This is a genomic window from Chromobacterium sp. CCUG 30098 (assembly GCF_059916605.1).
Genome location: NZ_JAUCGS010000001.1, coordinates 332936 through 390606, shown reverse-complemented (window position 1 = coordinate 390606; position 57671 = coordinate 332936). Strand labels below are relative to the sequence as shown.

At 64.2% G+C, this 57671-nt stretch carries 41 protein-coding genes and 1 other RNA gene (2 of these 42 running past the window's edge); 17 read left to right on the top strand and 25 right to left on the bottom strand.

All coding sequences use genetic code 11. The annotated features are described in order from the left end of the window. Positions 1-391, bottom strand: partial view of a phosphate regulon transcriptional regulator PhoB gene (gene phoB / locus QUG03_RS01860; protein WP_048412957.1) — the 5' portion only. Its footprint begins 299 nt before the window's first position; only the first 391 of its 690 coding nucleotides appear in the window; the start codon lies at positions 389-391; its stop codon lies beyond the left edge, outside the window. Between the two features lie 430 nt (positions 392-821). On the opposite strand from phoB, the gene QUG03_RS01855 reads away from it, so the two are divergent. Next, complete coding sequence (locus tag QUG03_RS01855; RefSeq protein ID WP_019100282.1) at positions 822-1265, top strand: Lrp/AsnC family transcriptional regulator; 444 nt, start codon at positions 822-824, stop codon at positions 1263-1265. A gap of 95 nt (positions 1266-1360) precedes the next feature. Here QUG03_RS01855 and gap read toward each other — a convergent pair whose 3' ends face one another. The 6 genes from gap to QUG03_RS01825 all read right to left on the bottom strand — a co-directional run bounded on the left by gap (position 1361) and on the right by QUG03_RS01825 (position 9926). After that, positions 1361-2374: a type I glyceraldehyde-3-phosphate dehydrogenase gene (gap, locus tag QUG03_RS01850; RefSeq protein ID WP_107801015.1), complete on the bottom strand. Its 1014-nt coding sequence runs from the start codon at positions 2372-2374 to the stop codon at positions 1361-1363. 231 nt (positions 2375-2605) lie between these two features. Further along, positions 2606-4282 carry an N-acetylglucosamine-specific PTS transporter subunit IIBC gene (gene nagE, locus QUG03_RS01845; protein ID WP_107801016.1) on the bottom strand — a complete coding sequence of 559 codons (1677 nt, stop codon included), beginning with the start codon at positions 4280-4282 and terminating at the stop codon, positions 2606-2608. Positions 4283-4441: 159 nt separating this feature from the next. Continuing rightward, a complete protein-coding gene (ptsP, locus tag QUG03_RS01840) occupies positions 4442-6946 on the bottom strand; it encodes a phosphoenolpyruvate--protein phosphotransferase (RefSeq protein ID WP_500819236.1) in 2505 nt (834 codons plus the stop codon). A gap of 124 nt (positions 6947-7070) precedes the next feature. Next, positions 7071-8081 carry an SIS domain-containing protein gene (locus QUG03_RS01835; RefSeq protein ID WP_227105583.1) on the bottom strand — a complete coding sequence of 337 codons (1011 nt, stop codon included), beginning with the start codon at positions 8079-8081 and terminating at the stop codon, positions 7071-7073. Further along, positions 8074-9195 (bottom strand): N-acetylglucosamine-6-phosphate deacetylase, encoded by a 1122-nt coding sequence (gene nagA, locus QUG03_RS01830; RefSeq protein WP_227105585.1) that lies wholly within the window; start codon positions 9193-9195, stop codon positions 8074-8076. Before nagA ends, QUG03_RS01835 begins: the two co-directional genes overlap by 8 nt. Then, positions 9192-9926, bottom strand: coding sequence for a GntR family transcriptional regulator (locus QUG03_RS01825; RefSeq protein ID WP_019101073.1), 735 nt, complete (start codon positions 9924-9926; stop codon positions 9192-9194). The genes nagA and QUG03_RS01825 overlap by 4 nt, the downstream gene beginning before the upstream one ends. Positions 9927-10365: 439 nt before the next feature. On the opposite strand from QUG03_RS01825, the gene QUG03_RS01820 reads away from it, so the two are divergent. Both QUG03_RS01820 and QUG03_RS01815 read left to right on the top strand, forming a co-directional pair. After that, positions 10366-11529, top strand: coding sequence for a lytic polysaccharide monooxygenase (locus QUG03_RS01820; RefSeq protein WP_107801020.1), 1164 nt, complete (start codon positions 10366-10368; stop codon positions 11527-11529). Between the two features lie 201 nt (positions 11530-11730). Then, positions 11731-12258, top strand: coding sequence for a cytochrome b (locus tag QUG03_RS01815; RefSeq protein WP_488876562.1), 528 nt, complete (start codon positions 11731-11733; stop codon positions 12256-12258). Here the strand turns inward: QUG03_RS01815 and yedA are convergent. The 3 genes from yedA to tsaC all read right to left on the bottom strand — a co-directional run bounded on the left by yedA (position 12255) and on the right by tsaC (position 14489). Further along, positions 12255-13118, bottom strand: coding sequence for a drug/metabolite exporter YedA (yedA, locus tag QUG03_RS01810; RefSeq protein WP_227105589.1), 864 nt, complete (start codon positions 13116-13118; stop codon positions 12255-12257). The two genes, QUG03_RS01815 and yedA, sit on opposite strands and share 4 nt — an antisense overlap. An 85-nt stretch (positions 13119-13203) precedes the next feature. Next, positions 13204-13872, bottom strand: coding sequence for a protein TolQ (tolQ, locus tag QUG03_RS01805; protein WP_500819235.1), 669 nt, complete (start codon positions 13870-13872; stop codon positions 13204-13206). 26 nt (positions 13873-13898) lie between these two features. Next, entirely contained in the window at positions 13899-14489 is a 591-nt protein-coding gene (tsaC, locus tag QUG03_RS01800) for an L-threonylcarbamoyladenylate synthase type 1 TsaC (RefSeq protein WP_500819234.1), read from the bottom strand. 629 nt (positions 14490-15118) lie between these two features. On the opposite strand from tsaC, the gene QUG03_RS01795 reads away from it, so the two are divergent. From QUG03_RS01795 to rfbC, 12 genes are all read left to right on the top strand, one after another. After that, positions 15119-16057, top strand: coding sequence for a KpsF/GutQ family sugar-phosphate isomerase (locus tag QUG03_RS01795; protein WP_500819233.1), 939 nt, complete (start codon positions 15119-15121; stop codon positions 16055-16057). 1 nt (position 16058) lies between these two features. Further along, entirely contained in the window at positions 16059-16832 is a 774-nt protein-coding gene (locus tag QUG03_RS01790) for an ABC transporter permease (RefSeq protein WP_500819232.1), read from the top strand. Continuing rightward, positions 16829-17500, top strand: coding sequence for an ABC transporter ATP-binding protein (locus tag QUG03_RS01785; RefSeq protein WP_500819231.1), 672 nt, complete (start codon positions 16829-16831; stop codon positions 17498-17500). The genes QUG03_RS01790 and QUG03_RS01785 overlap by 4 nt, the downstream gene beginning before the upstream one ends. Further along, positions 17484-18602: a KpsE/RkpR family capsule polysaccharide export protein gene (locus tag QUG03_RS01780; RefSeq protein WP_500819230.1), complete on the top strand. Its 1119-nt coding sequence runs from the start codon at positions 17484-17486 to the stop codon at positions 18600-18602. The genes QUG03_RS01785 and QUG03_RS01780 overlap by 17 nt, the downstream gene beginning before the upstream one ends. Before the next feature lie 4 nt (positions 18603-18606). After that, on the top strand, positions 18607-20265 hold the full coding sequence (locus QUG03_RS01775) for a polysaccharide biosynthesis/export family protein (protein ID WP_500819229.1): 1659 nt from the start codon (positions 18607-18609) through the stop codon (positions 20263-20265). A gap of 147 nt (positions 20266-20412) precedes the next feature. Next, positions 20413-23760, top strand: a complete 3348-nt coding sequence (locus tag QUG03_RS01770) for a capsular polysaccharide export protein, LipB/KpsS family (RefSeq protein WP_500819228.1) — start codon at positions 20413-20415, stop codon at positions 23758-23760. A gap of 16 nt (positions 23761-23776) precedes the next feature. After that, entirely contained in the window at positions 23777-25879 is a 2103-nt protein-coding gene (locus QUG03_RS01765) for a capsule polysaccharide biogenesis protein (RefSeq protein ID WP_500819227.1), read from the top strand. 70 nt (positions 25880-25949) lie between these two features. Beyond that, the gene (locus QUG03_RS01760; RefSeq protein ID WP_500819226.1) at positions 25950-27125 is read left to right on the top strand and encodes a capsule polysaccharide biogenesis protein; all 1176 of its coding nucleotides are present in this window, start codon (positions 25950-25952) and stop codon (positions 27123-27125) included. 254 nt (positions 27126-27379) lie between these two features. Then, positions 27380-28441 (top strand): dTDP-glucose 4,6-dehydratase, encoded by a 1062-nt coding sequence (rfbB, locus tag QUG03_RS01755; protein ID WP_500819225.1) that lies wholly within the window; start codon positions 27380-27382, stop codon positions 28439-28441. Continuing rightward, positions 28434-29360, top strand: a complete 927-nt coding sequence (rfbD, locus tag QUG03_RS01750; protein WP_500819224.1) for a dTDP-4-dehydrorhamnose reductase — start codon at positions 28434-28436, stop codon at positions 29358-29360. Before rfbB ends, rfbD begins: the two co-directional genes overlap by 8 nt. After that, positions 29357-30244, top strand: coding sequence for a glucose-1-phosphate thymidylyltransferase RfbA (gene rfbA, locus QUG03_RS01745; RefSeq protein WP_500819223.1), 888 nt, complete (start codon positions 29357-29359; stop codon positions 30242-30244). The genes rfbD and rfbA overlap by 4 nt, the downstream gene beginning before the upstream one ends. Before the next feature lie 16 nt (positions 30245-30260). Continuing rightward, entirely contained in the window at positions 30261-30806 is a 546-nt protein-coding gene (gene rfbC / locus QUG03_RS01740) for a dTDP-4-dehydrorhamnose 3,5-epimerase (RefSeq protein WP_500819222.1), read from the top strand. A gap of 69 nt (positions 30807-30875) precedes the next feature. Here the strand turns inward: rfbC and purD are convergent, their stop codons facing one another. The 6 genes from purD to rnpB form a co-directional block, all read right to left on the bottom strand. Further along, positions 30876-32153: a phosphoribosylamine--glycine ligase gene (gene purD, locus QUG03_RS01735; protein WP_500819221.1), complete on the bottom strand. Its 1278-nt coding sequence runs from the start codon at positions 32151-32153 to the stop codon at positions 30876-30878. Between the two features lie 53 nt (positions 32154-32206). Further along, a complete protein-coding gene (gene pagP, locus QUG03_RS01730) occupies positions 32207-32767 on the bottom strand; it encodes a lipid IV(A) palmitoyltransferase PagP (RefSeq protein WP_486636094.1) in 561 nt (186 codons plus the stop codon). Positions 32768-32832: 65 nt separating this feature from the next. Next, a complete protein-coding gene (gene purH, locus QUG03_RS01725; RefSeq protein WP_107801029.1) occupies positions 32833-34410 on the bottom strand; it encodes a bifunctional phosphoribosylaminoimidazolecarboxamide formyltransferase/IMP cyclohydrolase in 1578 nt (525 codons plus the stop codon). 73 nt (positions 34411-34483) lie between these two features. Then, on the bottom strand, positions 34484-34720 hold the full coding sequence (gene fis, locus QUG03_RS01720) for a DNA-binding transcriptional regulator Fis (protein WP_019100932.1): 237 nt from the start codon (positions 34718-34720) through the stop codon (positions 34484-34486). A gap of 30 nt (positions 34721-34750) precedes the next feature. Further along, positions 34751-35794 (bottom strand): tRNA dihydrouridine synthase DusB, encoded by a 1044-nt coding sequence (gene dusB, locus QUG03_RS01715; protein WP_107801030.1) that lies wholly within the window; start codon positions 35792-35794, stop codon positions 34751-34753. Positions 35795-35922: 128 nt separating this feature from the next. Then, positions 35923-36386: RNase P RNA component class A (rnpB, locus tag QUG03_RS01710), an RNA gene on the bottom strand. Positions 36387-36492: 106 nt separating this feature from the next. Here rnpB and QUG03_RS01705 point away from each other — a divergent pair. Beyond that, a complete protein-coding gene (locus QUG03_RS01705) occupies positions 36493-39672 on the top strand; it encodes a bifunctional diguanylate cyclase/phosphodiesterase (protein WP_227105627.1) in 3180 nt (1059 codons plus the stop codon). A gap of 30 nt (positions 39673-39702) precedes the next feature. Here QUG03_RS01705 and QUG03_RS01700 read toward each other — a convergent pair whose 3' ends face one another. Further along, complete coding sequence (locus QUG03_RS01700; RefSeq protein ID WP_227105628.1) at positions 39703-40995, bottom strand: MFS transporter; 1293 nt, start codon at positions 40993-40995, stop codon at positions 39703-39705. Beyond that, positions 40992-42179 (bottom strand): M20 aminoacylase family protein, encoded by a 1188-nt coding sequence (locus QUG03_RS01695; RefSeq protein ID WP_107801033.1) that lies wholly within the window; start codon positions 42177-42179, stop codon positions 40992-40994. Before QUG03_RS01695 ends, QUG03_RS01700 begins: the two co-directional genes overlap by 4 nt. A gap of 162 nt (positions 42180-42341) precedes the next feature. Here QUG03_RS01695 and QUG03_RS01690 point away from each other — a divergent pair, with 162 nt between their 5' ends. After that, entirely contained in the window at positions 42342-43289 is a 948-nt protein-coding gene (locus tag QUG03_RS01690) for a LysR substrate-binding domain-containing protein (protein ID WP_500819220.1), read from the top strand. Between the two features lie 43 nt (positions 43290-43332). Here QUG03_RS01690 and QUG03_RS01685 read toward each other — a convergent pair whose 3' ends face one another. The 7 genes from QUG03_RS01685 to QUG03_RS01655 form a co-directional block, all read right to left on the bottom strand. Next, on the bottom strand, positions 43333-47145 hold the full coding sequence (locus QUG03_RS01685) for a translocation/assembly module TamB domain-containing protein (protein ID WP_500819219.1): 3813 nt from the start codon (positions 47143-47145) through the stop codon (positions 43333-43335). A 13-nt stretch (positions 47146-47158) separates the two neighbouring features. Then, on the bottom strand, positions 47159-48901 hold the full coding sequence (locus QUG03_RS01680; protein WP_500819218.1) for an autotransporter assembly complex protein TamA: 1743 nt from the start codon (positions 48899-48901) through the stop codon (positions 47159-47161). A gap of 318 nt (positions 48902-49219) precedes the next feature. Then, positions 49220-51016, bottom strand: coding sequence for a dihydrolipoyl dehydrogenase (gene lpdA, locus QUG03_RS01675; protein WP_107801037.1), 1797 nt, complete (start codon positions 51014-51016; stop codon positions 49220-49222). A 114-nt stretch (positions 51017-51130) separates the two neighbouring features. Continuing rightward, positions 51131-52783 (bottom strand): dihydrolipoyllysine-residue acetyltransferase, encoded by a 1653-nt coding sequence (gene aceF / locus QUG03_RS01670; RefSeq protein ID WP_500819217.1) that lies wholly within the window; start codon positions 52781-52783, stop codon positions 51131-51133. A 120-nt stretch (positions 52784-52903) separates the two neighbouring features. Next, positions 52904-55567: a pyruvate dehydrogenase (acetyl-transferring), homodimeric type gene (gene aceE, locus QUG03_RS01665; protein ID WP_235085826.1), complete on the bottom strand. Its 2664-nt coding sequence runs from the start codon at positions 55565-55567 to the stop codon at positions 52904-52906. Between the two features lie 312 nt (positions 55568-55879). Further along, positions 55880-57316, bottom strand: coding sequence for a M48 family metalloprotease (locus QUG03_RS01660; protein WP_253313876.1), 1437 nt, complete (start codon positions 57314-57316; stop codon positions 55880-55882). A 57-nt stretch (positions 57317-57373) separates the two neighbouring features. After that, positions 57374-57671 carry the 3' end of a SulP family inorganic anion transporter gene (locus QUG03_RS01655; RefSeq protein ID WP_488905440.1) on the bottom strand. 1427 nt of this gene lie beyond the right edge of the window, so the window shows 298 of its 1725 coding nt (coding positions 1428-1725); its start codon lies beyond the right edge, outside the window; it ends in the stop codon at positions 57374-57376.

Sequence of the window (57671 nt, the reverse complement as noted above, 5' to 3'; positions counted from 1 at the left end):
CGTCGTCGGTCATCTGCGGCGCGCGGCGGCGCAACACCGCCTTGATGCGCGCCAGCAGCTCGCGCGGCGAGAAGGGCTTGGTGATGTAGTCGTCGGCGCCGGTTTCCAGGCCGGTGATCTTGTCCTGCTCGTCCGAGCGCGCGGTCAGCATGATGATGGGCACGTGGCGGGTGCGCTCGTCGGCGCGCAGGCGCTTGGCGATGTCCACGCCGCTGGCGCCCGGCAGCATCCAGTCCAGCAGCACCAGGTCAGGCAGCGCGTTGCGCACCAGCGTCAGCGCCGCTTCGGCGGTGCTGGCCCGCAGCACATGGTGGCCGGCCTGCGCCAGGTTGAAGGCAATCAGCTCCTGGATTGCCGGTTCGTCTTCAACAAGCAAGATATTGGCTGGCATGGTTGATCCATTCCCGTTTGAGTGTGTGGCAAGGATAAAAACGGGTGATTACAAAAATATGACATTTCGTCAAACTTTCCCACTTTGGCGCAGATTATTTTAACGCGCCAGCCGTAGACGCCTCAGCAAGCCAAAAAAAACGGGCCTGTTGCTGTGAACAGGCCCGGAATGGTCGTCGTCAATACAGATTTGATCTGACTAGAGACCAGGGACAAAGAGATCACCAGGACAGTTTCAAATGAGAGCGTTTTGGGACAATTCTCATCCGCAACGGATCTGGACAGGCGGGCCGCGGGACAGTGCGGCCAACCCTGATACGGCCAGCATTTTACGTAGCAAACAGGCGTTTTGATCAGATGGATGATTGGATTTTCAGCCATTACGCCTTTTTTTATAAGTTTGTTTCGTCATATTTCCTTATAATCGAAGAATGGATAAATTTGATAGAAAAATCATCGCCGCACTGCACGAAAACGCCCGAATCAGCTTCGCGGAACTGGCCCGGCGGGTGAATCTGTCGCCGCCGGCGGTGGCGGACCGGGTGAGCAAACTGGAGCGCGGAGGCGTGATCACCGGCTACCGCGCCACCATCGATCCCAACAAGGTGGGCATGCCCATCTGCTGCATGATAGAGCTGACGGTCAAGCATCTGGAGTACTTCGCGGTGATAGAGGAAATCCGCACCATGCCGGAGATCATCGAATGCATGTCGGTGACCGGCACCAGCGGACTGATGATGAAAGTGGTGGTGGACAATATGCCCACGCTGCAGGCCTTGATCGCGCGGCTGATGCAGTTTGGCGACACCAAGACCTCGATCGTGATCGAGGTGCCGGTGCCGCCGCGGCTGCCGGATCTGCAGCAGGATGAATAAACCGGCGCCGTCCCAAGCGCCCGCTCCTGGCGCCGCGCCATGAAAAACGGACAGGCAAGCCTGTCCGTTTCTTGAGCCGGAACCCCGCTGGGCGCTTACTTGGCGGCCTGCCAGGCCACCGCGGTATCGATCATGCGGTTGGAGAAGCCCCATTCATTGTCGTACCAGGCCAGCACTTTGACTTCGCGGCCGCCGATGACGCGGGTCAGCGTGGCGTCGAAGGTGCTGGACGCCGGGTTGTGCAGGAAGTCGCAGGACACCAGCGGCAAGGTGTTGACGCCCAGCACGCCCTTGAGCGGGCCTTTGGCGGCGTCGCTGATCAGCTGGTTCACTTCTTCCTTGCTGGTATCGCGGCCGGCGGTGAAGGTCAGGTCCACCAGCGAGACATTGCTCACCGGCACGCGCACGGCGAAGCCGTCCAGCTTGCCCTTCAATTGCGGCAGCACCAGGCCCACCGCGGCGGCGGCGCCGGTCTTGGTCGGGATCATGGACACGGCGGCGGAACGGGCGCGGCGCAGGTCTTTGTGATCGGTGTCCAGCAGCACTTGGTCGTTGGTGTAAGCGTGCACCGTGGTCATCAGGCCGCGCTCGATGCCGATGGTGTCGATCAGCGGCTGCACCATGGGGGCCAGACAGTTGGTGGTGCAGGAGGCGTTGGAGACGATGGTCATCGCGCTGCTCAGCTGCTGGTGGTTGACGCCGTAAACCACGGTGGCGTCCACGCCTTCGCCGCCCGGAGCGGAGATCAGCACTTTCTTGGCGCCGGCCTGCAGATGCGCGCCGGCTTTTTCGCGGGTGGTGAACAAGCCGGTGCATTCCATCACCACGTCCACGTTCAATTCTTTCCACGGCAGCTCAGCCGGGTTGCGGATGGCCAGCAGTTTGATCTTCTTGCCGTTGACCACCAGGTGATCGCCGTCCAGCGCCACGGAAGCGGCGAACGGACCGTGCACGCTGTCGTAACGGGTCAGGTGTTCATGCAGCTCCGGCGAGGCCAGATCGTTGATGGCGACAATCTCGATGTCCTGATCGGCATAGCGCTCTTGCCATGCACGCACAATCATGCGGCCGATGCGGCCGTAACCATTGATAGCAACTCGCAACGTCATGATGCATCCTCCAAGTTGAAATGGCGCAAGGTCATCTTCCCGTGCCCTGCGCCACCACTGTCCGCCTGATTCCGCTTGTAATCAACTCGCTACATAAGTAGTGGGCGAATTACCAACATCGGCAGTGCGGAAATTGCGCCCAAGCTTGCCGTGCGTCAAATTCCGCCGGGCGACGCCCGGTTCTCAAGGCCTGTCCGAGGCCCCGCGACGCGCGGCGCATGGAAACGACGCTCAGCCTTGCAATGCGGCGGCGTAATCGCCCGCGTCGCTATTCAATACTATATGCAATAGCGTGCCGGAGAAGGCGGTGACGCCGCTGGCGCCCAGTTGTTGCAGGGCGGCCTGGTCCACCAGCTCCGCGTTGGCCACTTCCACCCGCAGCCGGCTGCCGGCCACGGCTTCCACCTTGAGCACATTGGCCGCGCCGCCCAGCGCCGCCAGCCAGCGTTCGCGGTCTATGCCGACCACCTCGCCCAGGGCCTGCGCCGGCGCGGCCGCTTGGACGGCCGCCTCGGCGTCCGGGTTGCCCAGCGCGACGCGGATTTCGTCGGCGATCAGGTCCGCCTCCGGTCCCAGCACCACTTGCACGCTGCCGGCGGCCGGCTTGATCAGGCCGCGCGAACCCAGCGCCTTGAGTGCGGCTTCGCTCACCTTGTCGTTGCTGGCCACTTGCAGACGCAGACGGGTGGTGCAGGCGTCCACGGACTTCAGGTTGGCGGCGCCGCCCAGCGCGGCGATGAAGGCGCGCGCGCGGTCGCTGCCGGCGGCCACCGCCGCCACGGCCACCATCGCGTCTTCGCGGCCCGGGGTTTTCAGGTCGAATTTCTTGATGAAGAACACGAACAGCACGTAGTAGAGCGCGAAGTAGCCGATGCCCACCGGGATCAGCAACAGCGGCTTGGTGGACAGGCCGAAGTTCAGCAAGTAATCGAACAAGCCGGCGGAGAAGCCGAAGCCCAACTTGATGTTGAGCGCGTGCATCAAGGCCATGGCCAGGCCGGTCAGCACCGCGTGGATGGCGTACAGCGCCGGAGCCAGGAACATGAAGGCGAATTCCACCGGTTCGGTGACGCCGGTCAGCATCGCGGTCAGCGCCATCGAGAACAGCAGGCCGCCGACGGCTTGCTTGTTCTCAGGCTTGGCGGTGCGGTACATCGCCAGGCAGGCGGCCGGCAGGCCGAACATCATCACCGGGAAGAAGCCGGACATGAACATGCCGGCCGTCTTGTCGCCGGCGAAGAAGCGGGTCAGGTCGCCGTGCACCACCTTGCCGGCGGCGGAGGCGAAATCGCCCACCTGGAACCAGACAATGGTGTTGAGGATGTGGTGCAGGCCGGTGACGATGAGCACGCGGTTGAGCACGCCGTAGGCGAAGACGCCTATCTCGCCGGCGCCAATCAACCAGCGGCCGACGCTGTCGATGCCGGTCTGCACCGGCATCCAGACATAGCCCAGCACCGCGCCCAACAAGAGCATGGAGAAGCCGGTGACGATGGGCACGAAGCGCTTGCCGCCGAAGAAGGCCAGGTAGCTGGGCAGCTTGATGTCCTTGTAGCGGTTGTACAGCGCCCCGGCCACCAGGCCGGACAGGATGCCGGACAGCACCCCCATATTGATTTTCTCGTCTATCACCTTGAGCACCGCGGTGATCACCAGATAGCCGATGGCGCCGGCCAGGCCGGAGGTGCCGTTGTTGTCCTTGGCGAAGCCCACCGCCACGCCGATGGCGAAAATCAGGGCCAGGTTGCCGAAGATGGCGTCGCCGGCCTGGGCCATCATCTTGATGTTGAGCAGGTCCGGCTGGCCCAGGCGCAGCAGCAAGCCCGCCACGGGCAGAACGGCGATCGGCAGCATCAGGGCGCGGCCCAGCTGCTGAATGCCAGCGAATTTATTGTCAGAGGTACTCACGTCTCGTCTCCCAGTGTATGGACGCCGATGGGGGCATGGCGCTCCAGGCTGCTACCTTCTTGTGTGTCTGTACCGCTCGCTGCCGCGTGTCCCCGCGGCATGCGATGACTTCAAAACCACTTCATAAAAGCCCCGCGCGCGCCTGCGCGCCGGGCCGATTCAATCTTCCGGCCACCATTCGGCGGCCTGCGCGCGCACCGCGGCGGCGGAATCCAGCGCCAGCAATTGCTCGGCGCGCTTGCGGCAAGCCTGCTGGTCCAGCGTCCTCACCTTGGCCTTGATCTCCGGCACCAGGCCGGGGCTGACCGATAGTTCGGCGACGCCAAGGCCGACCAGCACCGGCGCGGCCAGCGGGTCCGAGGCCAGGGCGCCGCATACGCCCACCCATTTACCGTGCTGGCTGGCGCCAGCCACCGTGCGTTCGATCAGCCTCAGCAGCGCCGGGTGCATCGCGTCCAGGCTGGCGGCCAGCGAGGCGTTGCAACGATCCATCGCCAGCGTGTATTGCGTCAGGTCGTTGGTGCCGATGGACAGGAAGTCGGCCTCGGCGGCCAGTTGGTCGGCCAGCAGCGCGGCGGAGGGCACTTCCACCATCACGCCCAGCTGCGGCCGCTCGCTCAGCCCCGCTTCCTCGGCCAGCGCGTCGATGCGCTGGCGCAAGCGCCGCAGTTCGCCGACATCGGCGATCATCGGCACCAGGATGCGCAGCAAGGACAAGGGCCGCAGCATCAGCAACGCGCGCAGTTGCTCGTCCAGCATCTCCGGATGGGCGAAGCCGGTGCGGATGCCGCGCAGGCCCAGCGCCGGATTCGGCTCCGGCGGCAGGATCAGATAGGGCACTTCCTTGTCGCCGCCCACGTCCAGCGTGCGGATGATGGCGACGCGGCCCTGTAATTCGTCCAGCACCGCCTGATAGGCGTTGGCCTGTTCGTAGCGATCCGGCGCGTCCTGACGGTCGATGAACAGAAACTCGGTGCGCAGCAGGCCGACGCTGTCGGCGCCGTGGCGCACCGCTTCGCGCGCGTCCTCTTCATTGGCGATATTGGCGGCCACCTCGACGCGCACGCCGTCCAGCGTCACCGCGGCGCCGTCGGCGTCCGCGCGCATACCGGCGCGGCGGCTCTCTCGTTCCGCCATCGCCTGTCGGGCGGCGGCCAACAGGGCGGCGTCCGGCGCCGGATGACAGCCGCCTTGGCTCGCATCCAGCAAAACTTCGCTGCCGGCGTCCAGCCGCAACACCTGAGGCCCGCAAGCCACCAGGGCCGGGATGCCCAGCGCGCGCGCCAGGATGGCCACGTGGCCGGTGGCGCCGCCGGCGGCGGACAGGATGCCGGCCACCCGCTCGCGCGGCAGCCGGGTCAGTTCGGAAGGCGCCAGGTCTTCGGCCACCAGAATGGAAGCCGGATACAGTTCGGGCTCGCTTTGGGCGTCGCCCAGCAGGGCTTTCAGCACTTGGCGTTCAATGTCTTTGAGATCCGCGACCCGTTCGGCCAGCAAGGGGCTGCCCAGGCCGGACAGCACGCGGCATTGCGCGCGCACCGCCTGGCGGAAGGCGTGGCCGGCGCTGTGGCCGGCGGCGATGTCCCGTTCCGCCGCGTCCCGCAATTCCGGATCGTCCACCAGCGCCAGATGGGCGGCGAAGATGTCGCTTTGCGAGGTCTGGCCGCGGCGCAAGGCTGTGTCGATGGCGGCGGCGATGCCGGCGCTCACCTCGGCCAGCGCCCGGCGCAATTGCTCGCGCTCGCTGTCGGCGTTGACCGCGAACTCCGCCACCTGCGGCTCGAAGGCGTCGAGACGCACCACCTGGCCGATGGCCAGGCCCGGCGCCGCGCACACGCCGCCTATCCAGCCGGCCGGCAACGCGCGCGCCGGCGCGCTCGCCAAGGGCGCGGGCCCGCCGTGGCCGGATTCGGTGCGGGTCTGCAGCGCGGCGATCACCGCCGCGGCCGCGGCGGCCGCGTCCTCGCCCTGCGCCAGCACCGCCACATCGTCGTCCTCGGCCACGCCCAAGCCCATCAGGGCCACCACGCTGCGGGCGTTGGCCGCCTGGCCTCTGAACTCCACCCGCACGCTGGCGCGATATTGACGCGCCGCGTTCTGCACCAGCGCCGCCGGCCGCGCGTGCAGGCCGCCGGCGTGACGCACCGTGGCCTGACCGCGGCTTTCCGCGCCCTCGGCGCTGGGGGCCTCGTCGGCCGCCGCGCCGCCGGACAGCGTCAGAAACACGCTGCGGCCCGCCTGCTGCCAGCCCTCGCCCCGACTTTCCAGCGCATAAGCCTCGCCATTGGCGATCACCACCATGGTCAGCAGCGACGGCGCGCGCCGCGCCACCGCGTCCAGATCCACCTCGATCAGGGGCTGGCCCTGACGCACCGCGTCGCCGGCCTTGACCAGCGGCTTGAAGCCCTCGCCCTCCAGCTTGACGGTGTCGATGCCGAAGTGGATCAGCACTTCCGCGCCGTTGGCGGCTCGCAGCGTCAAGGCGTGGCCGGTGCGCGCCAATTGCGCCACCTCGCCGTCACAGGGCGCCAGCAGGGTGCCGGACAGCGGCTCGATCGCCAGGCCGTCGCCCATCATCAAGCCGGCGAAGACCGGATCGGGCGCGCGGCTCAGCGGCACGGACGGCCCGTCAAACGGGGCCAGGAGTTCGAGCGTAGCGGACATGGGGGGCGTCTCCATTCTTACTGACTGATGTGTCTCCGCGGCCGACGCGGCTTCCGCTGGACGCCGTTCGCGGCGCGCCCCGTTCGCGCAGACGGTCGGGGCGCGGTTTCAAGCAGGACCGGACTCAGCGCGTGCAGGTCACTTTGGACAAGTGGCGCGGCAGATCCGGGTTCAGGCCGCGCGCCTCGGACAAGCGCGCCGCCATCAGGTAGAAGCTCTGGATCGCCAGCAGCGGATCCAGCGCCTCGTCGTCGGCCAGCGCCAGGGTCAGGTCGCGGCTGGCGATATTTTCCGGCGCCGCCAGCAGCACCTTGGCGCCGCGGCCGCGCATCTCCTCGGCCAGATCGATCAGGCCCTGTTGCTCCGGCCCGCGCGGCGCGAAGATCAGCAGCGGATAGCCGTCGTCGATCAAGGCCATCGGCCCGTGCTTGATCTCGGCGCCGGAGAAGGCCTCGGCCTGGATCGCGCAGGTTTCCTTGAATTTGAGCGCGGCTTCCAGCGCCACGGCGAAGCCCAGACCGCGGCCCACCACCATGATGCGTTCGGCGTCGCGCAAGACGTCCACCGCCGCCGTCCAGTCCTGGCGCGTGGCTTCGGTCAGGCGCTGCGGCAGATTGGCCAACGCGGCCAGCAGCGCGTCGTCCGCCTGCCAGTGAGCGACCAGGCGCGCCACCGCGGACAGCGAGGTGATGTAGCTCTTGGTGGCGGCCACGCTTTTTTCGTCGCCGGCGCACAGAGGCACCACCCATTCGCAGGCGGCGGCCAGCGGCGATTGATGCTTGTTGACCAGCGCCGCGGTGCGCGCGCCGGCGGCGCCCAGCGCCTTCATGGTGTCGATCAGGTCCGGGCTTTGACCGGACTGGGACAGGGCCACCGCCAGCTGGCCCTTCACCGCCAGCGGCGCGCGGTGCAGGGTCACTAGCGACATCGGCAAGGACACCACCGGCACGCCCAGCCGCTGCATCGCCAGATAGGCGAAGTAGTTGGCGGCGTGATCGGAACTGCCGCGGGCCACGGTCAGCGCCAGGCTGGGGCGTTCCACCGCCAGCGCGCGTCCCAGCGCGGCCAGCGCTTCATCGGCGTACATGTGTTGCGCGGCCACCGCCTCGGCGGCGTACAGCGCTTCTTCAAGCATCAACGAGGCCAATCTGTTCTCCCTCTACATAGACTTGCTGCAAATTCAAATCCGCGTCCATCGTCACGATGTCGGCCCAGGCGCCGACGGCGAGCCGGCCGCGATCGGCCAGGCCCAGGTAGTCTGCGGGATAGAGCGACAGCCGGTGCGAGGCGTCCGCCAGCGGCAGGCCGATGGACACCAGGTTGCGCAGCGCCTGGTCCATGGTCAGCGTGCTGCCGGCCAGGGTGCCGTCGGCCAGGCGCACGCCGCCCATGCACTTGGTCACCGAGTGCGAACCCAGCTTGTATTCGCCGTCCGGCATGCCGGCGGCGGCGGTGGAATCGGTCACGCAGTAGAGGCGCGGAATCGAGCGCAGGGCGGCCCGGATCGCGCCCGGATGGACGTGGAGCAGATCCGGAATCAATTCGGCGTATTCGGCGTGCGCCAGCGCCGCGCCCACCATGCCGGGCTCGCGGTGGTGCAGGCCGCTCATCGCGTTGAACAGATGGGTGAAGCCGGACGCGCCTTGCTCCAGCGCCCGCACCCCGTCCTCGTAACTGCCCAGGGTGTGGCCCAGCTGCACCTTGACGCCCTGCTCCGCCAACTGGCGGATGATGTCCATATGACCGGCGATTTCCGGCGCCAGCGTGATCAGCGACACCGGCGCCAGCGAGCGGTACCAGTCCACCTGCTCCATCACCGCGCGGCAGGCGTCGTCGGGCTGGGCGCCCAGCTTGCCGGGATTGATGTAAGGGCCTTCCAGATGCACGCCCAGGATGCGGGCGCCGCCGGGCTGGCGTTCGCGACAGGAGGAACCGAGCGCGCGCAACACCTGTTCGATGTCGATCGGCGGCGCGGTCATGGTGGTGGCCAGCAAGGATGTGGTGCCGAAGCGGGCGTGCAGCCTGGCCACGCTCTCGGCGGCGCGGCCGCCCTCCATGATGTCGACGCCGCCGCCGCCGTGGACGTGCAGGTCGATGAAGCCCGGCAGCAAATAACGCTCCACCGCTCGGCCGGAGGCCAAGCGCGCGTCTATGGCCTCGATGCGGCCGTCGGCAGCCAGTTTCAATTCGCCGTCCATCCAGCCGGCCTCGGTCAGGATGCGTCCTTGCAGCACTCGGTTTTGGGTCATCGTCTCAGTTCGGCAACAAAATCGTAGTAGTCGTTACGGCAATAGGTATCGGTCAATTCAATCGCGATGTTCTCGGCGTTGAAGCCGATGCGGGTGATCAGCAACATCGCTTCGCCGGGGCGGATGCCGGCCAGCGTGGCGATGTCGCCGGAGGCGTTCACCGCGCGGATATGCTGCAGCGCGCGCACCACCGAATGGCCGCTGGCGTCCAGATGGGCGTACAGCGAGGTGCCCACTTGCTGCGGCTCCGGCAGATACGCCACCGGCAGCGTCGTCATCTCGATCGCCATCACCACTCCGTCGGCCAGCCGCTGGCGCTTCAGCCGCGACACCTGCGAAGTGGGCGACAGCCCGAGCTTGATCACTTCTTCATTGCTGGGCGCGAACACGCCGCGCTCCAGCCACACCGACGACGGCACGAAGCCGCGCTGGCGCAATTGTTCGGTAAAGCCGGTCAGCCGCGACAAGGGCTGCTCCAGCCTCGGCGTGATGAAGGTGCCCGAGCCCTGGCGCCGGCGAATCAGGCCCTGCTCCAGCAGCACATCCATCGCCTTGCGCGCCGTCACGCGCGAAATGCCCAGTTCTTCGGAAAACGTGCGTTCCGACGGCAGCGCCTCGTCCGCCTGCCACCAGCCGGCGTTGATGGCGTCGGCCAATTTCCGCGACAACTGCAGATACAGCGGCGTGGTCAGGGTTTCATCCGGTTTCAATGCAAGCCAGCGATTTTCCATGGGTTGTCTGCAAGTGGTCTGAAAACCCCAGTGTATAACCTGGCTCCCCGGCTGGCATCTTCCACGCTGACGCGAGTCGATTCCGGCCTTCCGGCTTACCGCGAACGTTAATACCACATTAATACCACGTCAATACCATTTTATTTACGCACATCATTGTCCGCTTGCTGCATGGCAGCAAAACGACAAACAGATGATTTGGCAGGGGAAATTGCGGGAGCAATGCGTATTGACCTGCGGGACAGGTCAGGTAATGAGCGTTTTTTGCAAGAATCAAGCAGATACAAGACCACACAGTAAGTATGGCAATAGTACCTTTCGCCAAACTTACATTAAAAATAGTCGTCTCATTTTAAATCATATGGCATTTTTATGATGATTGGACTGCTCGGCAAACTGCTGGGCGCTTGCATACCACTCGTAGCTCAAAGGAGTCAGAATGAAACCACAACTGCGCCTTCCCGCCGCCCTCGCCCTGGCCTGCCTCAGCGCGCCGCTCTGGGCCCACGGCACCATGGAAGTGCCGATCAACCGCACCTACAACTGCTTCAAAGAGGGCGCGGAATCGCCGAAATCCGCCGCATGCCAGGAAGCCCGCCGCGTGGGCGGCACCCAGGCCATGTACGACTGGAACGGCATCAACCAGAACCCGCAAGGCGACAACCACGCGGCGGTGGTGCCGGACGGCAAGCTCTGCGCCGGCGGCCAGGACAAGTTCAAGGGCTTCAATCTGGGACGCACCGACTGGCCGAAAACCAAGCTGGTGCCGGACGCCAACGGCAACTACGAGTTCGTCTACCACGCCACCGCGCCGCACTCGACCAAATACTTCAAGTTCTACGTCACCAAGAACGGCTGGGATCAGACCAAGCCGCTGAAGTGGTCCGACCTGGATCCGCAGCCCTTCCACACCGTGACCGGCAACCCGCCGCTGGACGCCAACAAGCGCTACCACATGGTGGCCAAGCTGCCGGCTGGCAAGAGCGGCCCGCATATCATCTTCAACGTCTGGAAGCGCGCGGACAGCGAGGAAGCGTTCTACTCGTGCTCCGACGTGGTATTCGGCGACGGCACCAATCCGCCGGAACCGCCGCCGGTGACCAATCCGTGGAAGGAAATCGGCAAGGTGACCGCTTATGAAAACCTGCCGAACAACAGCACCGCCACCCTGCGCGTGTTCGACGCCAGCGGCCGCGACGCCGAAACCATCCCGGTCAAGCTGGACGCCGTCAGCGGCCAGATGGCGAACTGGCCGTACGAGCTGGGTGTGAAAGTGAACGCGACCTCCAAAGCGATCCGCATCGGCGTGATGAATCAGAAGCAACGCACGGTGAGCATCACCCCGGAACGCAGCGCCACCGCCAACCGCGTGTACCTGAACGACAGCTACAAGGGCTACACCTATCAGATCGACCTGAAAAAGGGCGACGGCGGCATCACGCCGCCGCCGGTGGGCGACACCTGGAAGGAAGGCCTGTCCTACACCGCCGGCCAGATCGTCAGCTACCAGGGCAAGAAGTACCGTTGCCTGCAGCCGCACACCGCCTGGGCCGGCGCGGGCTGGACTCCGTCCACCCAACCCGCCTTGTGGGCTCCGGCCTGACCGTCCCCTTGTCAGCGCGCGGGCTGAACGCCTGACGTGTTGACTCGCCGGCCTTCCCCGTCCCGGAAGGCCGGTCTCTCCCACACTCCTCCTGCCGCAGGCCCATTCCTTGGATGGCCACCGCGCCATGCCCGCGACGCAGGCAGGACGGCGGCCGCGCGTCGCCTGCCGGGATTCGCAAGAAAGCCGATTCCGATTCCGATGGAAACCCCAACCCAGACCTATCCGCCCATCGCCGCCTGGCTGCACTGGATTTGCGCAGTCGTGATCCTGTGGGCGATGATCAGCGGCTTCGCGCTCGCCTCCGGCGCGCTGCCGCCGGCCGTCGCCGCGGCGATTCCGCCGTTCAACGTTGCGCTGACCACCTTGTTGATGCCGGTCTTCCTGCTGCGCGTTGTTTACCGCGCCAGCTTCCGCATGCCGCCGCCGGCCGGCATTCCGCCCGCCAAGCACCGGCTGGCGCGCCGCGCCCACGCGCTGCTCTATCTGCTGAGCTGTCTATCGCTGGCCAGCGGCTGGCTGATGATGGAGCGGCCGGTCGATCTGTTCGGCCTGATCACGCTGCCGCCCAGCCTGGAAGCCGGCGCGGCCACGCGCGCGCTGGCCAAGCTGCACTTCGCCAGCAATGTGCTGCTGGCTCTGCTATTGACCGCCCACATCGGCGCGGTGATTCAACACCAGCGCCAAGGCCGGCGCCTGCTGCGGCGCATGTCGCTGCTGACGGGCTAACGCCGCCAGCTGATCAAGACCACCGCCGCCACGATCACGCTCATCGCCAGCATCTCGTGCAGGCCGATATGCTCGCCGAGGAAGACCACGCCCAGCAAAACCGCGATCACTGGGTTGACGTAGGCGTAGCTGGTGGCGGCGGCCGGAGACACCGTCTTCAGCAAGTGCAGATAGGCGCTATAAGCGATGATGGAGCCGAACACCGCCAGGTAAAACAAGGCCAGCCAGCTGGACAGCGTCGGCATCGCCTGCAGCTTCTCGCCATAAGCCTGGCTGGCCAGCAACAAGGCTGCGCCGCCGAAAATCATCATCCAGGCGCTGCCCATCGGTCCCTTGGGCTGAGCCAAATGGCGGCTCCAGGCCGAGCCCAGCGCCCAACCGGCGGAGGCCAGCAGCAGCAGCGCGGCGCCGCTGGGGCTGGCCTTCAGATTGGCCCCCATATTCAACAGCACCATGCCGCAAACGCCCAGACCGATGCCGGCCCATTCCACCTTACGCGCCTTTTGGCCGAACATGCGCGCGAACAACAGGGTGAACAGCGGCACGGTGGCGATCACCAAGGCGGCCACGCCTGAGGACACGTCTTTCTCCGCCACCGTGACCAAGCCGTTGCCCACCGCCGGCATCAGCACGCCGAGCAAGGCGGCGCCGCCCAGCTCGCGCGCATTCGGCATCGGGTATTTGCGCAAGCATAGATAGGCCAGCATCAGCCAGCCGGCCAGGGAAAAGCGCAGGCCGGCCATCATCATCGGCGGCCAGGACTCGATGCCTATGCGTATGCCCATATAGGTGGAGCCCCAGATCACGTACAGGGCGAAGAAAGCAGCTAAGGTCAGCGGGGGGATGCGCGAAAACGGCATGGTGCGGCTCGGGAAAGTGGAACCGGATACCATGCCGTATGGGAATGTCCGTGGCAAGTCCAATTTTGCCGCGGACGGGCCAGGCTTAACGCGTGGCCAAGCGCTGCAAGATGTTGGAGAACTCTTCCATATAACTGTCGAAGCGGGTGGCCAAGCGGTCGACGTCGGTGGCGAAGCGGTTGTAGGCCACCACCGCCGGAATCGCGGCGAACAGGCCGATGGCGGTGGCCACCAGCGCCTCGGCGATGCCCGGCGCCACCGTGGACAAGGTGGCCTGGCCGGCGTTGCCCAGGCCGATGAAGGCATGCATGATGCCCCACACCGTGCCGAACAGGCCGATGTAAGGACTGACCGAACCGACGGTGGCGAGGAAGGAGGTATGGCTGTCCAGGGCGTCCAGCTCGCGCTGCGCCGCCGCCTTCATCGCCCGGCGCGAGCCGGCCATGATGTCGGACAGCTCGGTGCCGTTGCGGCCGCGCAGCTTCAGGAACTCGGCGAAACCGGACTGGAAAATGCGCTCCATGCCCACGGTGTCGCTACGGCGGCTGGCGTCCTCGTACAAGCGGTTCAGGTCCGCGCCGCTCCAGAAATTACGCTCGAACTCGTCGCTATTGCGCCGCGCCGTGCGCAGCACGGCGATCTTGTTGAAGATCAGGGCCCAGGACAGCACCGACATCAAGGCCAGGCCGGCCATCACCAATTGCACCATCAGGCTGGCGTCCAGGATCAGGCTCAGGAAGGAAATCTGTTGCACGGCAACTCCTCTTGTAATCGCCAGGCTCAGCGCAACACGCGGCCTGTTTCCAAATCAATGATGGTGGACGGTTTGCGCCGCTTGCCGATGCGGCCCGGCAGGGTCAGCACCCGCTGGCGGAAAGCCTCGCGGCAGGCCCGCGCGGTTTTCAGCGATTGCTGGCCGGCGCGGTTGGCCGAGGTGGACACCAGCGCCGTGCCCAGGCTGCGGCACAAGGCAGCCGCCTCGCCATGCGCTGTCACGCGCACGGCGATCTTGTCGTGTTTGCCGCGCAAGGCCGGCGGCACCCGGCTCGAGGCCGGCAGCAAAAAAGTATATGGACCGGGCCAGTAGCGCGCCAGTTCCGCGTATTGGGCGGCGCTCAACGGACGGATCAGATGACGGATCTGGGAGACGTCGGCCGCGATCACGATCAGCCCCTTGTGATTGGGCCTGGCCTTGATCGCCAGAATTTTGCGGATGGCGCGCACATCCAGCGGATTGCAGCCCAGGCCGTAGCAGGACTCGGTGGAATAGGCGATGACCTCGCCTTGCTTCAAGGCGGCGCGGGCCTGCTGTTGCAGGGCGCGGCCGGGCAGACGGGGCACGGGCCGCACCTGGCCTAGCGTGAACTTCATGATGGACGGCGATGCGAAAGTAAAGCCGCATTGTACCGCTGTCCGCGGCGGCGACCTAGCGCTTCGACGCCGCGTCGTCAACATCCTCCGGCGCCGGCCGCCAGGCGTAGCAGCGAAGCGGCGGCCTGTCGCTGCGGAATTGCTTCAACCAATACGCCAGCCGGCGCCAGCAGCGGCGCTCGTGACGCAGGAAATGTGTTAGTTGGCGACGCCAGCTCCCTGGCTCAGCAGCCTCTCCCTCGTCCACTCGGATCATGACTCCTCCTTAGCGTATACGCGCCGCGAGTCCTTCAAGAGCCGCGGCCCAAGCCAGCGATCAGGCCTGACAGGGATACTCTACAAAAACACATATAAATATAAAATATAGATAAATATATATTTTATTAAGAAATAGAAAACAATCCTTTCAATATTAATATATTAATTAAAAATCATGAACAACCTCATGCCCAGCACAGACAGGCAAAACCTAGTTTTTTTAAGACTTTTCCTAATGATGATATTTCATGCCGATGCTAACATCATGGGCAAACCTATAACCCACAACAAACAAAAGCTTATACAGCTTAAAACCCTCAAAAATTCATCAAAGGATGCGGCAACGAAAGCCCTATCTGGATATAAAAATCATGAATGCCATTCAAACCGGAATAAATGTCCTGCGCACGCAAGGACAGGCCTTGATCCGACAAGCCGACACGCTGTCGGCGTCCTTCTCTCGCGCCATTGACTTCATGTACGCCACCACCGGAAAAGTCATCGTTTCCGGCATGGGCAAATCCGGCATCATCGGCCGCAAAATCGCCGCGACCCTGGCCTCCACCGGCACCCCCAGCTTCTTTGTCCATCCCGGCGAAGCCTTTCATGGCGATCTTGGAATGATCATGTCCAATGACTGCCTGCTGCTGATCTCCAATAGCGGGGAAACCGAGGAGGTGCTGCGTCTGCTGCCCTATCTCAAACACATCCAGGCCAAGGTTATCGCCATCACAGGCAAATCGGGCTCCACCCTGGCGACGCAAGCCGATTTGTCGCTCCCCATCCCAGTGGAGCGCGAAAGCTGCCCCAACAATCTGGCGCCCACCACCTCCACCACGCTCGCTCTGGCCATGGGCGACGCACTGGCCATGGCGCTGATGGAAAGGCGCCAGTTCCAGGCCGAAGATTTCGCCCGTTTCCATCCCGGCGGCGCGCTCGGCCGAAAGCTGCTGACCAAGACGAGAGACGCAATGCAGGCGCGCGTTCCCTTCAATCTTCCGGACGATAGCTTCAAAACCATCGTCAGCTCCATTACCGCAGGCTGCCTGGGCTTAACCGTGGTGGGCGCTCCCGACGCCCCCGCCATAGGCATCATCACCGACGGCGATTTGCGCCGCGCCATTGAACAGCACGAAGACCTCAAATCGCTGCGCGCTCGCGACATCATGAGCCCATCGCCATTTCACATTGCCGCGGAAGCCATGCTGTCGGAAGCGGAAACGCTGATGCAGCAGCACAAGATCACGGCCTTGCTGGTCACCGATGAAGAACGGCGAACCGTCGGCGTCATCAAATCGTTCGATATCTGATATGCGCAGCGGCTTCGACATCATGCGCACCACCGTGCACGCGCTACTGCTCAGAGAGCTGAAAACCCGCTTTGGCAAGTATCGGCTGGGTTATCTATGGGCGTTGTTGGAACCAGTGGCACATATGGCCATCCTGTTGCTGGTGCTTGGCTTCATCATGCGACGCGCGATGCCCGGCGTTTCATTCCCGGTCTTTCTGCTCAGCGGCATTGTGCCTTACATGCTGTTCAGCAATATCTCCCTGCGCTCCTTGAACGCCATTGAGGCTAATCGCGGCCTATTCAGCTACCGCCCGGTACACCCGCTGGACGCGGTACTGGCCCGTGCACTGCTCGAAAGCCTGATCTATGTGCTGGTTTACCTCATGCTGATGAGCGGCCTGTGGCTGGCAGGAGAAACCATACAGCTCAGCCAATTGCCGCTGCTGACCACGGCATGGCTGCTGCTGAGTCTGCTGGCCTTGGGCTGTGGCCTGGTCTTCATGGTCCTGGGCCATGCGTTCAAAACGGCCGAAAAACTGTTACCCATCTTGATGAAGCCACTTTACTTCATCAGCGGGATCATGTTCCCCCCCAGCCTGATCCCCGGCGATTATCGCTGGCTGGTGGATTGGAACCCTCTGCTGCACGCCTTCGAATTGATGCGGCACGCGATCTTGCCCGGCTACCCGCTGAACGACGACAGCCCGTCCTACCTCTTCGCCTGGACGCTGGCCCTGCTGTTTGCCGGCTTATCTCTCTATAAGGGCCGGGAACCGGCCATGTTGCGCTCATGATCCAGATACACAAACTCAGCAAATCCTATAAGACGCCAAATGGACGCTTCTATGTCTTCAAAGACCTCAACCTTGAGATTCCATCCAATGTCAGCGTCGGCCTGATCGGCCGCAACGGCGCGGGCAAATCAACCTTGCTGCGCATCATCGGCGGCATGGATCGGCCGGACGGCGGCAGCATCGTCACCCGGCACAGCATCTCCTGGCCGGTGGGCTTGGCCAGCGGCTTTCAAGGCAGTATGACCGGGCGGGAAAACGTCAAATTCGTCGCCCGGCTCTATGCCCGCAAAACCGAACTGAACGACAAGGTCGCCTTCGTCGAAGACTTTGCGGAACTGGGCAACTACTTCGATATGCCGATCAAAACCTATTCCTCCGGCATGCGATCGAGACTCGGCTTTGGCCTGTCGATGGCCTTCCCTTTCGACTACTACCTGGTCGACGAGGTCACCGCGGTGGGCGACGCCGCCTTCAAACGGAAAAGCGCGGCACTGATGCAGGAGCGCCGCCAACACAGCCAGTTCCTGATGGTGTCGCACTCCATGTCCGAACTGAAGAGGTTCTGCGACGCCGGGCTATTGATCGGCCGCTCTCAGGTCCGCTATTTCCAACGCATTGACGACGCCGTCCAGGCCTATCGGGAAGAAGAAAATGTCGACGTGGTTTGACCGTTTCCGGCCCCAGGCCCTGCTCGCCCGCCTTGTCTCTCCATGGGTCTGCATCGGCCTGCCGCTGGCCTTGTGCGGCGGATATTTTGCCCTGATCGCCCAGGACCGTTATGTCAGCGAATCCAAAGTCATCGTCAAGCGCTCCGGCGATGGCGGCGGCGATCTGAACCTGAGCACGCTGCTGGGGGCCGGGGCCTCCACCATCCGGGAAGACGCCATGCTGTTGCAGCAATACATACATTCCCCGGACATGCTGCAGCGGCTGGAGCGGCGGCTGGCGCTCAAGCAGGCTTATCTCGCCGCCGGTCTCGACTGGCCGCATCGGTTGGCCGAATCGGCCAGCAAGGAAGACACGCTGGCTTTCTACCGCAACAAGGTCGGCGTCCAATTCGACGATAAAACCTCCTTGCTGACGATACGCAGCCAAGGCTTCACCCCCCAGTTCGCCCAACAACTGAATCTCGCCATCCTGCAAGAATGCGAGCGCTTCATCAACGGGCTGTCGCAGGCCATCAGCCGCAATGAACTGGCCTTCGCCCAGCAGGAGGCGGAACGCGCCTATTTGGGCCTGAACGCCGCCAAGGAAGCCTTGCTGAAATATCAGAACAGCCATGGTCAGCTCGACCCTGTCGCCCAAGCCCAGGCCGCCGGCCAACTCCTAGCGGAACTGCAGGCCAAGCAGACGCAGTTGGAGGCGGAGCTGCGCAATTTACAAAGCTATCTGCAAAGCGATGCCCCACAAGTCACCGCTCTGACGGGTGCGCTTGAGGCGCTGAAAGCCCAGCTTCGCCATGAAAAGGGCAAGCTGGCCGCCCCCGAGGACGGAAAGCTGAATCGTCAAGCCTCCCAATATCAGGAACTGAAGTCAAAAGTCGACTTTCAAGCCGACCTGTACAAGTTGGCGCTGACCGCGTTGGAGAAAAGCCGGGTAGAGGCCAACCATAAACGCAAAAGCCTTGCCGTCGTGAGCTCGCCACAACTGGCGGAAGACGCGGAATACCCACGCAAGCTTTATACCCTGGCCACGCTGCTGATCGCCTGCAGCCTGCTCTACGGCTGCGTACGCCTGGCCCTGTCCATCATCGAAGATCACAAGATTTAGCCCCATGATGCAACACGCCAAGATCCTCCCGTTTCTTTGCCTGGTCCTGAGCCAGGCCCACGCAGTGTCGCTTCTGCCCGGCTCGCAAGCAGAGTCGGAGCAGCCCCTGCGGCAGCAGGCCGCCGAGCGGGCAATACAGCCTCCGCCACAGGAGGCCCCGATCATCGTCCCGCCACAAGCGCCCGGCCGCATGTTCGGCTCGCAACTTTTTGGCGGCGCCTTCCGCAATAGCGCAGGCCAGGGCTTCAACCCCAACTACCAGCTGAGCATCGGCGATCGCATCGCGCTGCGCCTATGGGGCGCCTTCAACTTTGACTCGCAGCTGCTCGTCGACCCCCAGGGCAATATTTTCATTCCGAACATAGGCCCGGTGCCGGTCGCCGGCATACGCAACGGCGAATTGAACACGGCGGTGTCAAACCGAGTGCGTCGCGTCTACAAGGCCAACGTCAACGTCTACGCGGCGCTGGACATCGCTCAGCCGGTCAAGGTCTTCGTCACCGGCTTCGTCAAACAACCCGGCCTCTACGGCGGCATCGCGGCCGACAGCGTACTCAGCTATCTGGATAAGGCCGGCGGCGTCGACGCCGAGCGCGGCAGCTATGTCGACATTCAGATCAAGCGCGGCGACATCGTGCGCCAACGCGTCAACCTCTACGACTTTCTGCTTCAGGGCCGGATGGACATGACGCAGTTCTCCGATGGCGACGTCATCGTGGTGGGCCCGCGCCAACATACCTTCTCAGTCAGCGGTCAGGTATTCAACGCCTATGACTTCGAATTCGGGCAGAGCAGCATCAGCCTGCAACAAGCCTTGCAGGTCTCCCGCCCCAAGCCCGGTGCCACCCACGCCAGCATCATCCGCCGCCAGGGCACGCAGAAGCGCAGCGAGTACTACCCGCTGGAACAAGCGGGAGACGTGGTACTGCAGGACGGTGACCAGCTGCTGATCAGCGCAGATCGATACGCCGGCACCATCCAGGTGCGGGTGGAAGGCGCCCATTCCGGCGAACACGCCATCGTACTGCCTTACGGTGCCAGCATGGCCGACGTGCTGGCCAAAATTCAAGCCAACAGCATGTCTCGGGTGGACGCGCTACAGCTGTTCCGCAAATCAGTGTCCGAGCGGCAAAAGGCCATGCTGGCCCTGTCCTTGCAAAAGCTCCAGGAGACCGCGTTCTCCGCTCGCTCCTCCACCAAGGAGGAAGCCGAGCTACGCACCCGCGAAGCCGAACTGATCGAGCGCTTCATCGCCAAGGCCAGCAAGGTCGAACCACATGGACAAGTCGTGCTTGACGAGAAAAATCTGCCAACCACTCTGCTGGAAGATGGTGACGTTATCCGCATCCCGGAAAAAACCAACGTCGTGATGGTGCATGGCGACGTGCTCTTTCCCAATGCCATCAGTTGGCAAGCAGGCCTGACCGTGGGCGACTACGTCGCACGTGTCGGCGGTTACAACCAAAGCGCCGACAAGTCCCGATTGATCTTGATGAAACAAAATGGCAGCGCTCTCCCCGTCAGCGAACGCATCCAAGTGGACACCGGTGATGAAGTCATGGTCATGCCAAAGATTGACAGCAAGAGTATCGAAATAACACGCGGCATTACGCAGATTCTTTACCAGATCGCAGTTGCAGCGAAAGTCGTGCTGGACCTGTAACCCGGACACACCCTAACTGGAGTATCGAGAATGAACGTCCTCTATTGGCTATGCCCTTTCACCATGGCCCCCGGCTCACGCGCGCCGACATTGCGATGGCATATAGACCCCCTCTTTCGGACCCTCGCCGACAATGACTCCGTGGCGATGATTGCACTAACCGACCCCCAGAGTCTGAACCTGGCCAAGCCGGATACGCTACAGGTACCAGTACGCACCGTGGGTCGAGTGGAAAAAATCCGAGCCATGCCGCAAGGCACCGAGCGCCTAGCAGCCATGCGCCAGTCCGTGCGCAAGGCCACAGGCAATTTCCAGCCTGACTTGGTCATCGCCTATGAGGGGCACGCTTCTTGGCTACGGGAGCTTTTTCCCGAAGCGGTCATCATCAATGAGTGCTGGGGGGTACTAACACGGCTTCCTTTCCCTGCACTATACGCTTACGATACCCACGGCATTTACCAAGAGTCAGTGCTCGCACGCTATGCCGACATAATCCGCACCAACCCCATCAGCCCTCTTGAACGCCGCACACTTCAAACGCTGCGTGCGGGTATGATTGCAGCCTTGGCTGCCACCGACCCCATCTACCAAGTCGTAAACGAGCTGCAAACACGCTTCTCCAAACTGGTGCTACTCCCTCTACAGCTGGACGAGCACGACAGCTTCATCGGCTGCGCACACTGGAACACTCACCGCGTGATGGTGGAAGATATCCTCGCAACACTGCCGCGGGACTTCGGCCTGATTGTCACCCAACACCCAGACCATCCACCGATACTGGACCAGACCGCCATCGCTGAGCTACGCGACAACCATCCCAATTTCATCTACATCACAGCACTAGAACAAGTGCCAATGCTGTCGCAATGGTGGTTGCTTCATGTCGACGCCATCGCCACCGTATCATCCGGCCTGGCATTCCAAGCTGCGCTGCTGGGTTTGCCCGTCATCGCACTGGGTGATAGCCATATCAATATCGTGGCCTCCGGTTCGTTAGCAGAAATCGAAATGCTGATTCGCTCGGAAGCCGATCCCGCGCCTGAAATTGACGCCGCCCTCTGGTGGATACTGACTCGCTATAATATTTTCCTGGATGAAAGCAGAGCATCCAGCGCCAATCTGGTCGCTCATTTTGCTGCCTTGCTACTGATGGGAAAACGTAGGGATGACCAGAATCCACTGACCTGGCCTAGACGATACGATGCCGATCAACTACTTCAACTATTCAACAAATGGTCACGTCTCGACCCCCTTCGCTCCTTGCTCACAGCAAGACAGATCGACAGTCAGCCTAGTGAGCTGCTCGTTAAGATCACTCAGGCCAAGGCGGTTAGTTTTGACCTGTTCGACACGCTGGTACAACGGCCGTTCATGGAACCCCATGACCTGTTCCAGATGATAGAAAGCCAAGTACGTAGGGCCACTGGCAATTCAAGACTGCATTACGCTCGGTGGCGCCGCCGAGCCGAAGAGGAAGCACGCAAGAAGCGCAACTGGAAAGAAGTGACCCTCACTCATATCTATCGCGAGTTCGCGAATCTGACAGGCTATTCCCATGATATGTGCGAGAAGATCGCCGAGATCGAATTCGCGGCAGAAACCGAAGTGCTTGCCCGCCGTGAACCAATTTACCGGATGTTCACGTGGGCTCGCCGTATGGGCAAAATCGTCAGCATCATTACCGACATTTATCTGGAACAGCCAGAGATCGAACGCTTGCTCGAACGCGTCGGCATCCGCGGCTTTAACCACCTGTACGTATCAGCAGAGCTGGACTTGCGAAAACATGACGGAACAATATTTCCCTACTATCTAACAGAACTGAAGAAGCTGGACGGCCTTGAGCAATCGCCAGACTGGCGCGCCTTGCTGCATGTCGGTGACAACCCTCGCGCCGACATCGAAAAAGCCCGCGAGCATGGCCTACGCGTGCACTGGATTCCTCGCCACTCCGAGTGCCTGAGGCAAAGCGCGCTAGCCGTACCGTTCGCCCGCAACCTAGCACACCGTTGGACCAGTGACTCAGTCGTGATGGGCTTGATCGCCAACCGCTTTGGTAGTCATCTGCCACACGCGCACAAGGACTGTCTGTTCGGTGGCTCTTTATACGCCTTTGGCTATATGGCTGGCGCGCCAATGCTGACTGCCTTTGTGCAATGGCTAGCCCATCGCATCCGTACCCACGGCTTCATACGAGTCTGCTTCATGGCTCGCGACGGTTACATGCTGCGTTTAATCTACGACCGCCTGCGTGAATCGACCGACTACGCTGATCTTCCTCCATCAGACTACCTGTACTTCTCGCGGCGATCTGCCGCACTCGCCTCGTGTCACAACACAGATGACCTGATTGAACTGCTACACCTGTCATTCAATACTCGCAAACTGGGTGACCTTCTGCTGCACCGTTTCGGACTTGAGGCAAACGATGTCCCTCCCGCCATACTCAAGCGTCACGCTCTACGCCTGAAAGACGAAATATCACATCACCATGACTTGGCAATACTCAGCACACTGATCCACGACCTTCAAGGCCCCATCTTGGAGCGGGCCCGCAGAGAACGCGAAGGGGCGCAGGCCTATCTAGATAGCAAAAATATCCATCAAGACGCAGGCAAGATTTGCATGGTCGATATCGGCTACTCCGGCTCCATCCAGCGTTACATTAACAAAATATTGGACAGTAAGATCGCCGGCTACTACATGCTGACCCATGAGGCTTCCCGCCAATGGTTCGACGGGATCACATTCGAAGGCTGGCTGGCCAGCTTCGATGAACAGCGTTCCGCCAACTACCACAAGCTCAACGATCACGTATTTCTGTTCGAAACCTTGCTGTCCTCGGAAGAAGACTCGGTGCGTGCCCATCTACTTGATGAAAACGGCAACAGTATCATCGAGTGGAATAGGGAGGAGCACAACGATGTACGGCTACACTTCATGCGGCAGGTTCATGCAGGCGTACATGCCTTCATCAACGACTTTGTCGGAAGCCTTGGTCGCTTCTGCTCCGAAGTCCAGATCGGCCGCGAGTTCGGTGAAAAACTGTTCCTGTACCTAGCTGAGCACCCTACTGAACAGGATGCCCGTCTATTTACTGGTCTATCGGTGGAAAACTGCTTTGGCGGCGGCGACGCGGTTCTACTCTACCATGTAGCCCCAGACAGAGTAGCAACGCTCACCAATATCGAGCGCAACTATGCCATTGGCAAGTCTCAATGGAAATCTGCTTCACTAGTGCTGTATGCCTCAAAACAGCGCCCCGTCATCGCCGGGCCAAAAGCAACACAGCATAGCTCCAAGCCGGCCTCCCCCCCTCCCCCGCCAATGTCACTAACATTAAAAACGCCACGCCATGAAGACATTCCCCCTGCTCTGCGCAAGTACCTAAAGTTTAAGCGCGACCCGTACACATTCTTCAATGATTCACGCAATATACTCGTACGACCACTACGCTTCCTCTACCGCAACTTCAACAAGAAACCTATTACCTGAAGTCTGCAAACATTGAATGCTCCCCACTACATCCGCGGATAACGATTTCGATTGGCGCACATGGTACACAACACCAAAAGCAGGCTTTGACTTGATTGCCCTAACCTCCACCGGCATCGCCCGAATCTCGTCATTAAGCGGCTTATTAGGACGTGACGCATCACTCTACCGTCCTTGGTCTCAACACCGCTTCTCCCTAGTCGCAGTCTGGGGGCACCGTCCTAGCGCGCGCAGAGGCGAGCGCCTAGCATCCCGGCTTCATCTGCCCATATTGAGACTTGAAGATGGGTTTCTCCACTCCATAGAGCGTGGGCACTCCCAAACAGCCACTCTATCTCTCGTGGTAGACGACCTGGGTATGTATTACGACGCCAGCAAACCATCTCGACTGGAATGTCTAATCACAGCCAAACAGCTGTCAGTCCAAGAAAAATACGAGGCCATCCATGGCATCTCTCTATTACGAGACAAACAATTATCTAAATACAACCACGCCCCAGCCCTTGCCTTGCCCTCCAAAGACGGACGCCCACGCGTGCTGGTGCTAGACCAAACCGTGGGCGACATGTCGGTGCGGCTGGGCGGCGCGGACACACGCACTTTTCAAACCATGCTGGAAGCGGCCTGCCGGGAACACCCCACGGCTGAAATCTGGGTAAAAAGCCATCCAGATGTGGTTGCCGGCAAAAAGCGAGGCTATCTGCCTTACCCGCCGCCCAACGTGAAGTTGATCGCAGAAGACGCCTGCCCTCAATCGCTGCTGACCCAAGTGGACGTGGTCTACACCGCCACCTCGCACATGGGCTTCGAAGCCTTGATCGCCGGCAGCCAGGTCGTCTGCTTCGGCATGCCCTGGTATGCGGGCTGGGGGCTGACCGATGACCGTCATTCAGAAATGCCCACACTAAAGTTGCGCCGGCACTGCCACCGGACTTTGGAAGAGTTGTTTCATGCCGCCTACCTGCAATACGCCCGCTATATTCATCCGGAAACCGGCAAAGCTGGCACCTTCTTCGATGTGGCGGAGTGGATTCATTTAAACCGAAGCTTGCGCCGGCAGACCAGCGGCGTGCTGTGGTGCATGGGCATGAGTTGGTGGAAACGCGCGGTGGTGTGGCCCTTTCTGAAACAACCCGGCAACCAGATCCGTTTCATCTCCAGACCTGACAGATTGCCGCCGCGGCTGCCTCCAGACAGCAAGCTGGTGGCCTGGGGCATGGCGCGGGACGCCGCCGCACTGGCGGCACGGCGCGGCCTGCCCTTGCTCAGGATGGAAGACGGATTCATCCGCTCTCTCGGGCTGGGCTCCGATTTGCAACCGCCCTTATCCGTGGTGGTGGACGACGCCGGCCTCTATTACGCGCCGACACCGTCCTCTCGCCTGGAACAGCTGCTCAGCGAACTCGAACCGGAGCCTCAGCAGATTCTCCGCGCCCAGCGCCTCAGGCTGCGGCTGCTGGAACTGCGAATCAGCAAATACAATGTGGGCGCCGCGTTTGAGCTCTCCGCCGAGGCAGCAGGAAAAACCATCGTCCTGGTTCCCGGCCAAGTGGAAGACGACGCCTCCCTCCGCGAAGCTTCCCCCTGGTTCACAGACAATCTATCGCTGTTACGCGAAGTGCGCCGGCGGCGTCCTCATGCCTGGCTGATCTACAAGCCCCACCCCGATGTCGCCTCCGGCAACCGGCGTGGAGCCATCCCCGATCAGGAAACGGCCCGCTTGGCGGACCAAGTGGCGGCCAAGGCCGACATCCTGGCCTGCCTGGCCGTCGCGGATGAAGTCCATACCATGACCTCCCTGACAGGCTTCGAAGCCCTGCTGCGCGGCAAGCCGGTGCATTGCTACGGCATGCCTTTCTATGCCGGCTGGGGCCTGACTCAAGACCTAAGACCCTTGCCCCATAGGCAACGCCGGCTCACTCTCGAGCAGTTGGTCTATGGGACGCTGATTGCCTACCCGCGTTATGTGATTCCGGGTCAGCCGGGCTTTGCCAGAGCCGAAGCCGTGGTAGAACACCTGTGGCGGCGCAAGCAGTCGCTCGGACCCGCTCAAACCCGCTCGCACTGGCTGGCGAGACAGTGGCGCAAGGGCCTGGGCCTGCTGCGCACGCTGCTTTGAGCTCGCGCCCGTCATACTCGCCGCTCAAGCCCTGCTCTCCCATCAACGCCTGCTGCTCTTGCAAGGGCCGATGGGCCACTTCTTCAATCAACTGGCCAGTTGGTTGAATCGCCACGGCGCGCACGTGGCCAAGATCAATTTCAACGGCGGGGACCGGCTATATCACCGGCATCTGGACGCCACCGACTACCGCGGGCGGCTGGAGGATTTCCCCCCCTGGCTACAGGCGTTTTTACGGGCCCAGCGTATCGACGCCGTCGTCTGCTTCGGCGATTGCCGCCGCTACCACAGCCTAGCGGCCCGGGTCTGCAAGGAACAGGCCATAGCCTTCTACGCCTTCGAGGAAGGTTATCTGCGCCCCGACTACATCACGCTGGAACAGGACGGGGTCAACGCCCACTCCCGCTTGGCCGCCAATCCGGCCGCGATGCTGCGATACGAAGCCAGCCAGCCGCCGGCCCCCACGCCCACCAGAGCGTCTTTTCGCCGGATGGCCTTCGACGCCGCCCGCTACTATGTCGCGGGCTGGTGTTGGCGCGCGCGCTACCCGCATTATCGGCATCACAAGGACTTCTCCCCTTTTCGCGAATGCTTCTTCTGGCTGCGCGCCGGCTGGCGCAAAGCGCTGTATCAGGCCCTGGAGCACAGACTGCGTCGCCATATCCTGCGCGAATGGGACCAACGCTATTTTCTGGTTCCCTTGCAGGTCTTCAACGACAGCCAGGTATTGCACCATAGCCCTTACTCGGATATGCGCGAATTCATCGCGGAGGTGATCTTTTCTTTTGCCCAACACGCCCCGCAACATACGGCTCTGGTGTTGAAACACCATCCGCTGGATCGGGGCCATAGAAACTATTCGGCCTATATAGCCAGGCTGGCCAGACAAAACCGTATCGCGTCCCGCGTGTACTATATGCACGACGGTCATTTGCCCAGCTTGCTGAAACATAGCCTGGGCGTCGTCACCATCAATAGCACCGTAGGCTTGTCCGCCTTGCATCACGACAAGCCCCTGATCACCTTGGGGCGGGCGCTATACGATATTCCCGGCCTGACTTGCCAAACCGGGCTGCATCAATTCTGGAGCCGGCCGCCACCGCCTCAGGCCTGGCTGTACCGGAAACTGCGCTCCTATCTCGTCAAACATACCCAACTGAACGGCGCTTACTTTGGCTATTCGCCTTGGCTGGAGCGATCTTTTCCTCTTGATCCGCGCCCAACTGCGACTCACCCGGTCCACTAGCCAAGCCTCCCGCTTCCCCCACCCTGTGATCTCGTATAGCGATAAAAATCATCGCCTACCCACCAACCGCGGCTTGCACTCTTCGTCGGCTGGTTTTGCTCACCCACGCCATCACAGAAAACGTATTGAACTCCAGAAGCTTTAAACTCAGAATTGGCGATCGAGGGGAAGCAAAGCCTAGGATTTTCCACACATGACAAACAACCGCCCTCTCTATATTTATTTTTGAGCTGCAGCAACACTGAAAGAACAATATGAGCATTTTGGTCACTGGCGGCGCCGGCTTCATCGGCGGCAATTTCGTGCTGGACTGGCTGGCGCAGAGCGATGAGCGCATCATCAATCTCGACGCGCTGACCTACGCCGGCAATCTCGACACCCTGAAAACCCTGGGACAGGACCCGCGCCATGTCTTCGTGCGCGGCGACATCGGCGACCGCGCGCTGCTCGACGCCCTGCTGGCCGAACACCAGCCGCGCGCGGTGCTCAATTTCGCCGCGGAAAGCCATGTCGACCGCTCCATTCACGGACCGGGCGACTTCATCCAGACCAATGTGGTGGGCACCTTCAATCTGCTGGAGAGCGTGCGCGGCTACTGGACAGGGCTGGCGGACGCGGACCGCGCCGCCTTCCGCCTGCTGCACGTCTCCACCGACGAAGTCTACGGCACGCTGGGACCCGACGACTCGCCCTTCTCCGAGCGCCACCGCTATGAGCCCAACAGCCCCTACTCGGCGTCCAAGGCCGCGTCCGACCACCTGGTGCGCGCCTGGCACCACACTTACGGCCTGCCGGTGCTGACCACCAATTGCAGCAACAACTACGGCCCCTATCACTTCCCGGAGAAGCTGATTCCGCTGGTGATCCTCAACGCCCTGGCCGGCAAGCCGCTGCCCATCTACGGCGACGGCAGCCAGGTGCGCGACTGGCTCTACGTCAAAGACCATTGCAGCGCCATCCGCCGCGTGCTGGAAGCCGGCGTGCCCGGCGAAACCTATAATGTCGGCGGCTGGAACGAGAAAACCAACCTGGACGTGGTCAAAGCGATCTGCGCGCTGCTGGACGAGTTGGCGCCTCAAGCCGACCCGGCGCGCCGCTACGCCGAACAGATCGCCTTCGTCGCCGACCGCCCCGGCCACGACCGCCGCTACGCGATAGATGCGCGCAAGCTGGAGCGCGAATTGGGCTGGAAGCCGCAGGAAACCTTCGACAGCGGCATCCGCAAAACCGTCGCCTGGTATCTGCAACATCAGGATTGGGTCGCCAACGTCAGCAGCGGCGCTTATCGCGACTGGGTGAACCAGCACTATGGCTGAGCGCTCACCCACCATTCTGCTGACCGGGGTCAACGGCCAGCTCGGCCATCGGTTGCGGACCGCACTGACGCCGCTGGGCGAGGTCGTCGCGCTCAGCCGGGCCGAACTGGACCTGAGCCGGGCAGACAGCGTCCGCCAGGCGCTGGAACGCCACCAGCCCGACATCATCGTCAATCCCGCCGCCTACACCGCGGTGGACCGCGCCGAGAGCGAGGCGGAACAGGCGCATGCGGTCAACGCCGCCGCGCCGGCGCTGCTGGCGCAATGGGCGGCTCAGCGTCAGGCGCTCTTGCTGCACTACTCCACCGACTACGTATTCGACGGCGCCGGCGAACAGCCCTGGCGCGAGGACGACCCGGCCCGGCCGCGCTCGGTCTACGGCCAAAGCAAATGGGCGGGCGAGGAGGCGGTGCGCGCCGCCGCGCCGCGGCACTTGATTCTGCGCACCAGCTGGGTGTTCGGCGCCCATGGCGGCAACTTTCTGAAGACCATTCTGCGCCTGGCGCAGGAACGCGACAGCCTGAAGGTGGTGGCGGATCAGATCGGCGCGCCCACCTCCACCGCCTTGATCGCCGACGTCACCGTGGCCCTGCTGCGCGACTATCTGCGCGACCCGGCCGGCTTCGCCTACGGCAGCTACCACCTGGCGGCGCAGGGCGAAACCAGCTGGCACGGCTACGCCCGCTTCCTGGTGGCCGAGGCCGGCAGGCTGGGCTATGCGCTGCGGCTGTCGCCGGCCGACATCGAGCCGATCACCACCGCCGACTATCCCTTGCCGGCGCCCCGTCCCGCCAACTCCCGGCTGGATTGCGCCAAGCTGCGGCAGACCTTCGGCCTTGCGCTGCCGCACTGGGAAAGCGGCGTCAAACAAGTGCTGGCCGAACTCGGCGCCCAGCCGCAACAGAAAGACATTCAATGACTCAGCCACGCAAAGGCATCATCCTGGCCGGCGGCTCCGGCACCCGGCTGTACCCGGCCACCATTTCCGTCAGCAAACAATTGCTGCCCATCTACGACAAACCGATGATCTACTATCCGCTGACCACGCTGATGCTGGCCGGCATCCGCGAGATCCTGATCATCTCCACCCCGCAGGACACGCCCCGTTTCGAACAACTGCTGGGCGACGGCAGCCAATGGGGGCTGCGGCTGCAATACGCGGTGCAGCCCAGTCCGGACGGCCTGGCCCAGGCCTTCATCATCGGCGAGGACTTCCTGGCCGGCGCGCCGTCGGCGCTGGTGCTGGGTGACAACATTTATTACGGCCACGACTTTTCCGCCTTGCTGCAAGACGCCAACGCCAAGCGCAGCGGCGCCAGCGTGTTCGCCTACCGCGTCAACGACCCGGAGCGCTACGGCGTGGTGGCCTTCGACGCCGACGGCAAGGCTCTGTCCATCGAGGAAAAACCAGCGCAGCCCAAGTCCAACTACGCGGTGACCGGCCTGTACTTCTACGACGAGCAGGTGGTGGACATCGCCAAGGCGATCAAGCCCTCGCCGCGCGGCGAGCTGGAGATCACCGACGTCAACAACGTCTATTTGCAGCAGGGCCAGCTCTCGGTGCAGACCATGGGCCGCGGCTACGCCTGGCTGGACACCGGCACCCATGAATCCATGCTGGAAGCCAGCCAGTTCATCGCCACCATAGAAAGCCGTCAGGGCCTGAAAGTGGCCTGCCCGGAGGAAGTGGCCTACCGTTCCGGCTGGATAGGCGACGAGCAGGTGCGCCTACTGGCCAAACCGCTGCAGAAGACCGGCTACGGCCGCTATCTGCTGGCAATGCTGGATCAGCCGGTCTATTGATCTTGACGAGCGACACATGAATATCATCGACACCCGCATTCCCGACGTCAAAATCATCGAACCCGCCGTATTCGGCGACGAGCGCGGCTTTTTCTTCGAAAGCTTCAATCAACAACGTTTCGAAGCCGCCGTCGGCTGCGCCGCGCCCTTCGTCCAGGACAATCACAGCCGCTCGGCCAAGGGCGTGCTGCGCGGCCTGCACTATCAGCTGGCGCCGCACGCCCAGGGCAAGCTGGTGCGGGTGATCGCCGGCGAAGTCTTCGACGTCGCCGTCGACATCCGCCCCGGCTCCGCCAGTTTCGGCCAATGGGTGGGCGTACACCTGTCCGCCGCCAATAAACGTCAGCTCTGGGTGCCGCCCGGTTTCGCTCACGGCTTCCTCACCCTGTCGGACAGCGCCGAGTTCCTGTACAAGACCACCGACTATTGGTTCAAGGAGCTGGAGCGTTCCATCGCCTGGAACGATCCGGAGCTGGCCATTGCCTGGCCGCTGGACGGCGAGCCGCAGTTGTCGGCCAAGGACGGCGCCGCGCCCGGCCTGCGTCAGGCCGAACTGGGCTGAGCCGGATCCAAGCCCGGAAATGAAAACAGCGCCGCTTGCGGCGCTGTTTCTCTATCAAGCGGCAAGACGCTAATGTTTGCGGCCGATAGCGCGCGCGCCGATGTCGCGGCGCATCTGCTTGCCGGCGAACTGAATCTGGTCGGCCAGCACGTAAGCCTTGCCCTGCGCCATCTTGACGCTGTCGCCCAGGCCCACCGCGCACAACACGCGGCCGCCGTTGCTGCGCAGCTGCTTGTCCGCGTCCAGGCTGACGCCGGCGTGGAACACCATGCCGTCCTCGCTCTCCGGCGGCAGGCCGCTGATCAGATCGCCCTTGCGCGGCGCTTCCGGATAGCCTTCGGCCGCCAGCACCACGCCCAAGGCCACGCGCCGGTCCCATTCCGCCTCCACCTGGTTCAGGCGGCCGTTGACGCCGGCTTCCAGCAACACGGTGAAGTCCGACTTCAGACGCGCCATGATGGGCTGGGTTTCCGGATCGCCGAAGCGGCAGTTGAACTCGATGGTGTAAGGATTGCCCTGCGCGTCTATCATCAGCCCGGCGTAGAGGAAGCCGGTATAGCTGTGGCCGTCCTTCTTCATGCCCAGCACCGTGGGCAGGATGATTTCGCGCATCACCCGGTTGTGCACCGCCGGCGTCACCACCGGCGCCGGGCTGTACGCGCCCATGCCGCCGGTGTTCGGGCCCTGATCCTGATCCAGCAAGCGCTTGTGGTCCTGGCTGGTGGCCATCGGCAACACGTGGTCGCCGTCCACCATCACGATGAAGCTGGCCTCCTCGCCCTGCAGGAAGTCCTCGATCACCACGCGCGCGCCGGCGCTGCCCATCTTGTTGCCCACCAGCATATCGTCGATGGCGGCGTGCGCCTCGTCCAGCGTCAGCGCCACCACCACGCCCTTGCCGGCGGCCAGGCCGTCGGCCTTGATCACGATGGGCGCGCCCTTGGCGTCGACATAGGCATGGGCGGCGGCGGCGTCGCTAAAGGTTTCGTACGCGGCGGAGGGAATGCCGTGGCGCTTCATGAAGGCCTTGGCGAAATCCTTGGAGCTTTCCAGCTGCGCGCAATACTGGGTGGGGCCGAAGATTCGCAGCCCTTCGGCGCGGAAGGCGTCGACCACGCCGGCCGCCAGCGGCGCTTCCGGGCCCACCACCGTCAGTTCGATCTTCTCCTGCTTGGCGAAAGCCACCCACTCCGCCACGCTGCCGAGCTCGACGTTGGTCAGATTGGGGTCCAGCGCGGTGCCGGCGTTGCCGGGCGCGACGAAGACCTTGGATACCCGGCGCGACTTGGCGATGCGCCAGGCCAGCGCGTGCTCGCGTCCGCCGGAGCCGATAACCAGTACTTTCATGTTCGATGCTCCACTCGTTTTTACGGCGCGTCGCAACGCGCCGGATTCTTCACTCAGCCCAACTGCCAACGCAGCCAGGCGAACAAGACATTGCCGTTGTTGTGCCCGCCCGGGATATAAGTGGCCTGCAAGGCCAGGCGGCGGTATTCCACCGACACCAGCGGCAGCACCGCCGGCAAGGGCGCGTAGCTGTAGTCCGAGCGCGCGGTGACGCCGGCGGTGAAGCCCGCGCCCAAGCGCCAACCGTCCAATGGGCGCCATACTTTCTGGAAAGCGTAGCCGACGAAGGGCTCGACATCCTTGTGCGAATCCAGGAAGGCCATCGCGTACACCGCGTGCCAGTCGCCGTCGGCGTCGTAGCGATAACGTCCCGCGCCCAAGCCCCACGGCCGTTCGTTGAATTGCCGGATCTTCTCTCTATCGTAGAAGGCGCGGTTGTGCCACGTCACCGCCGGCACGTACAACTCGTACTGGTCGGAACGCCAGGTCGCTTCGATATTGGCGCGGCCGCGTTGCCAGAAACCTTGCGGCTCGGCGGCCGTCTCTTCGGCCTGCGCCGCCAGGCTGGCGGACGCCAACAAGCCGGCGCCCAGCCAACAAACAATTGCTCTCATCGGAAAAACAACAAATCCATGTAAAGAAGCCGGCATGCCGGCCTCCTCCGGTTAATCGGAACCGCTCAGTGGCGGAAGTGACGCACCCCGGTCAGCACCATCGCGATGCCGTGCTCGTCGGCGGCGGCGAACACTTCTTCGTCGCGCATCGAACCGCCCGGCTGAATGATGGCCTTGATCCCCTGCTCGGCGATCACGTCGATGCCGTCGCGGAAGGGGAAGAAGGCGTCGGACGACGCCACCGCGCCCTGCAGGCTCAAGCCGGCGTCGGCCGCCTTGCGCGCGGCGATGCGGGTGGAATCGACGCGGCTCATCTGGCCGGCGCCGATACCGGCAGTCTGACCATTTTTACAGAAAACAATTGCATTCGACTTCACATATTTGGCCACGCGCCAGGCGAACAGCAGATCGGACAGCTCCTGCGGCGTCGGTTGACGCTGGGTCACCACGCGCAATTCGTCCAGGCCCACATTGCGGATGTCCGGCGTCTGCACCAGCACGCCGCCGCCGACGCGCTTCAGTTCGAAGCGGTTGGCGCCGATCTCCAGCGGGATTTCCAGCACGCGCACATTCTTCTTGGCGGCGATCACGGCCTTGGCTTCCTCGGTGAAAGCCGGCGCGATCAACACTTCCAGGAACTGGCCGGTCACCGCTTCCACCGTGGCGGCGTCCACCGGGCGGTTGAAGGCGATGATGCCGCCGAAGGCGCTGGTGGTGTCGGTGGCGAAAGCCAGCCGGTAGGCGCTCAAGGTGTCGCCCGCCACCGCCACGCCGCAGGGGTTGGCGTGCTTGACGATGACGCAGGCGGTGTCGTCGAAGGTCTTCACCGCCTCCCAGGCGGCGTCGGCGTCGGCGATGTTGTTATAGGACAGTTCCTTGCCCTGCAGCTGACGGTAATTGGCGATGGAGCCGGCGGCCGGGTCCAGATCGCGATAGAAGGCGGCCGCCTGATGCGGGTTCTCGCCGTAACGCATGTCCTGCACTTTGACGAACTGGGCGTTGAGGCGCTTGGGGAAGGCCACGCGTTCCGGCTTGCCCGCCAGCGCGCCGTCGGCCAGGCTGGTCAGGTAGTTGGAAATCGCGCCGTCGTAAGCCGCGGTGTGGGTGAAGGCCTTCTTGGCCAATTCGAAGCGGGTGGCCTTGGACAGCGCGCCGCCGTTGGCGCGCATCTCCTCCGCCAGCGCCGCGTAATCGGCGGCGTCGGTGACGATGGCCACGTGCGCCCAGTTCTTGGCGGCGGAACGCACCATGGTCGGGCCGCCGATGTCGATGTTCTCGATCGCGTCTTCCAGTTCGCAGTCCGGATTGGCGATGGTGGCTTCGAACGGGTAGAGATTGACGCAAACCAGATCGATGTTGCCGATCTCATGCTCGGCCATCTTGGCCACATGCTCCGGCAGATCGCGGCGGCCCAGGATGCCGCCGTGCACTTTCGGATGCAGGGTCTTGACCCGGCCGTCCAGCATTTCCGGAAAGCCGGTGTAGTCGGACACCTCGGTCACCGGCACGCCGGCGTCGGCCAGCAGCTTGGCGGTGCCGCCTGTGGACAGGATGTGCACCCCTTGGGAAGCCAGGGCCTGGGCGAATTCCAGAATGCCGCTCTTGTCGGAGACGCTGATCAGCGCGCGTTCGATTTTGCTCATGGTTCTCTACCGCGTTAACTAAAAAGGAACACAAAAAAAACCGGCCACCCTATTCGGTATGGCCGGTTTGTCTTCATATCAAATCATAAGACTTCATCTTTTTACGCAGGGTGTTGCGGTTCAATCCCAGCAACTCCGCCGCCCGGGTCTGATTGCCCTGGGTGTGTATCAGCACCACCTCGAGCAATGGCTTTTCCACGCAAGCCAACACCATGTCGTAGATGGCGGAGGGGTTCTCGCCATCCAGGTCCCTGAAATACTGTTCCATCGCCAGCCGCACCGACTGCGAGATATGGTCATTGTTCTGCATGGTTATTATTCTGTCCAAGTCTGATTGGAATTAGCCATCCACCACCGTCTCCGAGTCGTGGTCCAACGCTTCCCCAGCGCCATCCAAATACACCAGCCGTTCAGAGTCCCCGGCCAAACGGTCGAAATAGGCCGCCACGGCCAAGCGCTGCTCCGCCGTGGACTCGAGTTGGTACATCTGCTGGCGGAACGCGTTGCCGCCCTGCAGTCCCTTGGTGTACCAGGCGATGTGCTTACGGGCGATGCGGCAGCCCGAATATTCGCCGTAAAACTGGTATAGCTCATCCAGATGCCCCAGCAAGAGCTGGCGGATCTCGCTCACTTCCGGCGGCGGCAGGCATTCGCCGCTCTCCAGAAAATGCTGGATTTCGCGGAAAATCCACGGCCTGCCCTGGGCCGCCCGTCCTATCATGATGGCATCGGCGCCGGTATGTTCCAGCACCCACTGTGCTTTCTGCGGGGTATCGATGTCGCCGTTGGCGATCAGCGGAATCCGGATCTGCCGCTTCACCTCGCGTATCGTGTCGTACTCGGCCGCGCCGCGATACATATCCTCGCGGGTGCGGCCGTGCAAGGCCAGCGCGGCGATGCCGCAATCCTCGGCCAGCTTGGCCACCCGCAGCGCGTTGCGGTGTTCCGGGCTCCAGCCGGTGCGCGTCTTCAGCGTCACCGGCACGTCCACCGCCTTGACCACCGCCTCCAGGATGCGTCCCACCAGCGCCTCATCGCGCAGCAAGGCCGAGCCGGCGGCCACATTGCACACCTTCTTGGCCGGACAGCCCATATTGATGTCGATGATCTGCGCGCCGCGCTCCACGTTGAGCCGCGCCGCCTCGGCCATCTGCGCCGGATCGGAGCCGGCGATCTGCACCGAGATCGGCTCCACCTCGCCGGCGTGGTCGGCGCGGCGCAAGGTCTTGGCCGTGGTCCACAGCGCCTTGTTGGAGGTGATCATTTCCGATACCGCCATGCCGGCGCCCAATTGCTTGCACAGCATGCGGAACGGTCTATCCGTCACCCCGGCCATGGGCGCCACGATCAGCCGGTTTTTCAATGTGTACGAACCAATGCGCATGCTTGCGAAACTCTGGGATAGCTGACTGAAGGGCCGGTATTGTAAAGCTTTTTCCCAGGAACGTGGATTTTTTTTGCTTATTTTTTGAGCAAACCCCATAGCGTCAAGCCATGGGGTCGCGGGGATGAGGTGGAAGTTGGCCGATAAGCCGGGTCTTGTCGTTGGACAGTCATTCCTCTAGGCCTGCCGTTACCGACAGGCTCAAGCGACCTACCCGGGGATATACGCGAGCAACGTCAATTCCCCCTATTTGGTCTTGCTCCGGATGGGGTTTTGCCTGCCGTCCGTGTTACCACGTCCGCGGTGCGCTCTTACCGCAGAATAGGGCACCACACCCTATCTGTCCGACCGGGCTCTCGCCCGGCCAGTACACCTTTTCACCCTTGCCTGATCCGTCTCGCCGCTTGCGCGGCGAAATCAAGAGTCCACATCCTTGCGGACGCTTCCTCCGGCCATCGGCGGTTCAGCTCTCTGCGCCACTTTCCATCGCCTCACGACGTCCGGCCATTAACCGGCATCCTGCTCTGCGGAGCCCGGACTTTCCTCCCCGTCCGTTCTTGCGAACGAACGCAGCGACTGCCTGGCCAACTTCCGGCCGCCATTCTACCCGATTCCGCCCCGGCCGGCCCGACATTTTGCCATGACAAACGCGATAATCCCTTATACTGGCGGGTCCATCGAGCGATAACGACAAAAACATGGAGTTGAATCAGGCCAAGCTGTCCCGTCTGCAATTGTTTGGCACGCTCGCCATTGTGTTCATGCTGGCGCTGACCTTGTCCAGCTACTTCCTGCTGAGCAGCTGGAACGATTTCCAGGCCCGCCAGCACACCATACGCCAGGACGCTTACGCGCGCGCGCGCGACTACCTGCGCTCCTACGCCGACCACGCCGCGCAAACCCTGTCCGCGCTGCGCGAACGCACCAACGACACCCTGAAGCAAAGGCTGCGCGAACAGGTGGACCAGGCCTGGAACCTGGCCGACGCCATCTGGCGCCAGGAACGCCTGCGCCGCCCGCCGCATCAGGTGCAGCGGCTGATCGCGGAGGCGCTGCGGCCGCTGCGCTACTTCGACGGCCGCGGCTATTTCTTCATCGACGGCCTGGACGGACGCTGCGTGCTGCTGCCCACCGCGCCGCAGCTGGAGGGCGGCTCGCTGCTGGCCAACCGCGACGATCAGGGCCGCTACATCATGCGCGCGCTGATCGAATCGGTGGACAACCCGCAACAGCGCGGCTTCAGCTCCTACCGCTGGTACCAGCCGGGCCGCGGCGAGATGAGCGAGAAAGTCGCCTACGCCCGCCGCTTCGGCCCCTACAACTGGCTGATAGGCAGCGGCGAATACCTGAACAACGTCGAAACCGACATGCAGAAGCAAGGCCTGGAGATGCTGGCGCGCATGCGCTTCGGCCACGACAGCGGCGACTTCATGATCATAGACCGCCACGGCGTAATCCTGCTGGACCCGTCCAATCCGGCGATGAACGGCAAGCACTACTCCGCCCTGCCCGGCGCCGACCGCGGCCGCATCGCCGAACTGATCCGCCGCGGCAAGCAAGGCGGCTTCATGGAATACCTGATCAGCAGCCTGGACGCGCCGCAAGGCGAACGCTATCTGTCCTACGCGCGCCAGTTGCCCGGCTGGGACTGGACCCTGGTCACCAGCCTGCGCGTGCAATCGATAGAAGACAGCAGCCAGCGAGCGCGCCAGGAGCTGGAGCGCAGTCTGCGCGAACGCATCGTCGCCACCCTGCTGCTGACCCTGGCCGCCCTCTTGGTCGCCGCCGCTTTCTGCTGGTTCTTCCTGCGCTGGCTCAACGCGCTGGTGCAGCGCTACCGCCAGGACTTGCAGCAAAGCCACCTCTCGCTGGAACAGCGCTCGCGTGATCTGCGCCTCAGCCACTTCATGGTGGACAACGCCACCGATCTGATCGCGCTGCGCAACGCCGCCGGCGACATCGTCTACTGCAACCAGGCAGCGCGCCAACGGCTGGATTGCGGTTGCGACGCCGCGACGCTGACCCGCGCGCTGTTCCGCCCGGCCGCGGACGCCCTGCCCCATACCTTCGACGCCCGGCTGCAGTGCTGCGGCGAGGAGCAATGGCTGGAAGTCACCGTCAGTCCGCTCAACTACCAGGGCGAAGACTATCTGTGCGCCACCGGCCGGGACATCACCGCGCGCCGCCAGACCGACCGCCAGCTGCGCCTGGCCGCCAAGGTGTTCGAATCCAGCAACGAGGCCATCCTGGTCACCGACCCGGACAACCGCATCCTGGCGGTCAACCGCGCCTTCTGCGCGATCACCGGCTACGAGGAGGCCGAGGCGCTGGGCCAGACTCCCGCCCTGCTCGCCTCCGGCCGTCACGAACCGGCCTTCTTCGAAAACATGTGGCAGCAGCTGACCCAGCGCGGCCAGTGGTCCGGCGAGATCTGGAACCGTCGCAAGAACGGCGACATCTTCCCGGAATGGCTGAACATCAGCGTGCTGCAGAACGAACAGGGCGAGATCAGCCACTATGTGGCGCTGTTCACCGACATCTCCGAACGCAAGGAGCAGGAGGCGCGGGTGCAGCATCTGGCCGAATACGACGCGCTGACCGATCTACCCAACCGCGTGCTGATCAACGACCGGCTGCAGCAGGCCATCCGTCAGGCCGAGTTGCGTCAGGGCCAGCTGGCGGTGCTCTTCGTCGATCTGGACCACTTCAAGAACATCAACGACACCCTGGGCCACGGCCTGGGCGACGAATTGCTGAAACAGGCGGCCGGCCGCCTAAGCGCCGCAGTGGGCGCGCTGGACACCGTCGGCCGCACTGGCGGCGACGAGTTCGTGCTGATCCTGCCGTCCATCGACCAGCCCGGCGAGGCTGCGCAAGTGGCCGAGCGCGTGCTGGCCGCGATGCAGCGGCCCTTCGACATCGGCGCCCATCAGCTCAACGTCAGTTGCAGCATAGGCATCAGCCTGATGCCGGACGACGGCCGCGATCTGCAGAACCTGCTGATGAACGCCGATCTCGCCATGTACCACGCCAAGGCGCACGGCCGCAGCACCTTCCGCTTCTACACCCGGGAAATGAACGTGGAGGTGGCCGAAAGGCTGCATCTGGAAACCCGGCTGCGCCGCGCCATCGAACACGGCGAGCTCTACCTGGTTTATCAGCCGCAATTCAATATGAGCGGCGAACGCCTGCTGGGCTGCGAGGCGCTGGTGCGCTGGCGCGATCCGGAACACGGCCTGATCATGCCTTCGCGCTTCATCCCCATCGCCGAGGACACCGGCCTGGTGGTGCCGCTGGGGCGCTGGGTGCTGGGCGAAGCCTGCCGCCAGGCGGCGCAATGGTACGACAGCGGCCTGCGCCCGGTGCGCATGGCGGTCAATGTCTCGGCGCGGCAGCTAACGCGGCCGGACTTCGTCGACGATGTGCGCGACGCGCTGCAAAGCAGCGGCCTGCCAGGCTACTGCCTGGAGATCGAAGTCACCGAAAGCACGCTGATGGAGGACGCGGACTTCGCCGCTCGCCAGCTGGCGGTGATCAAGGCGATGGGGGTGCGGCTGTCCATCGACGACTTCGGCACCGGTTATTCCAGCCTGGCTTATCTGAAGCGCTTCGCGCCGGACACCATCAAGATAGACCGCTCCTTCATCATCGACCTGCCGCAGGACGAGGAAAACGCCGCCATCGTCTCCGCCATCGTCCACCTGGCCAACGCGCTGGGCATGGATACCCTGGCCGAGGGCGTCGAGCATCCGCAGCAGCAGGACTATCTGGGCAAGCTCGGCTGCTCGGCGATGCAGGGTTATCTGCTGGGCGCGCCGCTGTCCGCGGAGGCGATGGAGCAAAGAATGGACGCGCTGCGGCAACGGCTGTCCGTCTGAATCCGGCCCGGCGATGCCGGGCCGGCAAGCTCAGTCCAGCGGCCGGTTCGCCGTCTCAGGCACCATCGCCAGCCCTATCATCGACACCAGGATGCACAACACCGCGTACAGCGCTGGCGCGTTGGGATCGCCGGTCAGCCGGATCAGGCCGGCGGCGAAGAACTGGGCGAAGCCACCGAAAATCATCACGCCCACGCAGTAGACGATGGACATGCCGCTGGCGCGGATGCGGCGCGGAAACAACTCCGGCAGCACCGCGATGCTCGGCACCGCGGTCAACACCAGCGGCACCGTCAGCAGCACCACGACCAAGAGCAGCGTCGGCAGGCCGGGCGCGGCGTTCAACAGCATGAAGCCCGGATACAGCAAGAGCAGCAAGACCAAGCGCGGCCACAGAATGGAACGGCGACGGCCGACGCGGTCGCTCCAGCGTCCGGCCGCCACCGACAGCAGCACTTGCAACAGAGCCGCGGTCGACGCCGCCCAGATCGCCACCGCCAGCGGCATGCCCAGCACCGTCACCGCGTGATTGGCCAGATAGTGGGCGATGATGAAGTTGGGCCCGGTGCCGCCTATGGTCAGCAATACCCCGGCCAATATCTGCCGCCCGTGCCGGCGCAGCAAGGGCCCGGCCGGTTCCGTCGTCGCCTGCGGCGCCACCGCCGAGGCCGCGGTCTCGTCCAGCTGGCTGCGGATATACTCGCCCACCGGAATCGCCAGCACCCCGATGGCGAACACCAGCCGCCAGCCCCAGGCCTCCATCGCCGCCGCCGGCAACAGCGCGCTCAGCAAGCTCACCGTCAGCGTGCCGGCCAACACCCCCAGGCCCTGGCTGAACAGCTGCCAGCTGCAGTAGTAGCCGCGCGACTTGTCGTCGGCGTACTCCATCAACATCGAGGTGGCCGCCCCCACCTGGCCGCCGACGGCGAAGCCCTGCACCAGCCGCCCCAGCACCACCAGCGCCGGACCGAGCAGGCCGGCCTGGGCGTAGGTGGGCGCCACCACGAACAGCATGGAGCCTATCGCCATCAGCCACAGGCTCAGCCGCAGCGCCGGCTTGCGTCCCTTGCGATCCGCGTACAGGCCGATGACGATGCCGCCTATCGGCCGGCTGATGAAGCCGGTGCCGAACACCGCGAAGGACAGCATCAGCTGCAGCAGCGGCTCGTCGCTGAACGGAAAGAACAAGCGCCCCATCAAGGTGGCCAGCGCGCTGTAGACGATGAAGTCGTAGAACTCCAGCGCATTGCCCACGGTGATGGCGGTGATCGCGCGCCGGCTGGGCGCGGCCGGCCGCGCCGCCGACAACTGGGCGGCCGTCATTGCCCGCCCCCGGCCGCGCCGCCCAGATAGCGCTCCACCAGCTTGACCCAGTAGCTGGCACCCACCGGCAAGGCCTGGTCGTTGAAGTCGTAGCCGGGGTTGTGCACCATGCAGCCGCCCTCGCCGTCGCCATTGCCTATGATCAGATAACAGCCCGGCACCCGCTCCAGCCAGAAGGCGAAATCCTCGCTGCCGGTCAGCGGCGGCATCTCCGCCACCACCCCGCCCTCGCCCAGCCAGTCCACGGCCACCTGCCGCGCCAGCGCGGTGGCCGCCGCGTCGTTGACCAGCACCGGATAACCGTCCTGGTAATCCACCTCGGCGCGCGCGCCGAAGCCGGCGGCCTGGGCCGCGGCCAGCGTCTCGATACGTTGGCGCAGCAAGGCGCGCACCTGCGGCCGCAAGGCGCGTATGCTCAGCCGCATTTCCGCGCTCTCCGGAATCACATTGGGGGCCTCCCCGGCCAGGATGGCCCCCACCGTCACCACCGCCATGTCCAACGGCGACACATTGCGCGCCACCACGCTTTGCAGCGCCATCACCAGGGACGCGGCCACCACCACCGGGTCCACCGCCTTGTCCGGCACCGCGCCGTGGCCGCCGGTGGCGCGGATGCGGATCACCGCGGTGTCGGCGGAGGCCATGAAGGGGCCGGGCCGGAAGCCCAGCTGGCCCACCGGGAAACCCGGCATATTGTGCATGGCGAAGATGGCGTCGCAGGGGAAGAGCCGGAACAGGCCGTCGTCCAGCATGCGCTTGGCGCCGCCCTTGCCCTCTTCCGCCGGCTGGAAAATCAGATGCACGGTGCCGCTGAAGCTGTCGCGCCGCGCCAGCTCGCAAGCCGCCGCCAACAGCATCGCGGTATGGCCGTCGTGGCCGCAGGCGTGCATTTTTCCCTCCACGCGGCTGGCCCACGGCAGGCCGGTGGTTTCCTGGATGGGCAGCGCGTCCATATCGGCGCGCAGGCCTATGCTCGGCCCCGCGCCGCGGCGCAGGGTGCCGACCACGCCGGTCACGCCCAGTCCTTCGTGGATCTCGTAGCCCCAGTCGCGCAGGCAGCGGATCACATGGCGGCGGGTCTCCACCTCCTCGAAGCCCAGTTCGGGGTGGGCGTGGATATCGTGGCGCAGCGCGATCATCGCCGGGGCGATATCGCGGATGCCGGGCAGAATGGGGGCGTTCATGGCGTCGTCTCCTTGGTGTCTATCACGCTCTTGTCGCACACTGTCGTGGCGACGACGGACGCGGCGCCGCGACTGCGATCCCAGACTAGCGGCAATAGTTAATAGGTGAATAGCCACAGAACGGTGATCGAGAACACTTCTGGTTGTCGGTTTGGAGAAGAGATGAAACTGCAGCAACTGCAAGCGCTGATCGCGCTGGCCGACGGCGGCGGCATTCGCGCCGCCGCCCGCATGTTGGATCTGTCCCAGGCGGCGGTCAGCAAAACACTGCGCGAACTGGAGGAAGAACAGCGACTGCCCCTGCTGCAACGGCACGCCAGCGGCGCGCGGCTGACCGAGGCCGGCCGGGCCTTGCTGATCCACGCGCGCCAGGTGGCGATGCAGCTGGAGCGCGCCCACGGCGAGATGGAGGCGCTGCGCGGCCAGCGCGACGCCAGGCTGTGCATAGGCGTCACGCCTTGGCTGGTGCCCACGCTATTGCCCGAGGTGGTGTTGCGCTTTCGCCAACGGCTGCCGGCGATCCGGCTGGAATTGTTCGAAGGCCTGCTGGCGGTGGCGCTGCCGCGGCTGCGCGACGGCCAGATGGATTTCGCCATCAGCCCGCTATTCGACCCGCTGGCTCAGGAGTTCCATTGCCAGCCGCTGTTCAGCCACGGCGGCCGGGTGTTCGCCCGCAACGGCCATCCGGCGCTGCGCGCGCAGTCCTTGGCCGAACTGCTGGAGCAGGATTGGGTGGTCAATTACAGCCCCTCCAGCTATCGCCACGTGCTGGACCGGCTGTTCACCCGCCACGGCCTGGTCATCGCGCCGGAACGGCTGATCTGCGCGCAGTCGATGGCGCTGCTGGCCGGCCTGGTCCAGGCCGGCATGCTCAGCTACGGGCCGGAGCCCTTGCTGCTGTGCCCGGAATTCGCCGGCAAGACCCAGGCCTTGTCGCTGCGGGAAGACATGGAGGATATCGTCATCGGCGTAATCAGCCTGCAGGGGCAGGCCCACGGCTACGCCGCCCGCTGCTTCATCGACTGCCTGCGGCAGACGCTGCGCCAGCGCATGCGCTCGGCCCGGCCGGAGGACCGGGCCTTGGCGCGGATGCTGACGCTGCGGTTTTAGAGGCCGTTCAAAGCCTGCGCGCTTCGGCGACGCCGCGTCGCGCTCAATCGAAGCGCAAGGTGTAGCGCGACTCCACCGAGGCGTCGGTGCCGGCCCGCAACACCACCGACCAGCCCCTGCTCAGCTGATACGCCAGCTTCACCGCCTGGTTCGCGCTGGTCACGCCGTACTCGTAGCCCAGATACAGTTCGCGGGTCAGCTGGCGGCCCACCGTCACCACCTGCTCCGCCGGACTCACCGTTCCGTTGGCCAGGGTCTTTTCCTTGCGGCTGGACACGCCCAGATCGTCGAACAGGCCGATCTGATCGTTGAGCGAGCCGGCCAGCATCATGCCGGCGGAGGCCGCCAGATCGTTGTCGTCGCGCTCGCCGCTGGCCGCCCGGCCCAAGACCAGCCAGGCCAGCTTGTCCTTTTCCGACATCGGCTCGTCGGCGATCAGCCGCACTTTGGGCACCGACACCGAACCGCTGACTTCCACTCCGGCGCCCACCGGCGACAGCCGGCGCTTGGCGCGCACATTGAGCAGGGGGTTGTCCAAAGGGCCGTTGAAGGTGATGGCGCCGTACTCGATGTCCAGATCCTGGCCATAGGCCTTGTAACGCCCCTTGACCACCCGCACCTGGCCCTTGGCGCCCGGCGCTTCGCCCGGATTGGCGCTGACGCGCACCGAGCCGGTCAGATCCACGTTCAGGCCCTGGCCGGAGAAGCGGAAGTGCTCGCCCAGGTCCAGATCCAGCGCCACCGTCAGCGGCATGCTGGCGAAGGCCGACGGCTCCGGCCCCGGCCGGCCCTTGACCATCACATCGTCGCCCAAGCTGGGCGCGCCGAACTTGGGCAGGCCGATACGGCCCTGGTCGGCGCGGATATGGCCGGTCAGCGACAGTTTGCCGGCCACCATCGCCAGCTCCGTGCGGCCAGACACCACCAGGCGGCGGTTGGGCCGGTCGAACACGCCGAACTTGCGCAATTCCACCGCCACCCGCGCGTCCGGGGTGTCGCCGCTGAGATCCAGCGCGCCGCTGGCCGCCACCTCGCCTTCGCCGCCGGCGAAGCGCAGACGGTCCAGCACCAGCTTGCGGCCGTCCAGCCGCGCCAGCAGGCTGCCGTCGCCCAAGCGGATGCCGGTGCGGCGGTCCGCCAGCAATAATTTGTCGCCGCGTATCGTCCCTTGGGCCATAGGCTGGCTCAAGGCGCCGGTCAAAGCCAGATTGGCGCTGATCTGGCCGCCCAGCTCCAGCGAAGGACCGGCGAAGCTGGCCAGCGTCGCCAGCGAAGGCACGCTGGCGCTGACCGTGGCGTTGAGCGGGGTCTTGGCGTCGATGGCGCCGCCGTTCCACGGCACCGAGCCCTTGCCTTGCGCTTGGGCGTAGCGGCTGTCCAGATTCAGGTCGAACAGCGCGCGCCCGCCGTCCAGCGTCAGGGTGACGGCGGCGGTCTTCAGACCCAAGGCCACGTCCTTGCCCTTGTCGCCCGGCAGCTGCACGTCGCCGCCGGCGCGACGCAGCGTGAACTGGCCCTTGGCGTTGGCCGCCAGATTCAGGTTCCAGTCGGAATCGAAGCTCAGATCCTGCTTCACCGGCAGGCTGAGCAAGGGCCCCAGCTCCGCCAGCCGCAGGCCGCGCGCGGAGCCGCGGGTGCTGAGCGCGCCGTTGGCGCCGCGGTTGAGTTCGGCCAGGGTGATGCTGCCGCCCAGGGCCGACAGCCGGGCGTTGCCCACCTTGATCTGCTCGCCCAGCTCCAACGCCACCGGCGCCAGCAGGCTAAGGCCGGGACGGCCGCTCAACTCCAGCTTGCTCAGGGTGCCGGCCCAGGGCCCGGCCTCGCCGCGCAGACCGCCGCTGGCCGCCAATTGCAGCGCGTAAGGGTGGTCGGCCAGGCGGAAACGGCCGTCCAGTTGCAGGCCGTGGCGCGCGCGCGTGCCGTTGGCGCTGGCGCGCAGCTGCTCGGCGCGGAAACCGCCGGCTTGCAGCGCGGCCACGTCCAGCTTGAGTTGGAACGGGCTGTTCTGGTCGGCCTTGACGTTGCCGCTGAATTGCATGCTCTGCACGGCGATATTGCCCGGTAGCTTCAGTCGGTCGGCTTGCAGATTGGCGCTGATCAACGGCGCCTTGGGCGTACCCGCCAACTCGCCCTGGCCCTTGACCACGCCGGAGAAGCCGGGGCCGATCAGGCCGAGATTGGGCGCGTCGATCAAGAGTTTGAGCTTGTCGCCGGCGGCGCCGTAAGCGCCGTTGGCCTGCAGCCGGTTCTGCGCTAGCTTCAGATCGGCGCTGAGCGACTTCAAGCGTTCGCCCTGCAGCTGCAGATCGGCCCCGCCGCTGAGCGGCGCGCCGGACAGCTTGCTGGGCGCGAATTGCAGCTTGGCCGCCACGCTCAGCGGGCTGGCCAGCTGGCCCTTGGCCTGCAAGCTGGCGTTGAGGTCGCCGCTGGGCAGGCCGGGCTTGAGTTTGGACGGGTCGGCGCGATTGAGCTTGCCGTTGAAATCGAACAGCTGCTTGCCGTCCAGGCCCAGTTGACCGGCCAGCGCCAGGGTGCCGACGCCGGCGGTCAACTCCGCCTGCCGGATCAGCAGCGCCGGATGCGGCGCCGGCGCGAAACCGACATCGGCCTTGGCTTGCAGGGTTTTGCCCTTGAGTTGGGCGAGGATGTTCGGCCCGCTCAAGGGGCCGTCCAGCGTCACCCGGCCGTCCAGGCTGTCGTCCGGCGCGTCCGCGTGCAATTGTCGCAGGCCCAGCTTGGAGATATCCAGCGCCAGCTTGAGCCTATCCGGCCGCAGCTGGCCGGCCAGGCCGATTTCACCGCCGGCGATCCGGGCGCGGGTATTGAACAGCTCCAGCGCCTTGTCGTCGGCGCGGAACTCGCCGGCCAGCAAGGACAGCGGCAGCCGCTGCTCGGACAAGGGGCCGGCCAGCTCATTGAGCAGGGTCAGGCCGCCCTTGACGCGCTGGCCGGCGTCCGGCTCGGCGAACACCGCCAGGCTGAGCTTGGCGCGCGGCCATTCCGGCAGGATGGCCTGCGGATTGATGCCGGCCATGCGCGCGTCCAGCCGGGTGAAACTGTTGAAGGGATTGCTGGCAAAGGGCAGCAGGCCGCCCTTGACGTCAGCCACCAGATCTTTGCCGGACAGCTCGCCGTCAAAGCTCAGGTGCAGCAGATTGCCACCCAGCGCCAGCCGCGCCTGATAGGGAATCTTGTCCAGCTCGCCGTCGGCGCTGAGCTTGCCCTGCAGTGCGAAGGGCTTGGCGTCGGCCAATTGCAGCGCCGCCGCGGCCTCGCCCCAGGGCGAGCCCAGGCGCTTGAGCTTGAGATCGTGGCGCCGGCCGTCGTAGACGTAGCCGGCTTCCAGGCCGTAGAGCCGCAGCTTGGCCGGCTCCAGCGTCACGCTGGCCACACTCAACCGGTCCAGGCGGACGCCCAGGGGCAAGGCCAGCGATTCCGGCGCGCCGCTGGATGGGGCGGCCGGCGTCGGCTTGACCGCCACCTTGACGTGGCCCACCGCCAATTGCCTCACCCACAATTGGCGCTGCCACAAGGCGCTCGGCCGCCAGTCCAGCTGCACGGACTCGATGTCCACGTCGCTGCCGGCGCTGCGCACGCGCACCTCGCTCAGTTTGAAGCCGTCCCACAGCGTGCCTTCGGCTTGCTTGACACTGACGGCGTTGCCGCTGAGGCCGCCCAGCGACTGCATCAGCCAGGCGAAGCCGGCGCGGCTGCCGGTCAGCCAGGCGCTGGCGGCCAGCAAGAGCGCGATCAGCAGCAAAGGCAGCCACAGCAGCCAGCGCCAGCGGCGGCGCTTGGGCTTGGCCGGCGGCGGCGGCGCGGTGTCGGGAGTTTGGGGAGTGTCGGTTTCGCTCATGAATGCATTCGGGTCAGAAAGCCAGGCCCAGGCTGAGGTTCCAGCGGATCTTGCCGTCGCGCTCCGCCTTGGCGAAGTCGAAGGCCAGCGGAGCCACCGGGCTCATCCAGCGCACGCCGACGCCGTTGGCGCGCTCCACTTGGAAGCCTTTCCAGCCCTGGCTGGCGTTGCCGGCGTCGGTGAACAGCGCCAGATACCAGTCCGGCTTGATCGGGATTTGGTACTCCAGGCTGCCGGTGGCCACCACGCGGCCGCCCAGCACCGAGCCGTTGGGGCCCGGCAGGCCCAGGCTCTGGTAATCGTAGCCGCGCACGCTGTTGGCGCCGCCGGCGCGGAACAGGATGGAGGATGGCACCGCGTCCTTGTCGTTGGCCCACACCTGGCCCAGTTCCAGCCGGCCGACGAAGGTGCCGTACTTGGGAAACGGCGACCAGTATCCGACGGTGCGGGCGTAGCCGCGCACATAGGAGGTGGAGGACAGGGCGCTGCCGACGGTGCCGGAAAGCTGGAAGTCCAGCAAAACGCCGGAGCGCGGCCGCATCAAATCGTCCACCGCGCGCTGGGTCCAGCCGTAGACCAGCTGCAAGGCGCGGGTGTCCTTATTGGACACGCCGCCGGCCTCTTCGCTTTCCAGCAGGTATTGCAGGCCGAGACGGGCCTCGATATTGCCGCGGGTGCGGGTTCGCCAGCCGCCCACGTCGCTGCTGCGGGTTTTCAGGCCCTGCACGTCATCGGTCTTGAAAGCGCTGGTGATGGAATGGGAATAGCCGTCGGACTGGCGCGGAAAGCCCAGGCCCAGCGACAGCGATTGCTGATTTTTCTTCCAGTTGGTCACCAAGGAGCCGGTGTAGCCGCGGCGGAAAATATTGTAATGGTCGTAGCCGACGCGCAGGCCGGGACCGTCGCCGGAGTCGTAGATCAAACCCAACTCCAGCTTCTGGCGCGGCATCTCGGTAACGTCCACCTCCACCGGCACCCGATGGGTGTCAGGGTCGATATGGGCCATGTCGGGGCTGACCACCACATTGGAGAAATGCGGCGCCTGCTCCAGCGCCGACTGGTAATCGAAGATCTTCTGCAGCCGGTAGGCGGTGCCGGGGGAGAAATCGGCCAGACCGGTGGCGATCTTCTCCGGATAACGCTTCATGCCTTTGACGGTGATCTCGCCGAACAGAATCACCGGCCCGCTGTCGATGTCCACCAGCAATTGCGCGCGACGGGTGGCCGGATCGATTTCCGCCGCGCTCTTGCTGATCTGCGCCTTGGGGAAGCGATCGGCGGTGATGAGCCGCATCACCGCGCGCTTGCTGCCGTCCCAATCGGACTGCCGGTAAGGCGCGCCCATGGGCAGCGACCAGGCCTCCAGCACCGCGGCGAAGCGTTGCTGGAAGTCGCCTTCGTCGCGTATCGGCCCGTTGAGGCGGATGACCACGTCGTCTATCAGCGTGGGCTCGCCGGGCTTGACCTCGACCACGTACTGCCGTGCGCTTTCTTCGCGCACATTGACGCGCGCGTCGAAATAACCCTCGGTCTCCAGCAGCTTGCGCGCGTCCTCCGGGGTGCTGCGCACCAACTCGGTCAACAGCGTCTCGTCCATTTCTTCTTCCAGACGGCTGGTGACCAATTCCAGATTGTCTTGCAGCAAGCCGGCCAGGCCGGAAGGCGCGTCGACGCGCACGCTGTAATCGAGCTTGGCCCAGACGGGCGTCGCCGACAGCAATAAGATCAATGAAATAAGCAGGCGGGAGCTTGGCATGGTCCGATTCGTTTGGTGTCGAGGCCATGGTAACGAAACTTGCGGCGGCTGGCGAGAAGCGGCGGGGCGGCTTCAAAATCGCGGGAACAGACCGGCGTTTTCTTAAACCAAAAGCTTAATTTATATTCAACCGTAATTCAGGTTCACACGCGACAGCCATACGTTTTTCTCATGGCGGCCGCTCACGCGCGCCGATTACGGGCGCAGGGCGGTGTGACAGGCGAAATCGGCAATAGTTTTGCCGCCCCGTCATTTAAGACAATGCGCATAAAAAAGGGCGGACCCGAAAGTCCGCCCCTCATCCTTGCCGCGCCGCGCTTACTTCTTGCGCTGCGGCGGCAAATCGGTGCAAGTGCCGTGCGCCACTTCCGCCGCCATGCCGATGGACTCGCCCATGGTCGGGTGCGGGTGGATGGTCTTGCCGATGTCGGTGGCGTCGCAGCCCATTTCGATGGCCAGGCAGACTTCGCCTATCATGTCGCCCGCGTGCGGGCCGACAATGCCGCCGCCGATGATCTGGTGGCTTTCGGCGTCGAAAATCAGCTTGGTGAAGCCTTCGTCGCGGCCGTTGGCGATGGCGCGGCCGGAGGCGGCCCACGGGAACACGCCCTTCTCGATCTTCAGGCCCTGCTTCTTGGCCTCGTCCTCGGTGACGCCGACCCAAGCCACTTCCGGATCGGTGTAAGCCACGCCCGGAATCACGCGCGCGTCGAAGTAGGACTTCTGGCCGGCGCAGTTTTCCGCCGCCACATGGCCTTCATGCACGCCCTTGTGCGCCAGCATCGGCTGGCCGACGATGTCGCCGATGGCGAAGATGTGCGGCACATTGGTGCGCTGCTGCTTGTCCACCGGAATGAAGCCGCGGTCGGTCACCGCGATGCCGGCGTTCTCGGCGCCCAGCAGCTTGCCGTTGGGCGCGCGGCCGGTGGCGTACAGCACCAGGTCGTAGCGCTGCGGCTCTTTCGGCGCTTGATCGCCCTCGAAAGTCACCCACACACCGTCATCCTTGGGCTCCACGGCCACGGTCTTGGTGTTGAGCATGATGTTGTCGAAACGGTGGGCGTTCCACTTCTGCCACACTTTGACCAGGTCGCGGTCCGCGCCCTGCATCAGGCCGTCCATCATTTCCACCACGTCCAGGCGCGCGCCCAGCGTGGAGTAAACGGTGCCCATTTCCAGGCCGATGATGCCGCCGCCGATGATCAGCATGCGGTTGGCCACGCCCTTCAGCTCCAGCGCGCCGGTGGAATCCACCACGCGCGGATCGTCCGGGATGAAGGGCAGCTTCACCACGCGGGAACCGGCGGCGATGATGGCGTTCTTGAATTTGACGATCTTCTTCTCGCCGCTCTCTTCGCGTCCCTTGCCGGTGGTGGCGGACACTTCGATATGATGCGGATCGATGAAATGGCCGTTGCCGCGCACGACTTCCACCTTGCGCGCCTTGGCCATGCCGGCGAGGCCGCCGGTCAGCTTGGCGATTACTTTTTCCTTGTAACCGCGCAGCATGTCGATGTCCACTTCCGGCTTGCCGAACTTGATGCCGTTGGCGGCCAGATGGCTGACTTCGTCGATCACCGCCGCATTGTGCAGCAGCGCCTTGGACGGGATGCAGCCCACGTTCAGGCAGACGCCGCCCAGGGTGGCGTAGCGCTCGACGATGACCACTTTCAGACCCAGGTCGGCCGCGCGGAAGGCGGCGGAATAACCGCCGGGGCCGCCGCCCAACACCATCACGTCGCACTCGATGTCGGCGCCGCCGCTATGGCTGGCGGCCACCGGAGCGGCTTGCGGCGCGAAACCGGCCTGGGTGGTGGCGGACGCGACGCCGGTGGTTTCCACCGGCTTGGGCGCGGCCGGAGCCGCGGCGGCGCCGGCGGCTTCAACGATCACGATCACATCGCCTTCGGACACTTTGCCGCCGACGGCGATCTTGACTTCTTTTACCACGCCGGCGGTTTCCGCCGGCACTTCCATCGTGGCCTTGTCGGTTTCCAGCGTGATCAGGCTGGCTTCTTTCTCGATCACGTCGCCCGGCTTGACGAAGACTTCGATCACGTCCACGTTGTTGTGGCCGCCGATGTCCGGGACTTTCAGTTCAATCAGATTGCTCATGGTTTTCCATCCGCAACGTAAGGCGGAAGCCCGGGGGCCCCCGCCGCTATTCAGCAGAGTCGTTCGCTTGGGCGGCGCGCTCCGGCCAGGCCGGGGCGTCCGCCCGGCTGGCGATTACAGAATCAGGCGGCGCACATCGGACAGCAGTTTGCCCAGATGCACGGTGAAGCGCGCGGCGGCGGCGCCGTCGATCACGCGGTGATCGAAGGACAGCGACAGCGGGCACATCAGGCGCGGCGCGAATTCCTTGCCGTTCCACACCGGCTTGATCTGCGATTTGCAGACGCCGAGGATGGCCACTTCCGGCGCGTTGACGATGGGCGTGAAGCTGGTGCCGCCAATGCCGCCCAGGCTGGAGATGGTGAAGGTGGCGCCCTGCATGTCGGTGGGCTTGAGCTTGCCTTCGCGCGCCAGCTTGGACAGATCGGTCAGTTCCTGGGCGATCTGGCGCAGACCTTTCTTGTCCGCGTCCTTGATCACCGGCACTACCAGGCCGTTAGGCGTGTCGGCGGCGAAGCCGATGTGGTAGTACTGCTTCAGCACCAGATTGTCGCCGTCCAGCGAGCTGTTGAAATTCGGGAAAGCTTTCAGCGCCTCGGCGGCTGCCTTGATGATGAAGGCCAGCGGGCTGATCTTCAGGCCGGACTTTTCCCATTCCTTGCCCACGGTCTTGCGGAAGTCTTCCAGCTCGGTGATGTCGCACTCGTCGTTGAAGGTTACGTGCGGGATCATCACCCAGTTGCGCGACAGATTGGCGCCGGAAATCTTCTGGATGCGGGACAGCGGCTTGGTTTCGATCGGGCCGAACTTGGCGAAATCGACTTTCGGCCACGGCAGCAGATCCAGACCGCCGCCGGAGGAGGCCGCGGCGGCCGGGGCCAGCGCCGCCGGGTTCTGCATCACGCCCTTGACGAAGGCTTTGACGTCTTCCTCGGTAATGCGGCCCTTGCGGCCGTTGCCCTTGACCTTGCCCAGGTCCACGCCCAGTTCGCGCGCCAGACGGCGCACGGACGGACCGGCGTGGGCTTTGGAGAAGGAGGCTTCGTCGATGGCGGCGGCGGCCTTGGCAGGAGCGGCGGCAGGCGCGGCGGCCACCGGGGCCGGAGCAGCCGAGGCGGCGGCAGGAGCCGGGGCGGCGACAGCTGCGGCTGCCGGAGCGGCGGCGGCGGCGGCGGCAACGGCGCCTTCGACCACCACAATCAGATCGCCTTCGCTGACCTTGTCGCCCACTTTCACTTTGACTTCCACCACGCGGCCGGCGGCGGAGGCCGGCACTTCCATGGTGGCCTTGTCGGTTTCCAGCGTGATCAGGCTGTCGTCGACGGCGATCTCATCGCCGACCTTGACGGTCACTTCGATCACGTCGACGCCGTTGTGGCCGCCGATGTCCGGCACGCGGATTTCGCTGCGGCCGGAAGCCGCCGGCGCGGCAGGCGCGGCGGCGGGAGCGGCTGCAACCGGAGCCGGAGCCGGGGCGGCTGCGGGAGCCGGGGCGGCTGCGGCCGAGGCCGGCGCGGACGCTGCAGCGCCCACTTCCAGGATGGCGATCACGTCGCCTTCGGAGATCTTGCCGCCAACGACGGCTTTGACTTCCTTGATCACGCCCGCGGTTTCCGCCGGCACTTCCATGGTGGCCTTGTCGGTTTCCAGCGTGATCAGGGAATCGTCCACGGACACGGTCTGGCCCGGGACGATGAATACTTCGATGATGTCTACATTGCTGTGACCGCCGATGTCGGGCACTTTCAATTCGATCAGATTGCTCATGAGCTTTCCATTCGTAAGGCGGAAGCCCCTGTCGGGGCTTGCCGCCGGATATCCGCTACAGATTCGCTTGCCATGCAAAGGCGGAAGACCCCGGCCTGAACCGGGGCTTCCGCTCTGCGATTACACCTTCCAGCTAGGCAGCTTGTCGGTCTTGATGCCGTACTTGGCGATCGCCTCGGCCACCTTGGACGCTTCGATCTTGCCGTCGCGCGCCAGTGCGGACAAGGCCGCCAGCGCCACGTGGTAGCGATCCACCTCGAAGAAGGAACGCAGGTTGGCGCGGCTGTCGGAACGGCCGAAGCCGTCGGTGCCCAGCACCACGTAACGGCCCGGAACGTATTCGCGGATCTGGTCGGCGTAGTTGCGGATGTAGTCGGTCGCGGCCACCACCGGACCCTGACGGCCGGACAACTGCTGGGCCACGTAGGAGGCCCGCGCTTCGGCGGTCGGGTTCAGCAGGTTGTGACGCTCGGCTTCCATGCCGTCGCGGCGCAGCTGGTTGAAGGAGGTCACGCTCCAGATGTCGGCGCCGATGCCGAAGTCGGCCTTCAGCAGATCGGCCGCGGCCATCACTTCGCGCAGAATGGTGCCGGAGCCCATCAGCTGCACTTTCACCTGAGCGTCGCCGCCGTCCTGCAGCAGATACATGCCTTTCAGGATGCCCTCTTCCGCGCCCGCCGGCATCGCCGGGTGAACGTAGTTTTCGTTCATCAGGGTCAGGTAGTAGAAGACGTCTTCCTGCTCCGCATACATGCGGCGCAGACCGTCTTGCACGATCACCGCCAGTTCGTAAGCGAAGGTCGGGTCGTAGCTGATGCAGTTCGGGATCAGGCCGGCCTGGATGTGGCTGTGGCCGTCTTCGTGCTGCAGGCCTTCGCCGTTCAGCGTGGTGCGGCCGGCGGTGCCGCCCAACAGGAAGCCGCGGGCGCGCATGTCGCCGGCGGCCCAGGCCAGGTCGCCGATGCGCTGGAAGCCGAACATCGAGTAGTAGATGTAGAACGGAATCATCTGCTGGCTGCTGTTGGCATAGCTGGTCGCCGCGGCGATCCAGTCAGCCATCGCGCCCGGCTCGTTGATGCCTTCCTGCAGGATCTGGCCGTCCTTGGATTCCTTGTAGAACATCAGCTGGTCATGATCCTGCGGCACGTAGTTCTGACCCTGGGTGGACCAGATGCCGTACTGGCGGAACATGCCTTCCATGCCGAAGGTGCGGGACTCGTCCGGCACGATGGGCACCACGCGCTGGCCGATGTTCTTGTCCTTCATGATGGTGCCCAGCATGCGGACGAAGGCCATGGTGGTGGAGAACTCGCGGTCGCCGGACGCTTGCAGCTGCGCGTCGAACACGGACAGTTCCGGCGTTTGCAGCGCGGTGGTCACCGGCTTGCGGGCCGGCAGGTAGCCGCCCAGCGCGGCGCGGCGTTCGCGCATGTACTTCATTTCCGGGCTGTCTTCGGCCGGCAGGTAGTACGGCACGTTCGCCAGGTCCTCGTCGGACACCGGAATGCCGAAGCGGTCGCGGAATTTGCGCAGCGAATCCAGATCCATTTTCTTGGCCTGGTGCGCGATGTTCTTGGCTTCGCCGGACGCGCCCATGCCGTAACCCTTGATGGTCTTGGCCAGGATCACGGTCGGACGGCCGTTGGCGCTGTTGGACGCCTCGTGGTAGGCGGCGTACACCTTGTGCGGGTCATGGCCGCCGCGGTTCAGCGCCCAGATCTCGTCGTCGGACATATTGGCGACCATTTCGCGCAGCTCCGGGTACTTGCCGAAGAAGTGTTCGCGAACGTAAGCGCCGTCCTTGGATTTGAAGGTCTGGTAGTCGCCGTCCACGCACTCGTCCATGCGCTTCTTCAGCAGGCCCTTGCTGTCCATCGCCAGCAGCGGGTCCCAACGCGAGCCCCAGATCACTTTCAGCACGTTCCAGCCGGAACCGCGGAAGTCGCCTTCCAGTTCCTGAATGATCTTGCCGTTGCCGCGCACCGGGCCGTCCAGACGCTGCAGGTTGCAGTTGACCACGAAGATCAGGTTGTCCAGGCCTTCGCGGGCGGCCATGGAGATGGCGCCCAGGGATTCCGGCTCGTCCATCTCGCCGTCGCCGCAGAAACACCAGACTTTGCGGCCGTGGGTCTTGGCCAGACCGCGACTTTCCAGGTACTTGAGGAAGCGGGCTTGGTAGATGGCCATCAAGGGGCCCAGGCCCATCGACACGGTCGGGAACTGCCAGAAGTCCTTCATCAGCCACGGGTGCGGGTAGGAGGACAGGCCGTTGCCGTCCACTTCCTGGCGGAAGCTGTCCAGCTGCTCGGCGGACAGGCGGCCTTCCATGAAGGCGCGTGCGTACACGCCCGGGGAAATATGGCCTTGGAAGTAGATCAGATCGCCGTCTTGCTCATCGTTCTGGGCGCGCCAGAAGTGGTTGAAGCCCACGTCGTACAGGGTGGCGGAGGATTGGAAGGAGGCGATGTGGCCGCCCAGCTCCAGATCCTTCTTGCCGGCGCGCAGCACCAAAGCGGCGGCGTTCCAGCGGTTGATCGAGCGGATGCGATGCTCCATCTCGTGGTTGCCCGGCGACTTGACTTCTTTGCCGAGCGGAATGCTGTTCTGGTATGCGGTGGTGGCGTCAAACGGCAGATGGGCGCCGCGGCGGCGGGTGCGCTCGACCAGTTTCTCCAACAGGTAATGCGCGCGTTCCGGGCCTTCGGCATCCAGCACCGACTCCAGCGCTTCAGTCCATTCCTGGGTTTCCAACGGATCGATATCGTCAGGGAAAGTTGCAGCCATCTCTGGTCCTCACAGCAAGGTGGATCGGGGGCCGTATGTAGCACTGCGCGGCCCCGCGTTATTGCAATCGGCTCGAATTCGAACCTATTTATTAGCTTCAGATTATAAACGAACGCAATCGCAAATAAAAATGTTCATTTGCGAAAAGAGCGCCGTATCTTGAGCAAGTGTACGTCTTCCGGCTTTCACAAAGGAATAGGTCAAGCGTACTAACGCTTGTTTCGGGGCGGAAAACAGCGGTTATTGCGCCGCACCATGTTGTTTTTTTGCGATTTACTGTCGCAAATTGAAACATTCGTTTCAGTTGCGCGCTTACTTCTTTCTCTCGTCCCGGACAAGCCGGTCCAGTTCGCGGATGCGCGCTTCGATTGAGGAGCGCAGGTAGAAATCGTCGCCCTTGGCCTTGCCGGCCAGTTGGAACTGCTCCATCGCCGGCTGGTAGCGCTGTTCATGATAGAAGGCGTTGCCCAAGGCCGCGTGGTAACGCAGCGGGTCGCGGTCGGCGTACAAGCTGGCCTGGCGCCGATACAGCCCCGGATTGTCCGGATGGCGGTTCAGCTGGGTCTTGATCAGGGCCAGCGCGCCCTGGCTGTCGCCGCTGGCGATGGCGACGTCGATGTCCAGCAACTGCAGCGACAGGCTCTGCGGAAAACGGGCCAGCCCGGCGCGCGCCGCGTTGCGGGCGGCCGGCCAGTCCTTGCGTTCGCGCTCTATCGCCACGTCCAGGCCCCGCAGCATCGGGTGGTCCGGCAGCTTGGTCCGCGCCTTGGCCAGCGCCTGGCGCGCGCCGGCGATATCGCGCTGACGCAGCTTGACCTGGGCCAGACCATACCACTGCGCGCCCTCGTTCAGGTACAGGCCGCGGTCCAGCGCCGCCTCGTAATAGCGCTCCCCTTCGTCCGGCGTCAGCGTCGCGGCGCGCAGTTTCTCGCGCACCAGCAGGTAATCGACGCTGTCGGCGCGCATCTTCACCGGGTAGTCCAGCGCTCGGTTTTCCGCTTCGCTGATGCGCTCCAGCGTCACCGGGTGGGTGCGCAGGAAGGCCAGCGCCGCGTTGTCGCTGTAACGCTCGTTCAGCTGCAACCGCTGAAAGAAAGCCGGCATGCTGCGCACGTCGAAGCCGGCCTGGCTCATGTATTGCATGCCGACGCGGTCGGCTTCGCGTTCGAAATCGCGCGAAAACGCCAGTTGGTTGGAAATCGACAGCCCCATGCCGGCGGACACCACGCCCATCGCGCCCTGACCGCTGCCGGCCTTGGCCGCCAGCGCGGCGGCGATGATGGTGCCCAACAACAACAAGGGGCTGGTGGCGCTGCTGGCCGCCTTCATCCGCGCGATGTGGCGCTGGGCGACGTGGGCGGTTTCATGCCCCAGCACCGAGGCGAGCTCGCCTTCGCTCTGGGTCGCCAGCAGCAGTCCGATATTGATGCCGATATAGCCGCCGGGCATGGCGAAGGCGTTGATGCCGCTGTCGTTGACGCAGAAATAGGTGAAACCGACGCCGGGCAGCTTGACGCCGCTGGAGAGCCGGCCGCCGATATCGTTGAGGTAATCGTTGACCTCCTGATCGTCGACGATGTCTCCCGCCTCCAGCATGGCGCGCCAGGCCTGGCGGCCGATGCGGTTTTCATCCGCCAGCGTCAGCGAGGCGTCCGACACCTCGCCCAGATCGGGCAAATCGGCATAGCTGACGGACGGGTGCAACAAGCTCAGCGCCAGCACGCCGGCCAGCAGGGTCTGTTTGGTCATCCGGCTATGATAGCCAGGTTCGCCCACAAGTTGCATGAGGCGGCGCAACATCAACTGTCAAAGAGTATGAGCTTCCCCGCCGTCCCGCCGCGGCGCGGTCAGCGCCTCCCACGCCGCTTGCGCGCTCAAGTGCACGCGGCCGTTGAAACCGGCCAGCAGGCCGCCGCCCTCCATCCGCTGCGCCACCGGCCCCTTGATCTCGGCCAGGTGCAGCGTCACGCCGCGCGCCGCCAGCTCCGCGTCCAGCCGCGCCAGCATCAGCAAGGCGCTGGTATCCACGCGATTGACCGCGCTCATGATCAGCACCAATCGCGTGCTTCCGGCCTGGGCGGCCAGCCGGCGCAGCGTCTCGCCG

Excerpts from the sequence above, each read along its gene's own strand:
- QUG03_RS01765 (WP_500819227.1), top strand. The coding sequence starts at position 23,777 with ATGCTCCCCACTACATCCGCGGATAACGATTTCGATTGGCGCACATGG.
- purD (WP_500819221.1), bottom strand. The coding sequence starts at position 32,153 with ATGAAAGTACTGGTTATCGGCTCCGGCGGACGCGAGCACGCGCTGGCC.
- QUG03_RS01660 (WP_253313876.1), bottom strand. The coding sequence starts at position 57,316 with ATGACCAAACAGACCCTGCTGGCCGGCGTGCTGGCGCTGAGCTTGTTG.
- QUG03_RS01695 (WP_107801033.1), bottom strand. The coding sequence starts at position 42,179 with ATGAACGCCCCCATTCTGCCCGGCATCCGCGATATCGCCCCGGCGATG.
- QUG03_RS01760 (WP_500819226.1), top strand. The coding sequence starts at position 25,950 with ATGGGCCACTTCTTCAATCAACTGGCCAGTTGGTTGAATCGCCACGGC.
- rfbD (WP_500819224.1), top strand. The coding sequence starts at position 28,434 with ATGGCTGAGCGCTCACCCACCATTCTGCTGACCGGGGTCAACGGCCAG.
- lpdA (WP_107801037.1), bottom strand. The coding sequence starts at position 51,016 with ATGAGCAATCTGATTGAACTGAAAGTCCCGGACATCGGCGGCCACAAC.
- QUG03_RS01815 (WP_488876562.1), top strand. The coding sequence starts at position 11,731 with ATGGAAACCCCAACCCAGACCTATCCGCCCATCGCCGCCTGGCTGCAC.
- rfbA (WP_500819223.1), top strand. The coding sequence starts at position 29,357 with ATGACTCAGCCACGCAAAGGCATCATCCTGGCCGGCGGCTCCGGCACC.
- rfbC (WP_500819222.1), top strand. The coding sequence starts at position 30,261 with ATGAATATCATCGACACCCGCATTCCCGACGTCAAAATCATCGAACCC.
- QUG03_RS01785 (WP_500819231.1), top strand. The coding sequence starts at position 16,829 with ATGATCCAGATACACAAACTCAGCAAATCCTATAAGACGCCAAATGGA.
- QUG03_RS01855 (WP_019100282.1), top strand. The coding sequence starts at position 822 with ATGGATAAATTTGATAGAAAAATCATCGCCGCACTGCACGAAAACGCC.
- QUG03_RS01835 (WP_227105583.1), bottom strand. The coding sequence starts at position 8,081 with ATGCTTGAAGAAGCGCTGTACGCCGCCGAGGCGGTGGCCGCGCAACAC.
- QUG03_RS01820 (WP_107801020.1), top strand. The coding sequence starts at position 10,366 with ATGAAACCACAACTGCGCCTTCCCGCCGCCCTCGCCCTGGCCTGCCTC.
- fis (WP_019100932.1), bottom strand. The coding sequence starts at position 34,720 with ATGCAGAACAATGACCATATCTCGCAGTCGGTGCGGCTGGCGATGGAA.
- pagP (WP_486636094.1), bottom strand. The coding sequence starts at position 32,767 with ATGAGAGCAATTGTTTGTTGGCTGGGCGCCGGCTTGTTGGCGTCCGCC.
- nagA (WP_227105585.1), bottom strand. The coding sequence starts at position 9,195 with ATGACCCAAAACCGAGTGCTGCAAGGACGCATCCTGACCGAGGCCGGC.
- QUG03_RS01790 (WP_500819232.1), top strand. The coding sequence starts at position 16,059 with ATGCGCAGCGGCTTCGACATCATGCGCACCACCGTGCACGCGCTACTG.
- gap (WP_107801015.1), bottom strand. The coding sequence starts at position 2,374 with ATGACGTTGCGAGTTGCTATCAATGGTTACGGCCGCATCGGCCGCATG.
- QUG03_RS01795 (WP_500819233.1), top strand. The coding sequence starts at position 15,119 with ATGAATGCCATTCAAACCGGAATAAATGTCCTGCGCACGCAAGGACAG.
- QUG03_RS01770 (WP_500819228.1), top strand. The coding sequence starts at position 20,413 with ATGATTGCACTAACCGACCCCCAGAGTCTGAACCTGGCCAAGCCGGAT.
- aceE (WP_235085826.1), bottom strand. The coding sequence starts at position 55,567 with ATGGCTGCAACTTTCCCTGACGATATCGATCCGTTGGAAACCCAGGAA.
- QUG03_RS01775 (WP_500819229.1), top strand. The coding sequence starts at position 18,607 with ATGATGCAACACGCCAAGATCCTCCCGTTTCTTTGCCTGGTCCTGAGC.
- QUG03_RS01690 (WP_500819220.1), top strand. The coding sequence starts at position 42,342 with ATGAAACTGCAGCAACTGCAAGCGCTGATCGCGCTGGCCGACGGCGGC.
- QUG03_RS01705 (WP_227105627.1), top strand. The coding sequence starts at position 36,493 with ATGGAGTTGAATCAGGCCAAGCTGTCCCGTCTGCAATTGTTTGGCACG.
- tsaC (WP_500819234.1), bottom strand. The coding sequence starts at position 14,489 with ATGAAGTTCACGCTAGGCCAGGTGCGGCCCGTGCCCCGTCTGCCCGGC.
- QUG03_RS01680 (WP_500819218.1), bottom strand. The coding sequence starts at position 48,901 with ATGCCAAGCTCCCGCCTGCTTATTTCATTGATCTTATTGCTGTCGGCG.
- QUG03_RS01825 (WP_019101073.1), bottom strand. The coding sequence starts at position 9,926 with ATGGAAAATCGCTGGCTTGCATTGAAACCGGATGAAACCCTGACCACG.
- dusB (WP_107801030.1), bottom strand. The coding sequence starts at position 35,794 with ATGCGCATTGGTTCGTACACATTGAAAAACCGGCTGATCGTGGCGCCC.
- QUG03_RS01700 (WP_227105628.1), bottom strand. The coding sequence starts at position 40,995 with ATGACGGCCGCCCAGTTGTCGGCGGCGCGGCCGGCCGCGCCCAGCCGG.
- rfbB (WP_500819225.1), top strand. The coding sequence starts at position 27,380 with ATGAGCATTTTGGTCACTGGCGGCGCCGGCTTCATCGGCGGCAATTTC.
- purH (WP_107801029.1), bottom strand. The coding sequence starts at position 34,410 with ATGAGCAAAATCGAACGCGCGCTGATCAGCGTCTCCGACAAGAGCGGC.
- yedA (WP_227105589.1), bottom strand. The coding sequence starts at position 13,118 with ATGCCGTTTTCGCGCATCCCCCCGCTGACCTTAGCTGCTTTCTTCGCC.
- ptsP (WP_500819236.1), bottom strand. The coding sequence starts at position 6,946 with ATGTCCGCTACGCTCGAACTCCTGGCCCCGTTTGACGGGCCGTCCGTG.
- QUG03_RS01780 (WP_500819230.1), top strand. The coding sequence starts at position 17,484 with ATGTCGACGTGGTTTGACCGTTTCCGGCCCCAGGCCCTGCTCGCCCGC.
- QUG03_RS01685 (WP_500819219.1), bottom strand. The coding sequence starts at position 47,145 with ATGAGCGAAACCGACACTCCCCAAACTCCCGACACCGCGCCGCCGCCG.
- aceF (WP_500819217.1), bottom strand. The coding sequence starts at position 52,783 with ATGAGCAATCTGATCGAATTGAAAGTGCCCGACATCGGCGGTCACAGC.